The sequence below is a fragment of the Streptomyces sp. NPDC007872 genome, from assembly GCF_042868165.1.
Lineage (GTDB): Bacteria > Actinomycetota > Actinomycetes > Streptomycetales > Streptomycetaceae > Streptomyces.
This window is the reverse complement of the sequence record NZ_JBIAEA010000012.1, coordinates 1-56202: the sequence shown is the minus strand read 5'-3', so window position 1 is coordinate 56202 and position 56202 is coordinate 1. Positions and strand designations below refer to the sequence as shown.

The following is a 56202-nucleotide window of genomic DNA, read 5'->3' as shown; positions in this document are numbered from 1 at the left end:
GTGAGGCTGCGGAGAGGGAGGCGCGTCGCCCGGTGTGTGCCCGGTGCGGGGCGAAGTTCACGGACGAGCACTGGGAGTTCCTGCTTGGGCGGGGGAGGTCCTGGGGCGACCGTACCGACGAGTTGTGTGGGCCGTGCCGGGACGAGTACTTCGCACGGCTGGAGGCGGAGCGTGTCGCGCGCCGTGAGGTGGAGGAAGCCGCGGTGCAGGAGGTGGCCGAAGTGGAGGTGAAGAAAGGCCGCGGCCTGTTCGGGCGGCGCCGGTAGGCGCGGGCGGGCCCAGCGGAGCCGGCCCGGTCTGCGCCGGATCTGCCCCGGGCGGGTACGACGACGAGACGCTCACCAACTCGGTGCTCTACGTTCCCGCCCGCTCAGTCCCGCGACCGCGTCTCCGCACGGGAGACCGGCGTGGCCGGGCGGAAAGGAGACGTCACCATGACTGTCATCGAGCCCGGCCTGCCCGTACGCGACGGCTTCGCTGAAGGACCGCTCGCGGATGCCGTGCTGTCCCGTGCGGGCCGGGCCGCCAAGCCTTTCGACGAACTGTAGGAGCAGGCGCCTACGATGACCGACGCCCGACTGCGCGACGGTGTGCGCCGGGCGCTGCGCCGCCTCACTCAGGGGCAGCCGCCCGCGTGCCAGGTCGACAGCATCCCCGCGCTGATCCGCCGGGGTGCGCGTCGGCTGGCACGTCCCCGACCGTCTGCCCTGCGCCTGACGCCAGCCTCGCGGGGGAGCACCCCCGTGTTCTTCCGCGAGGCGGGAGAGGCCGAACTACCGGCCGCCGTCGGCCTTCCGCTGCCGGCGGTGGCTGGGAGGCTGGTCGGATGAACGAGGTGACGAGCGGCTACTGCGCGGCCGGGTTTACAGCCACGACCTCGACCCGGGCCCGAAGCCGGGCCGGAACCACGCCGGGCTCGTTGGCGGCCCGCCGGACGGTCTGCTGCTGGACATCCACGGCCGGCGGGCCGGGGAGGTCGACGACGGCGTCGCTCTGATCGCCGAACTCGGCCGGTGGCCCGGCGGCCGGACGCTGTACGACCCGTGCCCCGGCAAGCTCACGCGTGCGGGCATCTCGTTCTTGCTCGTTCGCTTCTGACCTGGGAAAGCGCATCGGGTTGTCATTCTTTCGGGTGGTGGACCAATCCGTTTGGCGGATCTTGACGAATGCCCGGGCGTGAACAGTTTCCGCAGCATCCTCTCCCGTACCGCTCTGGGCGCGTCGGCCGGCCTGTTGGCCGGCTTCACGGCTCTGGCGGTGGCCGAGTTGGTCGCCGGGCTGTTCCGGCCCGCTGCCGGACCGGTCACAGTCGTCGGCGGCGCGGTCATCGACCGGACGCCGGCGGCGGTGAAGGACTTCGCGATCCGTACGTTCGGGGAGAACGACAAGGTCGTTCTCCAGCTCGGCATCCTCGTCGTCCTCGCCCTCATCGCCGCCGGTCTGGGTGTCTTCGCTCTTCGGCACAGGCGGGCCGGAGCGTCGGGCATCCTGCTGTTCGGGCTCGTCGGCGCGGCCGCTGCGCTGAGCCGTCCCGATGCCGAGGGCGTGGTCGACGCCCTGCCCTCGCTCGTCGGCGCCGGGGCGGGCGCCGTGCTCCTCTGCTTTCTGGCAGGAAAGGCCACGGCCACGGCGGTCTCCTTCGGCACGGGCGGTGGCGGCTGGGACCGGCGGGGGTTCCTCGTCCTGGCCGGCGCGGGTGCCGTCGGCGCCACGTCGGCCGGCCTGCTCGGCAGGTACCTGACCGGACGTCAGGGTGAGGGTGCCGTCGCCTCCCGGAACGCCCTGGTCCTTCCCGCGCCGAGTTCACCGGCCCCGCCTGTGCCCAGAGGCGCCCAGCTCAAGGTAGCGGGCGTCACCTCCTTCACCACCCCCAACAAGGACTTCTACCGTGTCGACACCGCCCTGGTCGTTCCCAAGGTCGATGCCGGGACGTGGCGTCTGCGGATTCACGGCACGGGCGTCTCCCGCGCCCGGACCTTCACTCTCGAGGACCTCTTGGCCCGGCCGCTGATCGAGCGGGACGTCACCTTGACCTGTGTGTCGAACGAGGTGGGCGGCCCCTACGCCGGCAACGCCCGGTGGCTCGGAGTCCGCCTCGCCGACCTGCTCGCCGAGTGCGGCGTGAAGCCGCCGTCGAAGGGCGGCGCGGCCGACCAGCTCGTCGCCCGCTCCGTGGACGGCATGACACTCGGCTCGCCGGTGGAGGACGTGATGGACGGCCGCGACGCCATGCTCGCGGTCGGCATGAACGGCGAGCCGCTGCCCTTCGACCACGGCTTCCCGGTGCGCATGCTCGTCCCGGGCCTGTACGGATACGTCTCGGCCTGCAAGTGGATCGAGGACATCGAGCTCACCACCTTCGACGCCTACGACCCCTACTGGGTCAAGCGGAAGTGGGCCCGCCGCGCCCCGATCAAGACCCAGTCGCGCATCGACACTCCCAAGCCGTTCGCCCGCCCCGCCGCCGGCACCGTCACCCTCGCCGGCGTCGCATGGGCCCAGCGCCGTGGCATCACCCGTGTCCAGATCCGTGTCGACGACGGCCCCTGGCAGGACGCCGACCTTGCCGTCCAGAACACCGTCGACACCTGGCGCCAGTGGACCTACCGCTGGCAGGCCACTCCCGGCGGACACAACCTCACCGTGCGCGCCACCGACGCGACCGGCCAGGTCCAGACCGAACAGCGCACCAGGACCGTTCCCGACGGAGCGAGCGGCTGGCACAGCGTGTTCGTCACCGTCACCTAGACCACCAGACCATCCGAGTACGCCTTCGCGTACTCGGAAAACCCCTGCTTCCCCCAAGGAAGTTCGACCCTCTTTTAAGGAGCAACGAAATGAACTCCCTGCGCATCCGCCGTGGCGCGATCGCCGTGGCCGCCGCTGCCGTCCTTCCCTTCGCGCTCGCCGCGTGCTCGGACTCCGGCGACGACGACAAGACGACCTCGCCCACCTCGGCCGCCGCCGACCCCACCACGGAGAGCCAGGAGCCCGACAAGGACTCGACGGCCATGGACGAGCCCTTCGGCCCGGCGTGTGCCGGCGTGCCCAAGGACGGCGCGGGCTCCTTCGACGGCATGGCCAAGGACCCCGTCGCCACCGCGGCCTCGAACAACCCCGCCCTGTCCACCCTGGTCACCGCCGTCAAGAAGGCCGGCCTGGTCGACACCCTCAACAACGCCCAGAACATCACCGTCTTCGCGCCCACCAACGACGCCTTCGCCAAGCTCCCCAAGGCCGACCTCGACAAGGTCCTGGCCGACAAGGCCACCCTGACCAAGATCCTCACCTACCACGTCGTCGGCCAGAAGCTCGCCCCCGAGCAGATGGAGAACGGCTCCTTCGAGACCCTGCAGAAGGGCATGGTCACCACCACGGGCTCCGGCGAGGACTACACCGTCAACGACTCCTCGAAGGTCGTCTGCGGCAACGTCAAGACCGCGAACGCCAACGTCTACATCGTCGACACCGTCCTCATGCCCAAGTAGTCCCCGCACCGCTCCCACGCAGCCCTGCCCGGAACGACCGGTGGCCCCGCACCCTCCTCACAAGGGGTGCGGGGCCACCGGTACGAGCCGGCCCCGAAGACTCCGGGACAACCGCGGGACGCGGCGCCGTGGGAACGCGGCAGCCCGATCACCCCGCTCCCACGACGGCCTCGCGATCCTCGCCGGTCGAACGCCCGGCCCCCGTCGCCGACCGGTGCCGGCACCCGCCCCGGCCCCGGCACACGCGCCAAGGCTCCACGTCGCAAGACACCGGTGCCCCGGCCCACACGCTTCTGCTCCTGAGCCTTCGTACCGCCGCCCGGGCGCCCCGGAAGGAGGCGCTCTCCTGCACAACGGTCTGCCCCGGTCCATCGTCCTGCGGCGAGGAGAGCGAGGAAGGGGCCGCCCAGATCCCGGCCGGACACATGACAGCACCCGGGACCTGGGCGGTGCCGCAGGAGCATGCTCCGTCAGGGAAGAGCAGCCTGTGCGGCCGGCCGCCCCTCGTATCCCCCGCTCTGGGGTACGGAAGCGGCGAAGGCGTCACCAGTGACCGGTTGGCCACGGTGACAGGTCGCCGACGGTTTCCCCGGTTCCCGGGCCGTCGACACGGTGCATTCGTGGCCGGTCCGGAAACGGATTGCCTCACAGGAGGGCCACACCCGTTCGAAGCAGACACCCGAGCGGGAGAGGTCGCTGGGCAAGGTCAGCGGCCTGAAGGGCGACGGCAGGATCGTCGGGATCGACTTCCGCGTCCAGAACGGCAAGCTGTACGGCGTCGGGGACAAGGGCGGCGTCTACACCGTCGACGACAAGGACCTCAACCCGACCGAGGGCGTCTGGTCGCTGGTCAAGCGCGACATCGGCAACCTCGCCGCGGTCGACCTCGGCCAGATCACCCGAGCCGTGAAGCGCAAGCTCAAGAAGCTGCAGTACCGGCCGGAGGTCATCGACGGCTGCCTCGCCGGCACCGACCTGGCCCTGGACCTGTGAGCGTCTCGACTGTCTCCGGTCGGCTGACGCGGAGTTGATCGAGACGCAAATCTGCTGGTCAGCTACGGTGGCGGCATGACTGGGAGCCTGCCCGATGACGTAGCCGACGTGCTGGACCTCGTCCTGAAGCCGGACGAGCCGGCTCACGTCGCCCTCCGACGGCAGATTTCCCATCTCGAGGTGCAATCCCGCTGCAAGTGCGGGTGCGGCACCACCTATTTCGAACTCGACACCGACGAGGTGGAGCCCGCGGCGACGGGTCCGGGCGCCGTTGTGGCTGTCGACGTGCAGCTCTTCACCGAAGTTGGTGACTGCCCCGGCGAGGTCCTGGTCTTCGCGCAAGGGGGCTACCTCTCGTGGCTGGAGGTCTGCTCTTGGAGCGACGATGTCGAGGTGAATCTCGCCGCGGCGAGGCGCTGGCTACAGCCACCTTCGTGCGCCCGCGCCAGCAGATTCTGCGGTTCTCGGACCGTGATGCCGCGCTGATCCGAACGACATCACGAGTTCAAGTTCAGTAGTGGAACCTCTGCTGAATGGCCGAGGCGTTCGTCGCGCTGGCCGTTTTGTCAACGTGAGGCCCGAGTGTCACCTGAAAGGTGATCTTGCCCATCTCCGCGTCTTTGTGACTTTCTGGAGTCGGAAGAGAACCTTCCGTGCCGGTCGGTCGGCGAGTGGCGAAGGGATGACGATGAGCACTCCTCAGGTTGCGGACGCGGGCGGCGAGGGCTTCGTGCCGTTGATCCGTACGGTGGCAGGCAGTGGGACCGCGGGATTCAAGGAAGAGGACGGGGAGCTTGCCGTATCGGCCCAGTTGAACCGCCCTTACGGGGTCGCGGTGGACAGTGCGGGCGTCCTGTACTTCTCCGACCACCTCAACCACCGGGTCCGCAGGGTCACCGCGGACGGGAAGATCAGCACGGTGGCGGGCAGTAAAGCCGGGGCATACAAAGGTGACAACGGTCCCGCCATCTCGGCTCAGCTGAACTCTCCGCGCGAAATCGCGGTGGACGGCGCCGACAACCTCTACATCGCCGACGACGCCAACCACCGCATCCGCAGGATCACGCCCGACGGGACGATCAGTACGGTCGCCGGCACGGGCTCCCCGGGCTTCAGCGGCGACGGCGGCCCGGCTACCTCCGCACGGTTGCAGCGCCCGATCGGGGTGGCGGTGGACAGCACGGGCAACCTCTACCTCACCGAGTACGGCAGCCACCGGGTCCGCAAGGTCACCACGGACGGGAAGATCAGCACGATCGCGGGCAACGGGACCGCCGGTTCCACCGGGGACGGCGGCCCGGCCACCTCCGCCCGTCTGAACACCCCCTACGGCATGGCGCTGGACGCCGATGACAACCTCTACATCGCCGAGTACAACGGCTACCGGATCCGCAAGATCACACCCGACGGGACGATCAGTACGGTCGTAGGCAAGGGCACCCAAGGCACTGGTGGCGACGGCGGCCCGGCCACCTCGGCACAGTTGCACAACCCGATCGGCGTGGTCGTCGACAGCACCGGCAGCCTCTACATCTCCGAGTACAACACCCACCGCGTCCGCAAGGTCGCCCCCGACGGCACGATCAGCACCCTCGCCGGAACCGGCACCGCGGGACCGGGCGGCGACGACGGTCCGGCCACCACCGCCCAGATGAAGAACCCCTTCGGTCTGGCCGTGGACGGCGTCGACACCCTCTACATCGCCGACCACAACAACCACCGCATCCGGAAGATCACCTCGGAGAAGATGGCCGGACTGCCCGAATCGGGCACGGTCGTCTCCTGGGCCAACACCCGCAGCAGGCTCCGCATCGGTGTACACCGCGAATCCCTCAAGAACGGTGCCCCGGTCCACCAGACCCTCGCCTCCCCACGCGCCCACCAGAAGTGGCGCCTGATCGCCACCGGGCAGGCCGACGGACAGGTCCTCTATCGGATCGAGAACCTGCGCAGCGGGAAAGTCCTGGGAACCGCCGACGCCCAGGAGACGGCGGGCGCGCCCATCGCCCAGCGCGACTACGAAGGCGCCCAGGCCCACCACCAGCACTGGCGACTCACCCCCATGACCGCGGAAACCGACACCTCCACGATCTACGAGGTCACCAACCACCACAGCGGCCTGCTCCTGCACACGGCCACCAATGCTCCTATCGCCCTGACCCAGCAGGACGCGGAGGACGATCCCCGCAGTCGCCAGTGGCAGCTCCTGCCCGCCTGACCCTCCGACGAGCCCAGCCGCCCACCACAGGCCCGGCGGCACTGGCCCCTCGCCTTCGAGAGACGAGCCGCTGCCTCTGCCTTCGGTCTCGTCCCGCCCTTTGATCCAGGCGGCCTTTCGCACCCCCCTGTCCGTCCCGAAGTTCCGAAACGAAAGAGGTACCCCTGATGTCTGTGACCGTGTACGCCGACGCCGACTACCTGGGCAGGAGCGCCGTGCTCGGCGCGGGACGACACACGCTCCATCCGTCCATGGACGACGTCATCTCCTCGATCCGCATCACCGACGGATGGACCGCCACGCTCTACGAGCACGCCGACTTCACCGGCCGGCAGCTCACCCTCGAAGCCGATACTTCGAAGCTCGACGGCGCCCTGAACGACAAGGCCTCCGCGATCGTCATCACCCGCCCGGCCGGAGGGGAGGAGGACTTCGACGAGGAAGACGATGACGACTTCATCGTCTTCCAGGCATAAGCCACATATCCGGTGACGGCCGCCGGCAGCTTGCCGCGGCCGCCCCGGACCGTGCCGTCCCGAGCCCCGGCCTGACTCCGGCAGTGCGGCTCCCGTGCGCTCCTGCCCTACGGGTCCGTTCCTCACCGGCTTGGTGCAGGCGGCCGGTCAGTTCCAGGTGAGGTGTTCGTAGTGCAGGAGGCGGGCGCGGGCGGCCTTCTCCGTCGCGCCGAGGGCTTCGGCGATCGCGTCCATCGCCTCGTCGTGCTCACGGGCCAGGGCCCGGGCGGCCTCGGGGCCGGTCTCGGCGACGATCGCCTCCAGCTCACCGCAGGCCCTGAACATCGCCGCGTACTCGCGCGCGGCATCGTCCTGAAGCCACAGCCGGTCCAGCCGCTCACGCACCTGCCCCAGCAGCGCCACCAGGTCCTCGGGCAGGACCACCGCGCGTCCGGCGACGTCGTCAAGGTGCGTCTTCCACTCCGTGTACGGGCCTGAGGCGTCGTAGGCGTCGGGGTCGTCGTCCTCGCAGACCTTCTCCCAGTCGATCGGGTACCTTGATGTCCCGCGCCAGCCGCACGCACACCGGCTGCGCATCGACGTCGCGGTGGGCCGGCGGAATTCGCCGTCGTAGTGCCACCAGGACGTCGATTCGTGGAAGGTGGCGCCGCTGCCCAGGTCGAAGAAGACCGGGCCCGGCTCGCTGCCGTCGGCCAGCAGCATCCCCACCGTCCCCTCGTGCGACTCGAATCCCTCCCGCCGCCACCCCTCCCGCACCCCGTACACCACAACACCCCTCTTCGCCTCGACACCGACGCCCCGGGCGCTGCGCCCCGGGCTCTTCGGAACCACGATGCGGAACGGCCCTCGCGCTCCGCAGCCAGTTTCGACATACTCCATAGGCAGGTGTAGTGCGTACCGGGGGCACGCGCCCCTGCGGCCGGGGGCCGGGACGAGCGGGACGAGGCCGCCGCGGCGCGCGTACCGTGGAGGGTGACGACCCGCCAGGAGGATTGCGAGGCGGCGCAGATCGTGGTCGGTCGGGGTGGGGTGTCTTCGGTCCTGCGTGTACTGGTTCGTCAGGGCTTGCGGTCCGGCACCGGTTCGGGCAGCGCCATGTACCAGTCCTGGACGATCAGCCAGAACTCGATCAGCGCCACAGCGACGAGTACGGCACGGCCTGTGTATCCGGCGAAGGGCGCCCCGGTCATCCATCGCCGGGGCAGCAGCCACGCCGACAAGGCGATCACCACTCCCGCGAGCACGGTCAAGGGAAGCTCCGCGTACAGCACACTCCAGTCCGGACCCGCCTCGAACCCGGCGCGTGCGCGCAGTTCGGCGTCCGCGGCCCATCCCAGCAGCCCCACGAACCCACCGGCCAGGGCGATGCCCGTACCGCTCAGTGCTTCAACGCGTTCTCTCATGATCATTGAAGACGTTGGTCACGCCATGTAAGTTCCCTGAAAATCGCATGTCTGTGCAAATGGTCATGAGTGATCGTCCAGGCCGCCGACGCGGAGGGGATCCGGGCCGCGCTCCCGGGCCCGGCGTCGGCATGGCGGGCGGCGGAGCGGCTGACGCAGGCGCTGGGGGAGCCGTTGCCGTTCGGTCGGCCGCCTGTGACCGCTACGGCGGTCGGCCACCTCGTCCGCGCAGGCCTGCTCGTCCACCTCGGCGGCGAGGTCGCCACCCCGGACGTGCATCCCGAGCAGGTCGCCGCCCTGGCGCGGCGCCGGGACCTGCCCGCGCTCCCAGGCCGCCATGTGCCCCTCCGCCCGGACCAGGCGGCCGTCCGCCTCGACGTGCGCCGCACCGACTTCGACCACGTCGTCCGCCTGGGCTGGATCACCCCTGTGGGCAGGGTGACGGTCGACTTCAAGCGCGCCCGGGGCGGGGTGACGGACGTCCCGCTGTACTCCGGGCAGGACATCGCCCTTCTGCCGGTCTCCCGTCCGTCGGTGGACTGGCGGGCCCTGCGCACCCTCGCCCTGGGCCGCCGCTCCCCGCTCGCCCTCCTCGACCCGGCGGAAGGGGACACGGTGCTCCTGGCGGAGGCCGCGCGAACGGCCGGGGTCGGCCGGGCGGCGGTGGCGAACTGGCGCCGCCGTCACGGCGACTTCCCCGCCCCCGCTGCCGGGACCGACGTCCACCCGCGCTTCGACCGGTCCGCGGTGGTCGCCTGGCTCCTGGCCCACGACAAGCTCACCGTGCCTGCGGGCGTGCCGTCGGTCACCCTGACCGTGCGGTCCGGCGAGGAGAAGGAGCGCCGGTTCCGGCTCGATGACCCGGTCCTGGAGCTGTCCGACGACGCGACCGCCGAAGACCGGCTGTCCGGCTGGATGAGCGACGCCGAGGCTGAGAGGTCGTTTTCGCCCGATGGTTCATCCCGTGATGGGATGTTCTGTTGTGTTCTTCGGGTCGCGCCAGGAGATGGTGTTCTCGTTGGTGAGGCGGCGGGCCATGAGGCTGGTCATGGCCAGGTGGATCATGGTTTCGGAGCGGGTGGGCAGGGTTTCGTGGTCGCGGGACAGGCGCCGGTTGAGCATGAGCCATCCGTAGGTCCGCTCGACTGCCCACCGTTTCGGTATCGGGGTGAAGCCCCTGGTCCCGGGCTTGCGGGCGGTGATCTCCATGTCGATGCCGAGGCTGGTGGCGTGTTCGATGAGGTGTTGTCGGTAGCCGCCGTCGACCCACACCTTGCGGATGCGGGGGTGGTCGGCGGCGACCTGGTCGAGCAGTGCGGCGCCGGCGGTGGAGTCCTGCACGCTCGCCGCGGTGACCAGCACGGCGAGAAGCAGGCCGAGCGTGTCGGTGATGATGCTCCGCTTGCGGCCGACGATCTTCTTGCCGGCGTCGATGCCCTGACTCGAGGCCGGGACGCTGGTGGAGGTCTTGACGCTCTGCGCGTCGATCACACACGCCGAAGGCTCGCTGTTACGGCCCTCCTTCTCCCGCAGCAGTTGCCGCAGTAAGCCATTGAGCTGCGCGAACACGCCCTCGTCGGCCCACTTGGCGAAGTAGCCGTAGACGGTGTTCCAGGGCGGGAAGTCGTGCGGAAGGTAGCGCCACTGCACGCCGGTGCGGTCGACATACAAGATCGCGTCCATGATGTCGCGCAGATCATGCTCGGGCGGCCGGCCGAAGTGCAGAGCTCTGCTTCGGCGCTCGAGACGCCAGGCGGTCAGGACCGGCTCGATCAACTCCCAGCGGGCATCGGACAGATCACTCGGATACGGACGTCGCTTCGTCATACTTCCGGCCTACCGCTACGAACCGAATGCGCCCAGGCGCACAGCAACGGCAGCGGAAGCACGCGGCCTGAAGACCAGGTATTTTGAGATGAGACAGGCACAAGTTGTCCCCTGGCCCGCCTGTCACCCCACCTGGCCAGCAAGAACCAGCCCACATCTCCAGCAGCGGAAGCACCACAACCCGACAGTCAGAAAGCTGCCGGATATAGGGGCAGTACGGGTGAAAACGACCTCTAAGGCAAGCAACTTCAGGCGTCACGCGATCGTGCGGCAGACCCGTCGAGATCGATGGCGGTTTCGCTGTCGAGGAGCCGGGCGTCCAAGGAATCCCGCCATGTCTCCGTGGACAGGAGCGTCTCGCATCGGGCCTCGACGCAGTACCGGAAGAGATATCGCAGGTAAATCGACGGGCTCTGGGGCCCTCCCACACGTTGATGATGACCTCGTAGTCGCGCATGTAGGTGGTATATCCGTGGTGCACGACAACGGCTTCGATGTGTTCGTTCAGCATCCGCTGAAGTTCTGCGGTGGCCATGCCACTCGTCTACCTCACTCGGCAAGCCCTTCGGCAGCGAGATTCAGAGCGTTGGCAATCGTCGACTCGGAGATCGCCCGGACAAGTCCTGGACGGCTCCGGCGAGGAGGACCTCGTTACGCGTGTTGCACCCGTCGGCCGCGTCGAGACCGGTGTTCCAGTGCTCGAAGGAGTCGCGTGCATGGCCGGTGCGGTCCTCCTCGGTGACGGGAAGCCGGCCGACGGCGTCCTCCAGCGGCAGCACATCGGGGACGGGCGCCATCGTCGTGGTCCCGGCCGCGGTGGGGGAAGGGAGAGTGAGCGAGGTCATGGCTAGGCAGAACGCGGCGGCGCCGCGCAGCATGTTCGTGATCACGACCGCGGGCATAGCGGACCCGGGCCCGCGGACACACCGGGTCTGGGGTGCTCGTCGACCGCGCGAGGTGCGGGGATTCGCCGGAGAAACGCTCCGCCTCCGCGCGTTTGGGTTCACCCGGGAGAGCGGGACCGCATGAGACCGTCCCTCACCGACCGGTCCGGCCGGTGCACCGGTCGAGGCGCAGGAGGCGGATGCGCACGGACCGCGTAATGCGCAGGCCGGTCCCGGTCCTTCGGACCGTGCCGCCGGAGCACGGCAAGGACTCCGTCCTGCCGTGGTCGTCGGCCCCGGTCCGTCGAGCGGGCAAGCCGGCCTGCACCGGCAGGCGTTCCCGCGCGAGTTCGAGAACCTCCGATGCCGTGCCGTGCGCGATCGGGTCGGATCACGAAGAACAGGCTCAGGCCGCGAACAGCTTGTCCTGCTCGGCGCGCAGCACGTCGACGAGTCGATCCGGCGGCAGGATCACGTCCCCGTAGCCGAGCACGGTGTCCTTGGCGACGGCGTGGCGGAGCACGCACCCCTCGGAGATGCCCATCGGTAGCAGGTCGTCGGCGCGCGTCACCGCGTGCGACTCGGCCACCCCGAAGGTGTCGTAGCCGCCTATCCCGTCCAGCACCGTGCCGGTGGGCAGGTCACGCTTGGCGGTGGCCACCACGTCGACCCGGGGGCCGGCGGGCGGGGTCAGCGCGGCGTCGCCGAAGTCGACGGCGCGCACCACGGTGTGCGGCACCTCGAAGTGGCACAGGTGGTAGGGCGTGTAGAAGCTGTACAGCGGGCCGCGCCCGAGCTTGTACAGTTCCAGGTACGTGTGCTGCGCCGGGTCGTCGTGGGTCCCCAGCACGTACACGCCGGGCGCGGGCTTGGCACCCACCACGTAGTCCACGATGCCGCCGAGCTCCCGCAGTTCGTCCACGTCGTACATCTCGGCCAGCCGATCCACGTGTCCGGTGTGGTCGCGCCCGTACATGCCGCGCTTGGGTACGGTGAAGCCGAAGGCGTTGGCCACGATCGCCTGTTCGAAGGAGACCTTCGTCCCGTCGGTGAAGCTGGTGATCATGTGGACGTTCTGCCCCCACCGGTCGGCGAACGGCTGCTGGGTCGTGGGGGTGCGGTACTCGTCCTGGAACCCCTTGACGTTGCCGGCCACCAGGGGAGTGACACCCAGACTGCGCACGAAGCGCAGCAGATTGGCCTGCACCGCAGGCTGGTCGCCGTCTGCCCCGGTGAGCACCACCCCGGCCGCGCGGGCGCGGTGCGCCAGCAGCGGTCCGACCGTGCAGTCGAGTTCGGCGTTCATCGTCACCACCGGAAGACCGCGCTCGATGGCGGCGACGGTGATCCTGGCACCGAACTCCACCGCACCGGTGACGTCCACCAGGCAGTCGATGCCCTCCGCCTCGATCAGGGCGAACGCGTCCTCCGTGACGACCGGCCGTCCGGCGGCCACGGCCGCCGAGACCGCGTCCCGGCTCCCAGCCAGGACGGGCCTCAGACCCGCCTCCCGGTACGCGCGTTCCGCATTGTCCGGGTTCCGGTTGGAGATGGCGGCCACCCGCATGCCGGGCACCGAGGTGGTGATGTGCCGCACCAGTCCCCGCCCCATGTAACCGGCGCCCACCATGCCGACCCGGATCGGCCGGCGCTCTTCCGCGCGACGGCGCAGCGCGGCGTCGACGATGATCATCGACGGCCCACCGGGGCTCCGGCCGACCGGGACCGGCGCGGAGCCGGCGCCGTCGGGAGCCCGAACGGACGGCGGGAACGGGCGGACGGTTCGCGGTCGTCCTCCAGTCGTTTCCGGCCCGGGAGTGCCGCACTCCTCGGCGAGGTGGCGTGAACCAGCATGGCGATCTCCGATGCCTGTCGGTGCGTCATGGATTTGCGAGGCTAGGTCGCCGGCACGAGGCCGGGCAACAGCCGCCCCGCCGACCGCTTACGCACAGCGCGCCGGAAGACCTTCCGGGGCGTGCGACGGGCTTTCCCCCGTGGTGGCCTCTTCCGTGCGGGCGGCAGCAGAGGGGTTCCTCGCGGCGGAGAGCCCGCCGCCGGTGTGCCGCGGCTCCCGGGTTTCGACTGCGGACGATCGGCAGTCGAACAGGGAAACCGGTCTTTACGGAGGAGGAATTGACGACCAGGCCGGAACGCTCGATATGTTCGCGCAATGCGCCCGCTTCCCGTCGCAGACCCGGGTCACCCCGATATCCGCTCGGCCTTCAGGTACCTGCTCTGGCTCGCGGGCCGGATGGCCCGCCCCCTGAGTGCCGCGGCGTTCCTCGGCCTCCTGTGGCTCGGTTCGCAGGCGCTCGTGCCGGTCGTCATCCGCGAGGCCGTCGACGAGGGACTGGTCCCCGGCGACATGGGCACCGTCCTGGTCTGGTCCGCCGTGCTCCTCGGCCTCGGCCTGGTGCAGGCGGTGTCCGGCATGTTCCGCCGCCGACTGAGCATGCACAACGCGCTGTCCGCCGGTTTCCGAACGGTCCAGTTGGTGACCGCCCACGCGGACCGGCTCGGCGCCGGCCTCGAACGGCGCGTCGACGACGGGGAACTGGTCAGCGTCGGCACCTCGGACATGACCACCATCGGCAACGCCTTCGACGTCGTCGGCCGGGCCTTCGGCGCCGTCGTCTCGACGATCCTGGTGGCCGCGATACTCCTCGACCAGTCGCCCTGGCTCGGCCTCCTCCTGATCGTCCTCCTGCCCGCGATCATCCTCACCATGGGCTACACCCTGCGCCCCCTGCACCGCAGGCAGAGCGCCTACCGCGACCTCCAGGGCGAGCTGACCTCCCGGCTCACCGACGTGGTGACCGGACTGCGGGTCCTGCGCGGTGTCGGCGGCGAGACCTCCTTCGCCCGTTCCTACCGCGAGCGCTCGCAGCGCGTGCGCGCCGCCGGCTCCGAGGTGGCCGGGGCGGAGGCCCTGATCCGCGCCGCCCAGGTACTGCTGCCCGGTCTGCTGGTCGGCGTCGTCACCTGGATCGGCGCCCGCGCCGCCCTGAGCGGCACGGTCACGCCCGGCGAACTCGTCGCCTTCTACGCGTACGCCGCCTTCCTCGTCGAACCGCTCGCCATCTTCACCGACACCGCCGACCGTTTCGCCCGGGCCCATGTCGCCGCCCGCCGCGTGATCGCCGTACTGGCCCTGCCCACCACCTCCCCGGACGCCAGAGGGGGGAACATGCCGGTGCCCGTCGGCGCGCACGACCTGGTCGACGAGCACACCGGACTGGTCGTTCCCGCCGGCTCCTTCCTGGTGGTGGTGGCACCGCCGGCCGAGGGCGTGCGCCTGGCCGACCGCCTGGGCGGTTACACCGGCGGGTCCGTCCGCTACGCCGGACTGCCGCTGCGGGAAATGCGCACCGAGCAGGTCCGCCGGCACATCCTCGTGGTCGACAACCGCCCCCGGCTCTTCCGCGGCAACCTGCGCGACAACCTCGACCCGCACCGCGCCGCCGGGGACGACGACGTGCTCGCCGCGCTGCGGGTGGCGGCCGCCGAGGACGTCGTCGAGTCGCTGCCCGAAGGACTGGACGCCGTCGTAACCGCCGACGGAAGCCGGTTCTCGGGAGGCCAGCGCCAACGGCTCGTCCTCGCCCGCGCGGTGCTGGCCGACCCCGACGTCCTCGTCGTGGTCGACCCCACGTCAGCCGTCGACGCCCACACCGAGAACCGGGTGGGCCACCGGCTGCGCGCCGCCAGGGCGGGCCGCACCACCGTCCTGGTCAGCTCCAGCCCCCTGCTCCTCGAACGGGCCGAACGGGTGGCCTTCGTCCACGACGGTTCGGTCGTCGCCACCGGAAGCCACCGCGATCTGCTGGCCGCCGACCCCCGGTACCGCCTGGCCATACAGCGCGAGACCGGCGAAGACCCCGCCGGGGATGCGTCCCCCACCGCCCCCTTCGCCCGCAGGAGTGCGGAATGAACAGGGTCGCACTGCCGGTTGCCGACACGGTGGAAGTGCGCGCGCACGCCCGCGTCCTGGCGCGCGGCCATCGCCGCGACCTCACCTGGCTGCTGTCCCTGCACGGACTGGCCGCGGCGTGCGGGCTGGTCGCGCCCTGGCTGATCGGCCGGCTCATCGACGAGGTGGCCGAAGGAACCACGAGCGGCGCCGTCGACCTGCTCGCCCTCGGCCTGCTGGCCTCCCTGGTCGGCCAGGCCGTGCTCACCTACGCCGCGGTCCAGCGGTCCTGCCGGTTCGGCGAGAAGATCACCGCGGAGGTGCGGGAGGACTTCGTCGACCGGGTGGTGACGCTGCCGCTGTCCACCGTGGAGGACGCCGAGCCCGGCGATCTGATCACCCGTGCCTCACGCGACACCGACGCCCTCACCAACACCGTCCGCTACGCCGCGCCCGAGACCCTGATCGCCACGCTCACCTGCCTGTTCACCTTTGGCGCCCTGCTGCTCGTCGGCCCGCTCACCGCGCTGCCCAGCCTGCTCGTCGTCCCCCTGCTGTGCGCCGGCACCCGCTGGTACCTGCGCCGCTCCGGTGTGGTGTACCGCCGGCGTGCCGCCGGTTACGTGGCACTCGGCGACACCCTTGCCGAGACCGTGCCCGGCGCCCGCACCGCGGAGGCGTTCGGCCTCCGGGACCGGCGCCGCCGGGCGCTCGACCACGACCTGGGGGAGGCGTACCGCGCCGAGCACCGCACGATGTGGTTGCGCAGCTCCTGGTACCTGACGGTGGAGCTCAGCTACGCGGTCCCCCTGGTGGCCACGCTCGCCGTCGGCGGAGTGCTCTACACCGGCGGACTTGCCTCGCTGGGCCAGGTGGTCGCCGCCACCCTCTACGTACGACAGTTGATCTTTCCCCTGGACGACGTCCTGAGCTGGATGGACGAGCTCCAGATCGGTTCGGCCTCGTTGGCCCGGGTACTCGGCGTCAGCAAGCTGCCGGCGGACCGCGAGCCGACCGGCGCCTCGCCCTGCGGCCGGGACCTCAGCGTCCGGGACGTCAGCTTCTCCTACGTGCCCGGACGCACCGTCCTGCACGGTGTCGACCTGGACCTGGCGCCGGGCGAACGGCTCGCCGTCGTCGGTCCCTCCGGCTCCGGAAAGTCCACCCTCGGCAAACTGTTCGCGGGCATCTACCATCCCGGTTCCGGCACCGTCCGGGTCGGGGGCGTCCCCCTGGTCGAGCTGAGCACCGCGGAGCTGCGCCGCCGCATCGCCCTGGTCACCCAGGAGCACCACATCTTCCGCGGCACTCTGCGCGAGAACCTCACCCTTGCCCGGCCGGGTGCCGACGACGCCGAGGCGCGCCGCGCCCTGGAGGTGGTCGGAGCCGGCGACTGGTCGGCGGCGCTCCCGAGCGGCCTGGACACCCCGGTCGGCTCCACCGGGCACCCGCTCACCGCCGCACAGGCCCAACAGGTCGCCCTGGCCCGGCTGGTGCTCGCCGACCCGCACACCCTGGTGCTCGACGAGGCCACCGCGCTGCTCGACCCGGCCACGGCACGGCACGCCGAGAGGGCCCTGGCCGCCGTGCTGGGCGACCGGACCGTCATCGCCATCGCGCACCGACTGCACACCGCCGAGGATGCCGACCGGATCGCCGTCGTCGAGGAGGGCCGCGTCACCGAACTGGGCAGCCACCACGCTCTGCTGGCCGCCGACGGCGCCTATGCCGCCCTGTGGCGCGCCTGGCACGGCGAATGAAATCGATCCGCCCGCACGGCTATTGAAATCATTGCGGCACACACGGCTGCGGTCCTAGCCTGAGCGATATGAATCCAAGGAAGCCGCACGTCGATTGGGACAGCCTTTTCGGCGACGATTACGATTACTTCGACCTTCCCGACCTCACTCCGGAGCTGAGCGGGATCGAGGCGTCGAGCATGGTCGAACTCGGTGGATTGCAGCCGGGATCGCGTCTTCTGGACGCGCCGTGCGGACACGGCCGGCACGCCAACGTACTGGCCTCGCGGGGCTACCGGGTGGTCGGTATCGACCGCGACGAACGATTTCTCGAGATGGCCCGTGACGAGAGCGAGAAAATGGGGGTCGAGGTCGATTACCGGCACGTCGACCTACGCGAGATGTCCTTCGAGGAAGAATTCGACGCCGCCGTTTCCTGGTACAGTTCCTTCGGTTACTTCGACGACGAGACGGACCGGGACATCCTCCGGCGCTACCGTCGCGCACTCCGGCCCGGCGGCCGTTTCCTGCTCGACATGCATTCCCCGTACCGACACATCCCGAGTGTGCTGGCCAACCACGACATGCACGTCGATGTCCTGCGCCGCGGACAGGACCTCGCGGTCGACATCCAGGAACTGGACGCCGAGGCGAGCCGCTACTACGCGGAGAAGATCACCATCCGGGGCGGGAAGGTGGAGCGGGCCCGCTACAGCGTCCGCATGTTCACGGCCCCCGAGATCCTGGAGTGGTTCCGCACCGCCGGCTTCTCCCACGCACGCGTCATGAACGAGACGGGCGGCCCCTTCACCGTCAGCAGCCGCCGCCTGGTGGTGCTCGGCACCGCCTGAGCCCGCCCCGTCCCACCCTCCTGCCTCGTCCCGGCCCGGCGCGCGGACCACCCGCTCCGGCGGGCGCCGTGCGCGCCGAGCCGCTTCCCGAGACGACCCACCGTGACCGCCATTCGCAAAAGAAGGTTCCCGTGGACACCGACACCGACACCGACACCGTCCGTCCCGCCGTGCCGATCGGCCCGCTGCGCACCTCCGGTCCCGACATCGACGTCGACGCCCTGCGCGCCCACTACGCCTCGTACCGATGCGCCCAGATACCGCAGGTCGCCGACGTCACCGCGCTCAAGGCGGCGGCCCTCTCGGCGTACCGGCATCTGGGCGACGAACCCCTGGTCGACGCTCAGGAGCACAGCTCCGACGGCGGTTCGCTCGGCTACGGCTTCCGGTTCCAGCGCCTCGACGCCAAATCCGACTCGCCGAGCCACTCCGCACGCGTCACGGCCGTCTTCCGTGATCACGGCCTGCTCGACTGGGCCGAGCACGCGGCACGGCAGATGCTGCCCGTCGTCGACACCATCACCGGCCGTTCGCTGCGCTACGAGCGGGTGTTCCTCCTGGCCTACCGCGAGGGCGACTACATCGGCCCGCACGGTGCCGAGCAGGACACCGACCTCGACCGGTTCAACCTCCAGTTCCCCCTCTGTTACGACACCGTCGGCGCCATGCGCATCCTGCGCGGGGGCTACTTGGAGCCGATGTACGACCGAGAGGGCGACGCCCGGCTGCTCGGCCCCCGTATGTGGCACGAGGTGCCGCCGCTGCTCCGGATGCCCGAGGGACGGGACCCGCTGCGTCTGGTCGTCTCGCTGCGGCTGATGGCCCGTTGATGACCGGCGTCACGACCGCCGCCGAGCGCGCGGCGCGCGCCGCGGAGGTCGCCGCCGTGGCCGAGGAGGTCTTCCGGAGCCACGGGGCGGTCTTCCGGTCCGCCCGCCGCACGTCCGGCCGGACCAACGCCACCTGGCTCGGCGGTGGGCTCGCCGTACGGGTCGCGGGATCCAGCGCGGCCCGGGACCTGGTGCGCGAGACGCGGTTGGCCGCCCTGCTGCCCCCCGAGGTGGGCTATCCGGCGGTCCTCGCGTCCGGCACGACCCGCGGCTTCGAGTGGGTGGTCACCCGGGAGATCGAAGCCGTCTGCCTGGACGATGCCTGGGCCGGCCTGGACGGGCAGCGGCGCGCGGCCGCGACACGGCGGTTGTGGGAGCGGGCCCGGGCGGCTCACCAGGTCGACCCGGCGGCCGCCGCGCCCCTGGCCCGCTCCCACAACCCGTTCTACGCGCGGTCCCCGGACGAGGCCGACGCCGCCCTGGGGCGGCTGCACGCCGCGGGAGTGCTCACGGCCGGGGAGCGGAGGCGGTTGTCCGCCGCCCTGGAGCGGCACTGGGCGGCCCTGCCCGGGGCCGCCCCTGTGCTCAACCACGGTGACCTCTCCCCGGTGAACGCCCTGTGGGACGGTACCGACGTGGTGTCCCTGCTGGACTTCGAGTTCGCGGTCCTCGCTCCTGTGCACCTGGACCTCAACGAACTGGTCAAGACGGCCTTCGCACCCCCGGCGCCGGGCACCGGGACCACTGAGGGGGAACGCGCCGACCGCGGGCTGCTCCAGGAGACGGTGGCCGAACTGGCCGCCCCGTTCCTGCGCACCGACGCCGACGCCGCCCTGCTGATCGGCCACTCGATCCAACTGGAGACCTGGGGCCTGGAGCGCGAGCTGGCCAAGCCCCGCCGCAGGGACCACCGGGACTGGGAGCCGTACCGGATGCTCGTCGCCTGCGCGCACGGCGACGGCGGCTACTACGAGCCCCTGCTGGGGCGTTGAGTCCGGGGGCCCGGGGGCCCCGAGGAGAGGCGGGACGATGATACGGACGCTGTTCGTGGACGCAGGCGGCGTGCTGTACAACAACATCAACGAGGAGACGGACTTCCTCGACCGGGTCGCCGACCGCTACGGCGTGGACCGAGGGGAACTCGCTCGGCGCGTGGAGGAGTCCGCGCCCCGGTACGAGAGCGGCGCGAGCCATGTGCACCGGGTGATCGCACGGCTCGTCGCCGGAGGGAACGGCTCCCGGGCCGGAACGCCTGCGGAGGGACGCTGGATGGACCGCGCGTACCTCGACAGCGTCCGCCCCCACCGGGACAGCTTCCGCGTCCTGCGGGAACTGCGGGAGCGGCGGCCGGAAGTGCGGCTGGTCCTCACCAACAACGAGGCCGAGCACTGGGACCGGCTGAAGGACGAGGCGTACGGGCACTTCGCGCTGTTCGACACGCTGTGCTCGTCCTGGCGCACGGGTCGGGTGAAACCGGCGCCCTCCTTCTTCACCGAGGCCTTGCGTACCTGCCGTGCGGCGGCTGCCGAGACCCTGCTCGTCGACGACCGCGCCACGGTGCTGCGGGTGGGGAACGGACTGGGCATGCGGACCCTGCACGTGTCCGTCCCGGAGGTCTTCGCGAATCGGCTCGGAGCGGCGGTGGGTGGTGACGTGCTGCCGTCCGAGCCGTGAGGGCCTCCCTCGGGAGGCCCCGGTGGGGCCGGCTTCAGCGGGAGATGTCCCGGATGTTGTCCAGTACCTTCCGGAACGCCCGTGCGATGTCGTCGATGGCGTCGAGCGGGGCGAGGAGCACCTCGTGGCCGAAGCTCACCACGCTGTCGTGCAGGCGTTTGGCGACCGGAAGGTCGAACCGCGCCGGATTCACCTGCTCCAGGTAGTGCGCGTCGGTGGCGAACCGCCGGCGCGAGGCCGGCCGGTGCAGCGGGTTGTCGTTCAAGGGCCGGTGCGTCTGCATTACGGCGAAGCCCAGCTCGGCGGTGAGCGCGCCGGCTATCCGGTCCACCGGCGCCACGGCCAGCACTTCGTCGGGCAGGCGCACCATGAAGCGGTAGTAGGCGCGGCCGGTGGTCCCGGGGGAGGTCTCCTGGACCGTCAGACCCATCTCGTTCAGGCGGTTCTCGAGGTGCTCCGCGGCCCGTATCCGGTGGGTGTTCTGCCCGTCCAGCAGGGCCAGTTGGTCCAGCAGCACCGCCGCGTGGAACTCCGACAGGCAGGCGTTGCTGCCCATCAGCCGGCCGGTCTCCTCCAGCTCCATCTCGCCCACCTCGACCGGTTCGGGCCGCAGCACCCGCCCGTCCGCGCGCAGGTGCTCCGCCCGGTTCGCGACGTCCGCGTCGTCGGTCACCAGTGCGCCGCCCTCGCCGCAGGTCAGCAGCTTGCTGCCCTGCATGCTGAACACCCCCGCGGTACCGAAAGCGCCCACGGGCCAGTCACCGTAGCGGGCGCCGTGCGCGTGCGCGCAGTCCTCGATCAGCGGCAGGCCGTGCCGCTGGGCGATGTCGATGAGCGAGTCCAGATCGGCCACGGCCGAGTAGGCGTGCACCACGGTGATGGCCCGGGTCCGCTCGGTGATCGCCGCCTCCACGGCCGCCGGGTCCAGGCAGTACGTCTGCGGGTCGACGTCCACCAGCACGGGAACGGCGTTGACGCCCAGCACGGCCGACGCCGACGCCACCCACGTGAGGCCGGGCACGATCACCTCGTCGCCGGCGCCGACTCCGCACGCCTCCAGGGCGATGGCCAGCGCGGCGGTTCCGGTGGCCACCGGCACGCACAACGCCGAACGGCAGTAGTTCGCGAAGGCCTCCGCGAATTGCCGTTCGTAGGACTGCCGACCCTGATAGGCGCAACTGATGGTCCAGCGCCCGCTCGTCAATACGTCTTCGAGACTTTTCAGCGCCCGCTCGCCGGGCTGTGGCCAACGCGGCCACTCCCGGTCCGTGAGACGCGGTCCACCGGCGATAGCCAATGCATTTGCCATGCTTGCCCTCGCTTTCGAGAATTTGACGGATGGGGAGAGAAATTTACGCACCTCCGTCCGCCGTACGCCACAGTGAGGAGAGTGCCTCCGAACGGTCCCGCGCCCCCGTCCTGTTCGACTGAGGAAAGCGAGCACTCGAACGTATCGGTACGCTGCGGCTGGCCGGACGGCTGAATACCCGGTCAGGTCTCCGCGACCAAAGGCGGGAAAAGCATCAGGTGGAGGAGTCAGAGATGTCCGGTAATCCCCGGAAGCGGCACGACGGCACCGGCACCCACCGGACGGGCGGGGCGTCCTCCTCCGGCCCCGTTCCCCGGCACGCCCGGACCGTGATCGTCGGCGGCGGACTCGCGGGCATCGAACTCGCCACCGCGCTGGCCGACCACGGTGCCGAGGACGTCCTGTTGTTGGAGGCGGGGCCTGGCGAGGACTTGGCCCACATTCACGTGACGCACTCCCAGACGCACGCCACCGAGCTGGTGTTCGCTCCGGAGCGCGACCCCCACTTCCACCGGTCGTGGCGGTCCGAGGCGCCCCCGCACTACACCGGCATCTCCGGGCTCCGCCGCAGGCTGGGCGGCCGCTCCCTGTACTGGCACGGCGTGGTGTTGCCTCTGGAGGACTGGGCCCTGCACCCGTCGGACTGGCCCGCCGAGGTCGTCACCGCCCTGACCGTCGGCATCGCCGGCGAGCCCTCCTGGTACGACCGGGTCACCGCGGACCTGACCGCGTGGAGCGGCGGCCGGCTGTGGGACGCCGCGCAACCCGGCTGCGCCGTGTTCGGCGGCCAGGAGTTCCTCCCGCTGCCCCGCGCCTGCCGGCGCCTGCCCGGCACCGACCGCTGGGAGGCGTACACCGCGCTCGACGCCTGGCGCGGACCCGACGGCCGGCCGGCCCCGCCCCCCGGTGTCTCGGTCCGCTGCGACACGGAGGTGCTCGCGGTGGACGTGCGCGCCGGACGGGCCCGGGGCGTCCTGGTGCGTGCCGCCGACGGGACCACGGCCACGGTCGCCGCGGACACCGTGGTGCTGTGCGCGGCCACCGTGGAGAGCACCCGGCTCGCCGCGCACGCCCTCGCCACCGCGGGCGCCCTGCGCACCCCGCGGCTCGGCGGCCTGGCCGACCACCTCGTGCAGGGCTTCACGGTCCGGCTGCCGGCCGGCCCGCTGCCCGTGCCCGGCTCGTACCACGTGCCGAGTGACCCGGCGCTCCGCTCCTACCTGCGGATGGACGTGCACCCCGACGGACCCGGTCGGGCGCTCCTGGACGTACGGATCACCGGGGAGCAGTTGCCCAACCAGGAGAGCGTCGTGGAGTGCCGGCCCTCCGGGGGCGCCTCGTGGCGGGCGCACGTCCGGACCGCGCTGTTGCCCGAGGACCGCAAGGTGATCGGCGCGCAGCGCGACCTGCTGCGCGACTTCTGGGCGACGGCCGCCCGTGAACTGGGCGTGCCCGCGGCCCCGCTGGTGTTCACCGACTTCGGCGACACCGACCGCGACAACACCCGGGTGCTGCCCGACCGGACCCGGAGCCAGCCAGAGGGCCGGCCCGAGACGTGGACGAGCCTGCTCGGCACCGAGGACCACGAGGGCGGCAGCCTGCCGCTCGGCCGACTGCTCGACGCCGACCACGCCTTCCCGGCGCTGCCCGGCCTCCACGCCGCCGGCCCGGCCGTCTTCCCCCGGCTGGGCGCGGCCAACCCGTCCCTGACCACCATCGCGCTCTCCCGTCGGCTCGCCGGACTGCTCACCGGTGTCTGACGCCCCCTCCGCGCCCGCCCGACGGCCCGCCCCGCACCGCCGTCCGCGCGACACTCCCCGAGACCACCGACCCCACCCAGGAGGTACCACCGTGCCGGGCCCCGGATACCGTTTCTTCGGCGACGAAGAACGCGCCAACGTCATGGCCGTGCTCGACCGCTGGTACGCCGACCGGGAGGCGTTCGACGACCCCGGCGAGAGGGAGTGGGTCCGCCGCTTCGAACAGGCAGCGGCCGAACGGTTCGGCGCCGCCCACTGCCTCGGCGTCAACAGCGGCACCTCCGCGCTGGTCGCCGCCCTCGTGGGACTCGGCGTCGGACCCGGCGACGAGGTCGTCGTGCCCGGCTACATGTTCGTCGCCTCGATCGCCGCCGTGCTGCACTGCGGTGCCGACGTGGTGCTCGCCGAGGTCGACGAGTCGCTCACCCTCGATCCGGTCGACGTGCGCGCCAGGATCACCCCCCGCACCCGGGCGATCATGCCCGTGCACATGCTGGGCGCGCCCTCGGACATGGCCGCGCTGCGAGCCCTCGCCGACGAGCACGGACTGCACCTCCTGGAGGACTGCGCGCAGAGCGCGGGCGGTACCTACCGCGGCCGTCCGCTCGGCACCCTGGGGGACGTCGGCACCTTCTCCCTCAACCACTACAAGGTGATCACCTCGCTGCAGGGCGGATTCCTGCTCACCGACGACCCCGCGGTCTTCCAGCGGGCCTACTCCTTCCACGACCAGGGCTGGTTCCCCTACCGCCGGGACCACGGGGAGGGCGACCTGCTGCTCGGCATGAACCTGGGACTCGGCGAACTGCACGCCGCCGTGGCGCTCGCCCAGCTCGACAAGCTGGACCTGATCCTCGACCGTGTGCGGGACGTGAAGCGCCGGCTGACCGAGGCGATCGGCGAACTGCCCGGAGTGCGACCGAGGACCTCCCACGACCCGGCGGGGGAGTGCGGCACGACCGCCGTGTACGTCTTCGACGATGCCGCGCACGCGCGGGACGTGGCCGACCGGCTGCGCACCCGGACGCTCCTGGACTCGCCGACGCACTACTACGGCGGGCTGCCCGCGCTCACCGCGTTCGGCCGCGGCGACCGTTCCGTCGTGCCGTCCCGCGCCCCCGGAGGACGCCCGGCCGCACACCCCTTCGAAGCCGGTGCGCTCCCCCGCACCGACAGCGTCCTCGGCCGCTCCGTCGCCCTCGCCACCGGCGTCTCCGACGGCTACCTCGGCCCCGGGTTCGGCGTCCACCCCGGATCCTCGCAGGCGGAGATCGACCGCGCAGCGGAGGCGTTCCGCCGCGCGGTCAAGGGCGAGGCCCCGGCCTGACCCCGGCCGGTCCGGCGGCCCCGCGAGGGTCAGGCCGTTCCGCCGGGCCCGGCGGCGTCCCGCACCAGCCCGGTCAGCTCGTCCGCAACGCCCGGCGCCGCGTACACCAGCCAGCGCCCGTCCAGCCGGCCGCCGCCGCACAGGTCGTCCACGCGGCCGCCGGCCTCCGCCACCAGGAGGGCGGCCGGCGCCCGGTCCCAGACGTGCCCGCCCTCGTCGACCAGCCCCTCGGCCCGGCCCTCCAGCAGATCGGCGACCAGACACACCGAGGAGTCGATCCACCTCATCCGGTCGCGCACCGGCTCGACGGGGGAGCCCGGCATGAGGAAGCCGCCCACCCGGGCCGCCGAGAGCGGTCCGGTCGTCTCCGGCACGCGCAGCGGACGCGACGCCGACAAGGGCCCGCCGCGGGCGGACGCGAACGCGCCGCGGCCGCGCTCCGCCCACCACCGGACGCCCTCGGTCGGACGGCTCAGCACGGCGACCCGGAGCTCCCCCTCCACCTCCAGGGCCACATGGGTGCCCCAGTCCCGCCGCCCGGCCAGGAAGGGGATCGTGCCGTCGATGGGGTCCAGTATCCAGCGGCGCCGCGACCCCGTTCCGAGCGTGCCGCTCTCCTCGCTCAGCACCGCGTCGCCCGGCCGTTGCTCCGCCAGCACCGCCAGCATGGCCTTCTCCACCGCGAGATCGGCCTCGCTCACCGGGCTGCCGTCCTCCTTGCGCCGTGCGACCGGCCGTTGCCCGAAGAATTCCAGTGCCAATGCGTCCGCCAGATCGGCGAGCCGGTGCGCCAGCCTTACGTCGCTGTCATTCACCATCGGTCCACCATAGCCACGGGACCCGCTCACGAGGACTTCCTGTCCTTCCGCAATTCATTGGACAACCGGTTGAACGTCCGGCGAGAAAAGCCGCACGGCGGCTCGCGGTGTTAGCCTCTGGCATGCTCTTGGAGAACACGCTCGTGGAACGCCGGAGCCTTCTCCGGCTTGTCGAGGAAAACTTCCGCAACTTCCTTCCCGATGACCGGGAATTGCCCGAGATCGAGTTCTTCCCCCTCGGTGAGGACAGTTGGTCGTACCGCTGCGGACCCCTCTGGATCAGTGTCCGCCGCGATCTGGACGGCCATTTCCCCGCAGCGTACGAGGTGCCGCTCTTGCTGCGCGAGAGCGGAAAGGACTATGTCCTCGCCCCGCTCCCCGGGCGGGACGGTCGGATCGTCCACCGGGTCGCAGGCCTTCCCGTCGTGGTGTTTCCCTACGTCGAGCGCGCCGTCGCCGCCCCCGCGCCCCCCACCGCCGGTCAACTCGGCTTGTTGGCAGCCAGGTTGCGGGAGGTGCATGCCTTCGACCCGCCCGCCTCCCGGGCCGTCGGCATACCCGTCGAGGACTTCCGCCTCCCTTTCGGGAACGACCTCGACAAGGCGCTCCAGACGGCTCTGGGCGGCGGAGCGGGCGAGTGCGGGCCCTACGGCGACCGGCTGGCCGACCTGGTGGCGCGACGGCGGGACCACCTCGCCGCGCTGTGCGAGGAGGCCGCCCGCGTGGCCGACCGGTGCACCGACCTGTGGCGCGGCGAACGCCCCGCCCTGACCCACGGCGACCCCAGCACGACGAACGTCCTGTTCGGGCGGGGCGTGGACATCATCGACTGGGGCGGGGCGATGTGGGCCCCGCCGGAGCGCGACTGGGCCGCCCTGACCAGGGTGTTCGGCACCGCCCCCGAGGGACGCGCGGTCTTCCTGCGGTTCTACGAACTGCGCTGGGTGCTCGCCGAGATCGCCGAGTACGCCGGCCGCTTCACCGGCCCCCACACCGGTGACGCCGACGACGACGCCATGTGGGGCCGGCTGACGCGCTACCTCCCGCCCGCCTGACCCGCGGGCCGCGGCCCACCCGCCTCCCCACACCATCGTGACCGACTCGTACCGAAGGACCGCCGTGAGCCTGGTCAGCGTTCACAACGAATGGGATCCGCTGGAAGAGGTCGTCGTAGGCACCGTCCGCGGTGCCCGGGCACCGGTCCCCGTCGGGTACGCCGGACGCAGCGAAGGAGCCGCAGGCGCGTGCCACGGCCGGCGACGGGACGCCGCCCCGGTGCGCTGGCCGGACCGGGTCCTCAAGGAGACGGAAGAGGAACTGGAAGAGCTGTGCGAGGAGTTGCGCGGCCTCGGCGTGACGGTCCGCCGTCCCCGGACCTGTGACCGCGCGGCATGCGCGGACGTGCTCGGCCGGACGGACGACGGCCGCCGCCCCCGGGCCGGGCTGCTCACCGTCGGTGACACCGTCATCGAGACCCCGACGGCCCTGCGCGCGCGGTTCTCGGAACCCTTCGCCTACCGGGAGCTGCTGACCGAGTACCTCGTCAGCGGCAGCAGATGGATCTCCGCGCCCGAGCCCCGCCTCACCGGCGCGATGTACGACCTCGGCGCCCCGCCCGGCGAGCGGCTGCGCGAACGGGAGCCGGTGTTCGACCCGGCCAACGTGCTGCGGCTCGGCACCGACCTGCTGTACCTGGTGTCCGACAGCGGCAACGAACTCGGGGCCCGCTGGCTCCAGTCGGCCGTGGGCGGGACCTACACCGTGCACCCCTGCCGCGGGCTGCACGCCCCCACCCCCCTCGACCTCACCCTGCTCCCGCTCCGCCCGGGCCTCCTCCTCACCAACCCGTCCCGGGTGACCGGCGGCAACCTGCCGGCCGTGCTGCGCTCCTGGCGGCGGATCGAGTGCCCCGAACCTGCCGGACCCGGCGGCGCGGGGGACGCGCCGCACCGCTCGACGTGGACCGGCACGGGTCTGCTGGTGGTCAGGCCGGGCCTGGTCGTCGTGGACGGCCGGCAGCGGGAGCTGATGCGCGTGCTGGAGCGGCACGGCGTCGATGTGCTGCCGCTGCGGCTGACCCACTCCCGGCTCCTCGCCGGCGGGTTCCACGGGCTCGTCCTCGACGTCCGCAGGACCGGCGCGTTGGAGACCTACCGCTTCTGACCCGTCGGCCCTCCCGTCCCACGTCCCCACCGAAACCCTGCAAGGAGGCGCGGATGCGTCCGCTGAGTGTGCAAGGTGCCTGGCTGTCGGAGACCCGTGCGTTCACCGACGACCGGGGCGAGTTCCAGGAGCTCTACAGCGGCCGGGCGCTGGGCGACGCGCTCGGTTACGACCCCGGCGTCGCACAGGCCAACCGCTCCGTCTCGCGACGGGGCGTGCTGCGGGGGGTGCACTTCGCGCAGATGCCGCCCAGCCAGGCGAAGTACGTCACCTGTCTCGGGGGCGCCGTCCTGGACGTGGTGGTGGACATCCGCGTCGGCTCGCCCACCTACCGCTGCTGGGAGGCGGTCAGGCTCGACGACCCGCACCGCAGCCTGTACGTCGAGGCCGGACTCGGCCACGCGTTCCTGGCGCTCACCGATGCCGCCGTCGTCGTCTACCTCACCTCGCGCGGCTACGCCCCCGGACGGGAGCACGGGGTGCACCCGCTCGATCCCGCTCTCGGCATCGCCTGGCCCGAGGACGTCGAGCCGGTGCTTTCGGAGAAGGACCGCACGGCCCCGGGGCTCGACGAGATGGAGCGGCGGGGTCTGCTCCCGTCCTACGACGACTGCGTCGCCTTCCACCGCTCCCTGCGCGGACCCGCCGCGGACTGACCGCACGCGCGACGGCTCACCGGCGATCCCGTGCCGGTGGGCCGTCGCGCGTCGTGGGGGACCCGGGAGCCGGCGGCTCAGGACCGGGGCAGCGCCGAGCGTCCCACCGCCCCGCGCAGCGAGGGGAACGCCTCCGTCAGCGCGGCGTCCCAGCCCCGCAGCGGCTCCATCCCCGCCGCCCGCCAGCGGGAGTGGTCCAGCACGCTGTACCCCGGCCGGCCGGCCGGCCGGGCCAGCGCACGGCTGGTGGTGGGCCGCACCCGGTCGGGGTCGGCGCCGAGCAGCCGGAACGTCTCGCGGGCCAATGCGTACCAGGTGGTGCGGCCCGAGTTGGTCGCGTGGTACACCCCGGCGGGCGCCGTGCCCGCCAGCGCCGCCGTGCCGAGCGCCGCCAGCCGACCGGCCACGTCCGCGGTCCAGGTCGGCTGGCCGTGCTGGTCGTTCACGACCGGCACGGTGTCCTGCTCGGCTTCCAGCCGCATCATCGTCGTCACGAAGTTGGGTCCGCCCGCCCCGTACAGCCAGGCCGTGCGGACCACGTAACCGGCCTCCGGCAGGAGGTCCAGCACCGCCTGCTCCCCGGCCCGCTTCGTGACCCCGTACACGGTGGCGGGACCGGTGGGGTCGTCCTCCCGGTACGGCCGCTTCGCCGTACCGGCAAACACGTAGTCGGTGGAGAGCTGGAGCAACACGGCCCCCAGGGCCCGGCAGGCCCGGGCGATGTGGAGAGGCCCGGCACCGTTCACAGCCATCGCGCGGGACGGCTCCGCCTCCGCCGCGTCGACCGCGGTCCACGCCGCGCAGTTGACCACCACCGCCGGGCGGTGGTGGTCGAGCGCGGCCCGCACGGCTCCCTCGTCGGTGATGTCCAGGACGTGGCGGTCGAGTGCGGTGACCGGGGTTCCCCGGCGCTGCAACAGGGAGGTGAGATCGCGCCCCAGCATGCCGGACGCACCGGTGACGAGCCACCGCGGGCGGGGGTACGGGGGCATGGTGTCGGTCTCCGAGGGGTGCGTGCCGGGCATCGGGAAGGGCGGAGCGGTCCGTCCGGGGCGGTCCGGCCGGGAGCGGCCGGACACCTAGGACGGCGAGCGGGCCGGGAGAAGCGGTTCCCACCAGGAACGGTGGTTCCGGTACCAGGCGACCGTGGCGGCCAGTCCGGCGGCCAGGGGGATGGCAGGCCGGAAGCCCAGCTCCTTTTGTACCCGAGTGGAGTCGACGGAGTAACGCCGGTCGTGCCCCTTGCGGTCCTCGACGTGCTCCACCCGGCTCCAGTCGGCCCCGCAGGCCTCCAGCAACAACCCCACCAGCTCCCGGTTGCTCAGGGTGGTGCCGCCGCCGATGTTGTAGACGCGGCCGGCCCGGCCCCGGGTGCGCACCGCCTCGATCCCCCGCACGTGGTCGTCGACGTGCAGCCATTCGCGCACGTGCAGCCCGTCCCCGTAAAGGGGTACCCGGCGCCCGTCCATCAGCAGGGTGACGAACCGGGGGACGAGCTTCTCGGGGAACTGGTGGGGACCGTAGTTGTTGGAGCAGCGGGTCACCCGCACGTCCAGACCGTGGCTGACGTGGTGGGCCAGGGCCAGCAGGTCGGCGGAGGCCTTGGAGGCGGAGTAGGGGCTGTTGGGGCGCAGCGGCTCGTCCTCGGTCCACGAGCCGTGCTCGACGGAGCCGTAGACCTCGTCCGTGGACACCTGGACGAAGGGCGCCGCCCCGTGCCGGTGCGCCGCGTCCAGCAGGACCTGGGTGCCGTGCACGTTGGTCCGCACGAAGGCGGAGGCGTCCAGCAGTGAACGGTCGACGTGGGACTCGGCCGCGAAGTGCACGACCTGGTGCTGCCCCGCCATCACCCGGTCGACCAGATGTGCGTCGCAGATGTCGCCGTGCACGAACCGGTAGCGGGGATGGTCGCGCACGGCGGCCAGGTTGGCCGGGTTGCCCGCGTAGGTCAGTGCGTCCAGCACGGTCACCACCACGTCGGGAGGCCCGTCGGGCCCGAGCAGGGTGCGGACGTAGTGGGAGCCGATGAAACCGGCCCCTCCGGTGACGAGCAGATGTGTGGTCATGGCAACGGACTCCGCTTTCCGGGTCGGACGGTCGGCACGAGGGGGTGGCGCGTCACGAGGAGATCTGGGCCTTGCTGTGGTCGCCCAGCACGAGCCGGTGGGCGTGCGGCACCGGCGGTGCGGACGTCACCTGCACGTGCCGGCCGATGAGGGACGCCTCGATGCGCCGCACGCCGGAGATCGAGGCGCCGCGCAGCACGATGGAGAACTCCACCTCGCTGTCCTCGAGCACGCAGTCCTCGGCGATGGAGGTGAACGGTCCCACGTAGGACCCGCTCACGATCGTGCCCGCGCCGATCACCGCGGGGCCGACCACCCGGGAGTTGCGCACCTCGGCGCCCCCCTCGACCTGGACGCGGCCGATGAGGTCGCTGTGTTCGTCCACCAGCCCGTCGCAGCGTGCCTCGGCCTCCTCCAGGACGAGCCGGTTCACCTCCAGCATGTCGGCCACGTTGCCCGTGTCCTTCCAGTAGCCCGTGATCTGGGTGGAGCGCACGTCCCGACCGGCCTCGATCAGCCACTGCACCGCGTCGGTGATCTCCAGCTCCCCGCGCCAGGAAGGCTTGATGGCCCGCACGGCCTCGTGGATGGCGGGGGAGAAGAGGTACACCCCGACCAGCGCGAGGTCGCTCTTGGGACGGACCGGCTTCTCCTCCAGCCCGCGCACCCGCCCCGAGGCGTCCAGCTCGGCGACCCCGAAGGAGCAGGGGTCGGACACGTGGGTGAGCAGCAGGTGCGCGTCCGGCCGGACTGCCCGGAAGTCCCGGACCGGGCCCTCGATGCCCTCCACCACGAAGTTGTCGCCGAGGTACATGACGAAGTCGTCCGCGCCCAGGTAGTCACGGGCGACCAGTACGGCGTGCGCGAGTCCCAGCGGTTCCGGCTGCGGGATGTACGTCACGTCGAGACCGAATTTCGAGCCGTCCCCCACGGCGTCGGTTATTTCACCGAACGTGTCGCCGACGACGATGCCGACATCGGTGATCCCTGCCGCCGCGATGGCCTCCAGTCCGTAGAAAAGGACCGGCTTGTTGGCGACGGGCACCAATTGTTTCGCGGAGGTGTGCGTGATGGGCCTGAGGCGAGTGCCGGATCCGCCGGCCAGTACGAGCGCTTTCATGTCGTTCTCCCTGCGTGGTCATGGAGGCACGGGTTTCGGGATCTGTCGAGGGAAAGGGGCCTTCACTGGGCTGCGGCAAGAAACGTCTGGTGATCTGGCGCGTTTTCTGCCGTCCCGTCGTCCCGTGGCGTCAGAACTGTGTTCCTCGGATGCGTGATCGGCCGCCCGGAGTGTCTGAAAACCGAGGCGAGAAGCGTGCAGATCTGTTGGTACGGACCGGTCCGGCGTCGCCCGCACCCCCGGTCCACCCTGTGGGGAAGGGGCGCGCAGCCCGGCTGCCCACCCGTATAGGGGGTCGAGTATCGGCCGCTTTGCCAAACTTTACTCAGGCGGTCATGGATGCTAAGCATATGCCGGGTAAAAGATCGAAGGAGTCATCCCACGTCATCGTGAATGCCTTGGCGACTGAAGGATGGGTAATGGAGCCCGGTTTAGGGAAAAATCCCGTTGAAACCTGCGAACAGCCTGGTGGGTACGCGAGTGTGTCAGACGAGTACAGCATGCGATTATCCGACGTAGTCATGGTGCCCATCGGTTCCCTGCAGGTTTCCGACTCGCCACGGAGTGCCGGTGAGGACGCCGAACACATTCGTACCCTCGCAGAATCCGGAGTGGAACTTCCGCCCATCGTGGTGATGTTCTCGACGAAACGCGTCATCGACGGCATGCACCGGCTCAGAGCGGCCGAACTGCGCGGCGCCGCCGAAATCGCGGTCCGGTACTTCGAAGGGGAGGAGAAGGAAGCGTTCGTCCTCGCCGTCACCTCCAACATCGCCCACGGGCTGCCGCTCTCCCTCGACGACCGCAAGGCCGCCGCGACCCGCATCCTGCGCACCCACCCCCTGTGGTCCGACCGGGCCATCGGGCGGGCGACCGGCCTCTCCGCCAAGACCGTGGGGACCCTGCGGTCCTGTTCGACCGAGGGGGTTCCTCAGTCGAACGTCCGGATAGGCCGCGACGGACGGTCCCGGCCGCTGGACCCCACCGAAGGGCGACGGCTGGCGGGTCGGCTGATCCAGGAGAACCCGTCGGCGCCGCTGCGCCAGATCGCGGCCGAGGCCGGAGTGTCCCTGGGCACCGCCTCCGACGTCCGCAAGCGTCTCCGGCGCGGCGAGAGCCCGCTGCCCGGACGCGACCGCCGACGGGAGGACACGGCGGACGCCGAGCCGTCACCGGCACGCACCGACCGGACCGAGGAGAGCCGACCGTCACGGGCCCTGCTGCTGCGCCACCTCAGCCGTGATCCCTCCATACGGTTGACGGAGGACGGCCGGGTGCTGCTGCGCTGGCTCAACGTCGTGGCCGTGCGCAGCCAGGACTGGGCCCGGCTGCTCGGCAACGTGCCGCCGCACCGCGTCAAGGTCATCGCCGAACTCGCCCGTGGCTGCGCCGACACGTGGCGGCAGGTGGCCGAACATCTGGAGAAGACCGAGGTCGACCTGACGAACGACCGCGTCACGGACGGCGAAATGTCCAACCCGGTGCACCGGGCCGGACTACGGTCGGGTGCCTGAGCACCTACCACCCGACCCCTCCCCGCACGGCCGCCCCGGGCCGGCGGAACCCGCTCGGGTTCCGCCGGCCCGGGGCGGGAATTCCACTCCCGAAGGAAAGCCCCGCATGAAATCGCCGGAAGACATCGACGTCCCCCACGCCCTGATCACGTCGTACACGAAGAACGGCGGTGAGGCGGAACGGGCCTGGATCACCGCCCTGCCCGCGCTGGTCGCGGAACTCCTCGACCGGTGGCGACTGGAACGGGACGGCACCCCCGGCTCCGGCGAGGCCTCGCTGGTGGTGCCGGTGCGGCGCGAAGACGGCGGCAGGGCCGCGCTGAAGCTCCAGATGCCCCGCGAGGAGACGACCGCCGCGCTGATCGGACTGCGGGCCTGGAAGGGCGACGGCATCGTGCGGCTGCTCGACCACGACCCGGAGAGCAGCGCCATGCTGCTGGAGCGCCTGGACGCCTCGCGCACCCTCGCGTCCGTCGAAGACGACGACACGGCCATGGGCACCCTGGCCGGCCTGATGGCCCGGCTGCACGCCGCCCCGGCGCCCGAAGGCCTGCGCCGCCTCGACGACATCGCGCGCGACATGCTGGCGGCCGTGCCGGAGGCCGTCGTCTCGCTGTCGAACCCGGACGACCAGAGGCGGCTGCACGCCTGGGCCTCGGCCGTCGCCGAGTTGGTGGACGAGCCCGGTGACCGGCTCCTGCACTGGGACCTGCACTACGAGAACGTGCTGGCCGCCGAGCGCGAACCATGGCTCGCCATCGACCCCGAACCCCTGGTGGGCGACCCGGGCTTCGACCTGTGGCCGGCCCTGGACACCGGTTGGGAGAAGATCGAGGCCACCGGGGACGCCCCTCGGGTGGTGCGGCGGCGCTTCGACCTGCTGACCGAGGCCCTGGAACTGGACCGCGAGCGCGCGGCCGGCTGGACCCTCGGGCGGCTGCTGCAGAACACGCTGTGGGACGTGGAGGACGGGCGGACCACCATCGACCCCTCCCAGACCGCCGTGGCCGAGGCACTCCCGCGCGGCTGAACCCCTCCGCCTCCCACACACACCACTGCGAGCGCGGTGCCCCCCCGCACGGGCGGACGCCGCGCTCGCGGTGCCCCTTCTCCGCGCCCGGTCCGCCGACCGGGCGCCCTTCGTCGTACGAGGATTCCGCGGGCGCCGCCCCGCGAGCGCGCTCCGCCGTACGGAAGCCGCCGACAGCAGCGCCCCGGGCGACGCATTCGCCGATCGAGACCTCGGTGTTAGCCTTCAGTCGATCCGGTGATCGGGAACGGTCCGGATTCGGAACGACGGAGCCACATCCCGTGCGGCGCCCCCGATCAGGGCGTTCCCGGACAGGGACAGGACACGCGCGGACCCGCTCATCACCTCCGTGCACAGCGGTGCTCCACCGGCCGCCCCTCGCGTTTCACCGGGACACGACCCGCCCTCAGGGCCCTCCGGCCCGCCGGGTGCCTGCTGCACAGCTGTACGCCACGCGTCCCGCCCGCCGGCTCCGTGCCCCGCGCACCCGGCCGGCCCGCGATCCCGCCGACGTCACGCCCACTCACCCCAAGGAGCGCCATGAGCCTCGTCGACGTGCACAACGAATGGGACCCCCTGGAGGAGATCATCATCGGTACGGCGGTGGGCGCACGGGTCCCCCGGGCCGACCGCAGCGTCTTCGCCGTGGAGTACGCGGGGGACTACGACAGCCAGGACCGGATCCCCTCCGGCGCCTACCCGGACCGGGTGCTGAAGGAGACGGAGCAGGAACTCCACGTCCTGGCCGAGGAACTGACCAAGCTCGGCGTCACGGTCCGCCGCCCCGCGGCACGCGACAACGCGGCCCTGATCAGGACCCCCGACTGGGAGACGGACGGCTTCCACGACTACTGCCCGCGCGACGGCCTGCTGACCGTCGGCGACACCGTCATCGAGACGCCGATGGCGCTGCGCGCCCGCTTCCTGGAGTCGCTCGCCTACAAGGACATCCTGCTGGACTACTTCGCCAGCGGTTCCCGGTGGCTGTCGGCCCCCAAGCCCCGGCTGACCGACGCGTCCTACGATCCACAGGCACCAGCCGGTGAGCGCCTGACCGACGTGGAGCCGGTGTTCGACGCCGCCAACGTGCTGCGCTTCGGCACCGACCTGCTCTACCTGGTGTCCGACAGCGGCAACGAACTCGGCGCCAAGTGGCTCCAGTCGGCGGTCGGCGACACCTACACGGTGCACCCCTGCCGGGGGCTGTACGCGTCCACCCACGTGGACTCCACCATCGTGCCGCTGCGGCCCGGCCTCGTGCTGATCAACCCCTCGCGGGTGAACGACGGGAACATGCCGGACTTCCTGCGGTCGTGGGAGACCATCACCTGCCCGGAGCTGGTGGACATCGGCTTCACCGGCGACAAGCCGCACTGCTCGGTGTGGATCGGCATGAACCTGCTGGTGGTGCGACCCGACCTGGCCGTGGTGGACCGCCGGCAGACCGGGCTGATCGAGCTGCTGGAGAAGCACGGGATGGACGTGCTGCCGCTCCAGCTCACCCACTCGCGCACCCTCGGCGGCGGCTTCCACTGCGCCACGCTCGACGTCCGCCGCACGGGCTCACTGGAGACCTACCGGTTCTGATGTCCCGCCACGTCCGCTACCGCCAAGGGAGGTTGACCACGTGATCGGTTACGGCGTCTGCGTAGGCCCGGGCAATCTGTTCGAGCGCATCTGTCTGCCGGGTATCGAGCGGGTCCGTACACCGGGCAGCCCGGTGTTCACCATGCGCAACCAGCGTTCACTGTTCTCGGCGTACAACGCCATGTTCGACCAGGCGGCCGCCAACTCCGACATCACCGGGCTGGTGATGCTCCACGACGACGTCGAGCTGCGGAAGAACCCGGCCGAGGTGGCACAGCCGGTCTTCGAGGACGACTCCGTCGGGATGCTCGGCTCGGTCGGCGGCTCCGACACCGTCTCGCTGGCCTGGTGGAACGAGAAGGAGACCCGGCGCGGCCGGGTCACCGACTACGACAAGGTCCACGACTACGGGTCGGACCGCTACGAGGTCCACGCCGTGGACGACGTCATCCTGTGCGTCAACCGCTGGACCATCGAGAACATCCGCTTCCCCGAGGGGCACTACCGCGGCTTCGAGGGGCTCGGCGTCATCCTTGCCACCCTGGTCCGCGCCGCCGGCAAGCGCGTGATCGTCCAGGACCTCCAGGACGTCATGCACCACAACGACGGCCGCGGTTTCAACGGTCTGAAGGACTGGCGCCACAACGAACTGCGCTGGCAGCGCGAGTTCTTCGACCTCGGTCCGCTCGAACGGGTGGGCAACCACCTGGAGCGGCTCACCATTCCCACCATCCCCCTGCGGCTCGCCGCCCGCCGGCTGGCGGTGCGCGCGGCCGGCCGGGCCCACGAGGTCAGCGACGGGGAGACGGGCGACCCGGTGATCGACGAACTGGTCGGCGGCTGGTACCGGCGGTGCAAGCGCCTGCGCGGCCGCATGCAGGTGTGAGGAGAACAGATGGCCAAGTACACACGGCTCCGCTATGACGTGACCCGGATCCCCCTCGCCGACCTCGTGCGCGAGGTGCTGAAGGTGGACGACTTGGAGGGCCTGGCGGCCAGTGAGTGGCTCGCCACCCGGGAGACCGACCAGAGCACGCCGTACCACAGGCAGTTCTACGACGACTTCGACATCGTCTCGCCCGTGTACCGCACGCTGGCACGGCACCTGCTCGGCGACACGGTCGACGACGTCTACCTCCAGCGGGTGCCCACTTTCCGCGTGCACCTGCGCAACTCCGTCGCCGTGGGCTCCTGGCACCGCGACCGCGACTTCGGGCACGACCCGGCGGAGGTCAACTACTGGGTGCCGGTCACCCGGGCCTTCGGCAACAACACGCTGTGGATCGACAACGAGCCGGTGCACGCCGAGTACGGCGAGGTCATCGTCTTCGACGGCGCCAACTCCTGGCACGGGAACGTCGTCAACGACACCGAGATCAGCCGGGTCAGCATCGACTTCCGCACGCTGCCCCGGTCCGCGTACCAGCCCAACGGCAAGAAGTCCGTGTCCTTCGGACTGCCCTTCCTGCTCGGCCAGTACTGGGACGTCGTCTGAACCCCGGCCGGCTCCCGCGCCACGACGAAATGGCCCCGACATGGTGATGACCTCCGATCCGACCGGGAACCCCCCGGGCGACACACGCCCGGGGGAGTCCCTGACACACCTCGACCACCGCTTCCGGGAGTTCCTGGCCGGACTCCCGGACGACCGCCCCCCGTGGTTCTGCTTCTTCTCCTCCGGCCTGCTGCACGTCGTCCACCACTTCCTGCGCTTCGTCCCCGAGCGGCTGAACTGCGTCTTCGTGTGCTCCGCGCTCAGCGCCGAGGAGATCGCGCTGCGCGACCGCATGAGCGGTGGCCTGCCCGTCTTCGACATGGACGACCGGGTCGGCAGCCACGAGATCTTCGAGCTCCTGCTGCGCAACACGGACCGGCCGTTCGGCATCGTCGACGTCGACTGCTTCGTCACCGACACCGACTGGTTCGACCGCTGCACGGATGGACTGGAACCGGGCGTGGCGGTCAGCGGCCCCCTCAGCTACGGCCCCATCCCCCTGGCCGCGCCGCCCTTCCTGGCCCTGGACCCCCGGGTCCGTCCCGACATCGAGCGCGCCATCGGCGGCCCCGTCACACCCGCCGCCTACGCGTATGTCCCCCCGGGGCCGGAGAAGGAGATCGACGGCGCGACGGTGCGGCTCATCGAGCCGCACCACGAGCGGGCCCTGGCCCGGGTGATGGCCCTGGAGGGTCCCCGGCTGCCCTTCCCGCAGGGCGGGGTGGTGGACGTCCTCGACGACGGCCGGGAGGTGCGCAGCCACGAGCGCCATCACCACCTCCACAACGGCAACGAGGTGATCCGCGTCGTCTTCGACGGTTTGATGTTCTACCAACTGATGGCCTTGGCCACGGGCCTGCGAATCGCCCACTTCCACCAGTTCCCGGGCACCAAGGTCTTCGCCCCCCAGTTGGTCCACGCCGGCGGCATCTCCTACTGGCACCGGCTGCGGCCCAGCGAGATCGCCGCGGGCATCCACGAGCTGCCCTGGTCGGCGCACGTCGACGCTCTGCTGTTGGAGGACTTCAACAAACGGCCGGACGCTCCCTCGGGCTACCGGACCCGCAGCACCCGGCTCGCCGCCGGTCTGCGCCAGTCCAAGGCCGACCTGGCGGGGCTGCGCGAGGAGCTGCGCACCAAGCTCGCCTCCTCCGGCGTGGACGTGACCGACCCCCGCTGGGCCGCCGTACTCGACTGACGCAGGACCACCTACCGGCACCGGCACCCCCCCCCGGGGGGCGCCGACGGGCTACTACGGAGACTTTCGATGAGAGTGGGAATCGTCGGGGCCGGCCGCATGGGCCGGCTGCACGCCCGTACGCTCCTGGAGCTTCCCGAACCACCGGCACTGGTGGTCCACGACGTCGACCCCGACGGCGCCCACCGGCTGGCCCGCGCCCTGGCGGAGGAGACCGGGGCCCGCGTGACGGTGCGGCGGACACTCGCCGAGGTCGTCGCCGGCGTGGACGCGCTGGTCGTGGCCACCCCGGCGACACAGCGGCGCGACCCGCTGCTGGCCGCAGCACGGGCGGGGGTGCCGGTGTTCTGCGAGAAGCCGCTCACCGCCGACGTGGCCGAGGCCCGCGAGCTGGCCGGCGCTCTCGCCCGCGCTCGACTGCACGTCGGCTTCCAGCGGCGCTGCGACCCCGCCTACCGGGCACTGCGCGAGCGGATCGTCTCGGGCCGGCTCGGCCGCGTCCTGCTGGTGCGGTGCACCGCCTTCGACCACCACCCGCCGGCCGGCGCGTACGAACGGACGGCCGGCGACATCTTCACCGACTGCCTCATCCACGACATCGACGCCGTGCACTGGCTGACCGGACAGCCCACCGTGGCCGTGCAGGCCGACGGGGCACGGCTGCTGGGCGGCGCCGGGTACGACGTGGCCACGGCCGCCCTGACCCTCGCCGACGGCGCCCGCGCGGTGCTCACCGCGTCCCGGCTCGACCCGCACGGGTACGACCACCGGGTCGAGGTGCTGGGCACCGAGGGCTCGTACGCGGTCGGGTTCGACGCGCGGACCCCGCTGCGCCTGCTCGGCCAGGACGGCACGGGCTGCCCGCCCGCACCCGGCGGACACCCGCCGTACCAGGACTTCACCGACCGCTTCGCGACCGCCTACCGGCAGGAGATCCACGACTTCACCGACATGGTGACGCGAGGTGCCCCCAGCCCCTGCACCGCCGAGGAGGCACTGCGCGCGCAGGAAGTGGCCGCGGCCGCCGGCCGTGCCGCCGCGACCGGCACCCGTGTCGTCCTGGACCCGGCACCGGCTACCGGCGCGGCCACGCCCGTGGGGGGCCGGGCCGGATGAGCCGCACGTCCACCCACCGGGGGCGACGCGGCGCCGCCCTGGCCGCGGCCCTGCTGGTCCTCGTCACCCTGCCCGCCGCCTCCACCGCCGACGGGCCCGGCGCAGCGCACCGGGACCGCGCACCGGCGGACAACGCCCCAGGCCGCACAGCGGCGGAGACCGTCCCGGGCCGCGCACCGGCGGACAATGTCATCCTGCTCATCGGCGACGGTATGGGCGACGCGGAGATCACCGCGGCACGCGACTACTCCGTCGGCGCGGCCGGCCAACTGGCCCTGGACACACTGGCCACCACAGGGCGGCGCACCACCTTCTCCGTGGACGAGCGGGGCCGGCCGGTCTACGTCACCGATTCCGCCGCCGGCGCCACCGCCTGGGCGACGGGCCGGCGGACCGTCAACGGACGGGTCTCCAAGACCCCCGGCACCAACCGGCCGCTGCCCACGCTGCTGGAGAAGGCCCGCCGCCACGGCTACGCGACGGGCAGCGTCACCACCGCCTCGGTCGCCGACGCGACCCCCGCCGCCCTGACGGCCCACGTCACGGACCGGTCCTGCAAGGGCCCCGCCGACATGGCCGAGTGCCCGGCGGACACCCGGGCGGCCGGCGGCGCCGGCTCCGTCGTGGAGCAGACGGTCGCCGCCCGCCCCGACGTCCTCCTCGGCGGCGGTGCCGACCACTTCGCGCAGACCGTCGCGGACGGCCCGTACCGTGGCCGTACGGTGCTGGAACAGGCCCGCGCGGCCGGCTACCAGGTGGTGCGCGACCGGGCGGAACTGACGGCGGCCCGCACCGACCGGCCCGTGCTCGGGCTGTTCGCGCCCGACTACCTGCCCGTGGAATGGAGCGGGACACCGGCCGCGCCCGGTGGCACCGCGCCCCAGCGGTGCGCCGTCCACAACCCCGCCCGGCCCGCCGGCACACCCACTTTGGCCGAGTCCACCCGCGCAGCGCTCGGCCAGTTGACGGCCCGCCGCGACCGGGCCACCGGCAAAGGCTTCTTCCTCCAGGTCGAAGGTGCCTCGATCGACGACCGGGCGCACGAGGCCGACCCCTGCGGGCAGATCGGCGAGACCGTGGCGTTCGACAGGGCGGTCGCGGTCGCCCTCGCGTACGCCGGACACCACCCCCGCACCCTCGTGATCGTCACCGCCGACCACGGCCACGCGACCCAGATCCTGCCCGAGGACGCCCGGCCGGCCGGGCTGTCCAGCACCCTCGTCACCGACGAGGGCGGCCGGATGCTCCTCGGGTACGCCACCGCCGGATCCGGCGGGACGCAGGAGCACACCGGGGTCACCGTGCCGGTCGCCGCCCGCGGTCCGCTCGCGCACCGGGTGCTCGGCCTCCGCGAGAACACCGAGCTGTTCGGCACCGTGTGCGCGGCGCTCGGACTGCGATGAACCACGGCCGTGCCCGACGGCCCCCTGGACCATTCCCGACCGTTCCCCTTCCGAACCGAAAGGTCACACCTTGAGCTCCTTCCAGGAATTACCGCGGTGGCCCCAGTTGACGGACGACGACATCGAGGCGGCGGTGGCGGCCCTGCGCTCCAACCGCCTGGTGGGGCAGGGCAACAGCACCGTCCAGGAATTCGAGGCGGCCCTGGCCGCCGGCCAGCGCGTGGAGCACGCGGTCGCGGTGTCCACCGGCACGGCGGCCGTACACCTCGCGCTGCACGTCCTGGACGTCGGGCCCGGCGACGAGGTCATCGTGCCCGCCCACACCTTCATCGGCTCGGCGAGCCCCGTCGTGTACCTCGGCGCCCGCCCGGTCTTCGCCGACGTCACACCGGACACCCACTGCCTGGACCCGGACTCGGTGAAGTCGCTGATCACCGACCGGACCAAAGCCATCGTGGTCGTCCACATCAACGGCATCGCCGCCGACATGGCCGCCCTGACCGCCGTCGCCGCCGAGGCGGGCGTCCCGGTCGTCGAGGACGCGGCGCAGGCGCTGGGCACCGAGATCGGTGGCCGTCCCATCGGCGGCTTCGGCGACCTCGCCTGCGTCAGCCTCTTCGAGCAGAAGGTGATCACGTCGGGCGGCGAGGGCGGCGCCGTGCTCACCGACAACCCGGACCACGCGGAGCGGCTGCGCCGCCTGCGCAGCCACGGCGAGGGCCCCATCGAGGGCCGCCCCGGCATGATCTGGGCACACGAGGTGGGCTACAACTACCGCCTCACCTCGGTCCAGGCAGCCATCGGCCTGGCCCAGCACAAGCGGCTCGGCGAGATGGTCGAGGCCCGCCGTCGCAACGCCGCCCGCCTTTCGGAGCGGCTGGCCGGTGTCGAGGGCCTGGAACTGCCGGTGGAGCCGGAGGGCACCACCCACGCGTTCTGGAAGTACGCGGTGCGCGTGGCGCCGGGCGGCGGCCGCCGCCCGGCCGGGGAGATCGCGGCCGACCTCCGCTCGCGAGGCGTCCCGGTGCTGCTGCGCTACCCGTTCCCGCTGCACAAGCAGCCCGCGTTCGCCGGACACGAGGGGGCCTCCCTGCCCGTCGCCGAGCGGCTGTCCCGGGAACTGCTGGCACTGCCGTCCCACCCGGGGCTCACCGAGGGGCACCTGGACCACGTCGCCGACGAGGTCCGCCGGGCCGTCGCCGTCACGGCGTGACCCACACCCCGTCTGCCGCACCGGCCGCGTGCGTCACGGCGTGACCCGCGTCCCGTCCGCCGGCGGTCCCACGGGCGCCGCACCGGCCGCGTACCCGCGCGGTGCGGCGCCCGTCGCCTCCCGACGACTCCGACACACCAGGAGAGCCACATGACCACCACCCCCCGGCCCGCCTCCGCGCCGCCCCCCGGCCCCGAGGGCCCGCCCCTGCTCCTCGGCACCTCCGCCTTCGGCCAGAACGAACGCGGCTTCCCCGTCTACGACGCCTACTGGGAGGGCGGCGGCCGCGCCTTCGACACCGCCTGGCTCTACGGCCATGCCTACGGCCCCGGCTGCTGCGAACGCACCTTCGGCGCCTGGGCACGGTCGCGCGGCGTCGAGAAGGACGTCTGGGTGCTGGCCAAGGGCGCGCACACCCCGGAGTGCGTGCCCGACCGCGTCGAACCCCAACTAACCGAGAGCTTCGAGCGCATGGGCCGCAACGACGCCGCGCTCTACATGCTCCACCGCGACAACACCGACGTCCCCGTAGGGGAGTTCGTCAGCGTCCTCGCCGACCTCGTGGACCGCGGCCTCATCGGCGCGTACGGCATGTCCAACTGGACCCTCGAACGGGTCGTCGAGGCCGTCGCCTACGCCCGCGTGCACGGCCTGCCGCTGCCCGCCGGCATCAGCAACCAGTACAGCCTGATCGACATGGTCCATCCCATCTACCCGGGCACCGTGACCTCCAACGACCCCGCCTGGCGGGACTGGCTCGCCGAAGGGGCCGTCCGGCTGTACCCCTGGGCCAGCCAGGGCCGCGGCGCGCACGCGCTCGCCGACCCCGGCGAGCTGCGCACCGGTGCACTCGCCGAAAGCTGGTACAGCGAGACCAACGCCGCCCGGGTCCACCGCGCCCGCCTGCTCGCCCGGCGCACGGGGATCTCCGCCACCGGCATCGCCCTCGCCTGGACCCTCTCCCAGCCCTTTCCGGTCGTCGCCCTCATCGGGCCCCGGTTGCCCGAGGAGGTCCGCGACTCCCTGGCCGCCGCGGCCCACCGGCTCACCGACGACGAGCGCGACTGGCTGGAGACCGGCGAGGGCGACCTCCCGGACCGCTGACCCATGGCGACCACCCCCACACGAACCCGCCCCCGTACACGGCCGCCCGCACCGGTCCCGCGAACCCCGCCGGCATGGGCACCGGTCCTCGGCATCGCGGCCGGCACCGTGGCGGTGCTCCTCCTGCTCGCCGACCGCCACGGCTACGACGGCGACGAGCTGTATTTCATCGCGGCCGGCCGCCACCTCGACTGGGGGTACGCCGACCAGCCGCCCGGTGTGCCGCTGCTGGCGCTGCTGGCCGACACCCTCGCCCCCGGCTCGTTGCGCGTGCTGCGGCTCCCGGCGATCGTCGCCACCGGGGCGGGGGCCATCCTGGCCGCGCTGCTGGCCCGGGAGCTGGGTGGGGACCGGCGGGCGCAGTGGCTGACCGCGGCCGCCCACGCCCTGGCCCTCGGCGCGCTCGGGCGGTTGCTGTCCACGGCCGCCCTCGACATTCCGCTGTGGACACTGCTGACGTGGCTGGTGGTGCGCTGGGTGCGACTGCGCCGGGAGGGCGTGACGCGCGACCGGCTGCTGCTTGCCGCGGGGGCCGTCGTCGTGGTGGCGATGCAGATCAAGTTCCAGATCGTGGTGTTCTGTCTGGCCCTGTCGGTGGCGGCGCTGCTGTGCGGGCCGCGCGGGTTCCTCGCCCGGCCGCCGCTCTGGGCGGGCGCGGGGCTTGCGGCCCTGTCGGTCGTGCCGGCGCTGGTGTGGCAGCACCGGCACGGCTGGCCGCAGTTACGGATGGGTGAGGTGATCGCCGCGGAGGTCGCCCAGCGGGACGGGCAGGCGGTCAACCTGGCGCTGATGGTCCTGGGCCTGGGGCCGGTCCTGGGGATGGTGCTCGGCCTGTACGGGCTCTGGCGGCTGCTCATGGACCGGGAGCCGGCCGGCTTCCGCTTCCTCGCCGTGGCCGCGCTGCTGGTGACCGGGTTCGTCGTGCTGACCGGCGGCCGCGCCTACTACATCCACGGCGTGTTCCCGGTGCTGTGGGCGGCGGGCGCCATCGGCTTCCAGCGGCGGCGGGCGGCACGGGAAGCGGCGGCCGGCCGGCGCGCGGGCTGGGCGGTGTACCCCGTGATCGCCGCATCGGCCGTGTGGCCGCTGCTGGACCTCCCGCTCCAGCCGCCGGAGTCGTACATCGACAAGGCGCCGCACCGCTTCGACAAGCGCTCCGAGATCGGCTGGCCACAGCTCGCCGACCAGGTCGGCGCCCTGTACCACCGCCTGCCCACCGGGACCCGGGCCCGCGTGGTGCTGATGTCCGACGACTACTGGGTCGCCTCCGCCCTCGCCCACTTCGGCCCTGCCCGGGGCCTGCCACCGGTCCACAGCGGCTCCCGCGGCTACTGGTTCTTCGGCGCACCCCCCGCCGACCGCACCGTCGTCCTCCACGTCGGCCACCCCGATCCGGCACTCCGCGCCCATTTCGGCGTGGCCCGTCAGGTCGCCACCGTCGACAACGGGCTGGGCATCGCCACCGAGTACCAGGGCCGCCCGGTTTATTTCCTCAGCCGCCCGAAGGAGCCCTGGACCCGCATCTGGCCCGAGCTCCAGTACCTGGACTCGCACCGCCCGCACATCACCGCCGGTCACGCCTCGTATCCGCACGGGCCTGGAGCCGTCGTATGCCCGCGACAGGGGGCGTCCCGGGCGACCTGCTCCGGCTGTCGCGCGAGTACTACGGCGTCCAGGTGACCGATGCGTGCTCACCGCGGAGTGCCGCTGCGCGCGCCCTGATGGCAGACGCCATGTCCAGCGCGCGGGCACCGCCGGGGTCACGGGCAGTCGCTGGAAGTCCATGACCCGTTCTCCACCGTGCCGCAGCGGCGACACCGACCTGGGCCGGGCGATGCCAGAGGTCGTCGCCACACAGGTGGAAGGTGCCGCAGCGGTTCTGCGGCGGTAGTCAGTGATTCACTAAGCGCCTTCGACACCGGCCCGACACCCTCGACGGCTTCATGGCCGGCACCGGCCTGACCCTCGACGCACCAACCCCACCTTGACGAGCCGAAGTCAGTACTTGCCAGGCAGATGACCGGCGACACCCGTCAGTTCCTGCGAGACCCGCCACACCCGTCGGGCCTCGTCGGGGTCGGTGAGATGGCTGAAGAGCTTCTGCTCAGCGGGCGGGCCGCTGATGTTGCCGGGACCGCTCAGCCCGTAGAGGGCACCACCGCGAGCGTCTGGCGACGTCACCGCGTACAGCGTGGGGAACTTCGCGCTCTCCACGGTGCCGGCCAGGATGCCCCGGGCGGACAGGAAGCGGATCATCCGCACCCCCATGGTGTCCTTGGCGCGACCGATCTCCGGCCGGGCGGCGAGCAGGCTCGTCGGGGCGACGCCCGGGTGTGAGAGGTTGCTGGTGATGCCCCAGCCCTCGGCCGTGCTCCGCCGGTCGAGCTCCAGACCGAAGAGTCCGAAGGCGATCTTCGACTGGTTGTAGGCCTTCATGCCGTCATACGAGCGCTCCCAGTTCAGGTCGTCTCAGTTGATCGAGTTGCGGTTGGCGGAGATGCTGATCTGCGAGGTCACCCGGGCCTGCCCGGCCCGCAGGAGAGGCAGCAGCCGGAGGACCAGGGCGACGTGCCCGAGGTGGTTGGTGCCGAACTGCAGCTCGAAGCCGTCGGCGGTCGTCTGCCGGTCGGGCGGGGTCATGACGCCCGCGTTGTTGACCAGGAAGTGGATCGGCCGGCCCTCGTCGATGAGGGAGTCGCCGAGTGCGGCGACGGAGTCGAGCGAGGACAGGTCGAGCATGCGCAGCGACACCTGCGCACCGGGTGCCTGCCGCCTGATCCCGGTTCTGGCACAGATCTTGGGGAGCCATTGCGGAGCGTGACCTCGCTGTTCGATTGCGAGTGACTGGCTCGTGCGCGACGGCGTACGCCTTGGCGCCTGACGGCCGGAAGTGACGCTCCCTCAGGTGCATTCCGTTCGCTGCTCTGGCCGGCTGTGAACAGTGATGGTGCTGGTTATGCAGACCGATGCACCGTTCTGGGACTCGCTGGTGTTCGACGGGATCGACGAGGTGGAGGTCGAGACGGTTATGGCCGCGTTCGGTACGGTCGAGGTCGTAGCAAGAGGTCGCACGGCCGGGGCGGCGTGTCTGGACTGTGGCTGCTTCGCGGACCGGTTCCACGACCGTTACCAGCGCAGGCTGAAGGACCTTCCGCTCGCTGAGCAGGGCTTTGTGATCCGGCTGATGGTCCGGCGATTCATATGCGGGTCGGCGGACTGTCCGCGCCGGACGTTCGCCGAGCCGTTCTCCCGGCTGGCCGCGCCGTACGCGCGGTTCACCACGCGGCTGAACCGCGCCCTGGAGCGGGTGGGGCTCGCCTTGGCGGGACGAGCGGGTGCTCGACTGGCGGCCCAGCTCGGCTTCGGTGCGGGACGGATGACCTTGTTACACAGGGTCATGGCGCTGCCCGATCCGCGATTCAGTACTCCACGCGTGCTGGGCGTGGACGACTTCGCGATCCGTCGCGGCCAGACCTACTCCACCGTCTTGACCAGCGTCGAAGATCATCGCGTGGTCGACGTGCTCCCGACCCGTGAAGCCGGGCCGCTGGCAGCTTGGCTGGACCGTCATCCCGGTGTGGAGATCATCTGCCGGGACCGGGCAGGTGCCTACGCCGAGGGCGCCCGGCGCGGTGCACCCGACGCTTTGCAGGTCGCCGACCGGTTCCATCTGTGGCAGGGCCTCGGCCGCGCCGTGGAGACCTGCGTCGCCGCCCACCGCGACTGCCTGCGCAACCCGACGCCCAGCGGCACGCTGCCGGAGGCCACCCGACCGACTTCAGGACGATCGCAAGACGACGCGGAGCCCGCCGGCCGACGAGCCGAGCGCAAGAAGGCCGCACACGCCTTGGTCCACGAGATGCTCGCCCAGGGCCACTCACGCCGGGCGATCGCCCGGCACCTGGGCTGGGGCCTCAACACCGTGCTCCGGTACGCGAACGCCGCACGCTGGCAAGACACCATCCGCGAGACCCAGCCCCGGCCCAGCAGACTCGACCCCTACAAGCCCTACCTCGAACGGCGATTCGCCGAGGGGCGCACCAGCGTCACCCAACTCCACGGCGAACTGGTCGCCGAGCAAGCTCCCGTCACCTACGGCATGGTCCGAGCCCACATCGCCACCTTGCGCGGGACTCCGTCCGCCGCACCGCCACGGCCGCCAACGGTACGGCAGGTGACCGGCTGGCTCACCCGCCACCCCACCGCCCTGACCGAGGAAGACCGCGTCGGCCTCAAGGACATCCTGATTCGCTGCCCCGAACTGGACACAACCGCCAGACACGTCCGCGACTTCGGCGAGATGCTCACCGGCCGCCTCGGCGCCACGCTTCCTGCCTGGATCGACGGCGTCGACGCCAGCCAGATGCCCGGGCTGACCGGCTTCGCACTGCACCTACTCCGAGACCTCGACGCCGTGACCGTCGGCCTAACCCTGGACTGGAGCTCGGGCAGCATCGAGGGAGCCGTCAACCGCATCAAGAAGATCAAACGGCAGCTCTACGGCCGAGCCGGATTCGAACTACTCCGCAAGATGATCCTGCTCCAGTGACCCGCTCAGTCGAGGGGCCCCTGCTGCGGGGGCAGCAGTCCGTCGGTACCTACGACGAGCGAGATGGCGGGTTCTGGCAGGCTTACCAAGTGAGCGGGAATGTAGAGGCGTCCGGCGACCGGTTTCGAGATCGACGGGAACGCAAGTACGGATATGACTTCCTCGATGAGGTTCTGGTGCACTGTCCTCGGTGTGACGGGTGCGCCACTGTCACGCCCCACCCCGAGATCCCGGCAAAAAAGAAGGCTGCCAGCTACGGGAGCCTGGATCTCCATCGGCGGCTGCGGTGCATGGGGTGCGGCTTCTTCAAGGATCGAGAGGTCGACTCTGCTGTCGTGGGCAGCCCTGTCGATCCTTGCTTCCAGCAACCGGTGTGGTTGCAGACGAGTTGCTGTGGACACGTCCTGTGGGCCTATAACGTGCGTCATCTCGATCTGCTGGAGGCCTACGTGGGGGCCAAGCTTCGTGAGCGCGGAGAGCCTGTGCCTTGGGCCCCGGCGAGTCTGGTCGAACGGCTTCCCACCTGGTTGAAAGTCGCGAAGAACCGGACCGAGGTTTTGCGGACAATCAAGCGCTTGCGTTCCACACTGCCTGCTGTTGGGTGATCGAACGGGCGGTGGCCACAGCTCAGGCACGGCCGACGGGCGTCCATCCGGCCAGTATGCAGGGGCCAGTCTCACCCGTTCGATGACGAGTCAGCGCACGTGAAGCGGTCTGGACACCCTCCGTGACCACTCCCCAAGATCTGTGCCAGAACCGAGTTCTGAGAGCGCGTGGATCCTTGCTTCGCAACCACTGGTGGGCTTCGCACGACGACAGCGGTCCGAGCCATGGGCGCGGGGTCCGATGGGTACGTTGTCAGAGGTAGCGGTCAGGATGGTGGTCATGACAGACGGAACAACCTGGCTTGCTGCCCCACAGTCCGTCGCCTTCGGCGGCTACCACGTGGTTCTCGCCCGCGGGCTGTCGTCGGAAGAGCTCGCCGACCGTCTTGCGGCGACCCTGCTGTATAAGGCCGATCACGTTGTCGTGGCGGTGGGGGAGCACACCGGGGACTCCCTTCTGGAGCTCATGGATGACACCTACGACGACGCCTTCGACGGCATCGGCCTGCGTCTTGGACGCGCCGATGACTGGACGTACGCAGTCGCGTACGGAGGCTGGCAGGGCGAGTTCGGTCCACCGGCACAGGTCTCGCGTAACGGTGCGCACGTTTGCCTCCTGGAGTATGAGGAGGAGAACGGCAAGCCGGTCCCGCCGCAGTTCGAGTACTTCCACGACGGCCGCCTGCTGAGCGCCTGCAACCTGCACCTGGACGCTTCCTGGGGCTATCAGGGGGTCGATGGAGAACCCGGGACGGCCGCCCGCCTGCAGCAGATGCTGACCGTTGCCGGCCTCCCGGACCCGGAGCGGGACGAAAGGGAGGTGCACCGCACCGCGCTGGGTATCGTCGAGAAGTTCTTCGGGCTCTCTTTGCCGAAGGACCGGATCGTGAGCGGCACGCTGCCGGCGGTCCTGTTGGAACCGGCGTAGCCCAGACCCAGGTGACACGAAGCGACCAAGGGGTGTTCTCACTTCTCGGTTCTCGCGAACAAAGCCAGACACACCCTCTTGGGCCTCCTTGAAGCCCTCGTAGGGCTCGGCGGCCGACGGGCTGTACATGACCGTGGATTCCCGGTCCCGGCCGTCCTGCACCCAGACGGTCCTCACGTTCTCCTGCCGCTCCTCGTTGCTCCACCGCATCATCCGGCGCGCTGCCGGACCGCTCACCAGGTGGCATCCCGCTGGCGGGGTTTGCTGCACGCACCTGACCCGTCCCGCCTCTGTGGAGCGATCGGCCTGGGGCAGGAGACAGGCGAGCCTCAGGCGGTGTGCCGGATGGTTCCGCTGTCCCGGGTCCACTCGGAGAGGACGCGGCGGACACCGGCGCTCTCCTCGACGAGCGTGATGCGGGCGGTGGGGTGCGCGGAGTGGGTATAGACCCACTCCTCGAACTTGCCGTCCGCCGTCTCCTGCCTCTCCCACAGGCTGGTGACGGTGGGCCCGTCCGGTGGCTGGAACTGGAGCGTCACGTGGAAGGTCATGCCCCGAGCCTACGCAGTACTTGACCTGCACTGTCAGTGCCGGATGCGAGGCTGGTCGCACACTGGACGCAGGAGGAAACAGGCCATGGCGAAGCAGGCAAGCAAGAGCTTCAAGATCCGTTGGCGGCTGGGCGGCAGGGCCGGGGTGTCGGCGGTCTCGTACAGCGCATCGGCCCTGGAGCGCTACACGCAGCTCAAGCGCGAGGCCCTGGGCGAGGGCGCCGAAGTGGAGTCCTACGAGGTCAGGCTCGGGGAGCAGTAGCGCGGTTTCACAGACCGGCCCCCGTCCGAGGGCGGGGGCCAGGTCACAACTCCTCGGGCCGTAGGTCCCGCTCCCACCGCCAGACGCCGTCCGCGTCGGGCCGGTAGAGTGACCGCCCCCCGGGGTAGCGGCCGTGGTTGCTGATGATCGCGATCCACGGGTCGCCGCCCTGGCCGTGCTCCTCGCCGCCAGCGGGTGCGTGGCCGTCCCCCGCCTCGCCGCCCCGGCCGACCGTGCCCGCCGCCGACTGACCGCCCGGCCCGCCCCCGGCCGACCCGACTCCGGCCACGCTCCGCGGGGCGCTCGACGCGACCGACCCCCGCCTGCCATCCCGCCGGGCCCCGCTCCAGAGAGGGCCGTCCCCGCGCCCGCGACCGCCGCCCCGGGCGCGCGCCCGACCACCCGGCCCGCCGCCGGGCCCACCCGCCGGACAGCGCCGGCGACCAGGCGCCCGGCGAAGAAGCCTGCCGCGAAGAAGCGCACCACCAGGACCGGTCCCCGCACGGCCGCCAAGACCGCCAAGCACCTGAAGAAGAAGCCCGCCGTACCGCGCCGTCAGCCGACGACCGGGCAGGCGCGCGAGATGCGCGAGCTCTGCCACCGGGACGGGAGCGGACGTGACCAGGGGGATGCGGTGGCCACTCATGAGGGCGTCATTTCCCTGGTAGCCGGTTGTCTTGACGCCGCCCTGACAACACTGATGTCGGTGTCTTCGAGGGACCGGTGGGATGTCGTGAACCGGTTGATCAGGGCTCGACGGCACGTTGGGTATACAGGGCCAGGGCCCGGTCGATGAGGTGGACACCGGCCTGTGTGGTGTAGCGCAGCATGCTGAAGTTGCCGGTGACCCGGGGCAAGGCGGTTTCGTCGTCCTGAGAGACGATCTCGTGCCGCAGCAGACCGAAGGTGCCGTTGATGTCGCCATGGGCAAGCGAGCTGCACGCGCTCCAGAGAGTCAGGATCAGCTCACCGCCCAACGTGGTGTGCGCACCGCCCTCCTCGACGATCTTGGTGTACTGCGGGGCGGCGAGGAACGTCTTCAGTGTGTCGGCCGACGCGCCTGCGGCGAGTGCCAGCCGGCGCACCTCGGCCAGCCGGGTCTCCTCATCGCGGGCCGGCTCGGCGTTGAACCGGCTGTGTAGCTTGGTGGAGTCCTTCACCTCTTTGATCTGCAGAGCCAGGCGCCGCTGAACACGGGCCGGGCGCTCGTCAGGCCCCAGCAGCCATACGGCGCGTGCAGCGTTCTCAATCACGCCGCGCACGAGCGACGCTTGGGCGTGGGTGTGCAGGACCGCAGAGGCATGGGCAGGACCCTCTCCACGCACCAGCGAAGCCCGTAGCGCCATCAGATGATCCACAGCCACAGTCGCCGCAATCCACGCGGCATGAGACACACGATATGGATGGGTCTGAGCGTCGTCGACAGCCAGCTCACTCCCGAACTGAACCTCCCAGAGAGCTGGCGTTCTCTCGCCCGTGGTGAGCCCGGAAAACGCTTTTACTCGCTCCAACAACACAAGAAGCGCACGCAGATGGCGTTCTTCCTCTTCGTCCATGAAGGGAGCGTAGAAGGCCCAGCACTATACAAACGAGCGAGTTTGCCAGCCCGGCGTCAAGCACGATGCGCACCGCGAAGATACCGAACCTGACGCCCGGCACCTTCCGCCCGCTCATACCCACTCGACTCCCAGCTTCCGTAGCGCGTCGCGCTGTTCCTGGTTGAGCTTGTCCCGCCTCGCCTTGGTATTCGAGACCCACACGCCAAGCTTCACGATCACCGGTTCCGTCTCGCCGTCGATGGTGATCTCCTCGGCGTGACCCCGCGGTACGGGCCGGTGGGCACCTTCCCGTTCGACCCACTGTGTGAGGGCTGTCAGGCCTCGCTGGAGGGCCTGCTGTGCCTTGCTCGGGCCCTTCGCCGCACATGCGGCTGCGGGGGCGGGGGCCGGGGCTTGGTCGGGCTGTACGCCCAGTTTCGACAGCCGTTCCTGCTGCTCGGTCGACAGCTGGGCCCAGGTGCCCGCGTTTTTCTGCCGCTTCAGCCACCGGCCGATGTCGTCGCCCTCGAACAGCACCCCGGGTTCGATGGCCGGCAGGCTGCCGTCGGTGTCGACCAGGTCCGCCAGGACGCGGTAGTGGCGTTGCCAGTCCAGCGGCCACAGACAGTCCCAGTCCGGGTCGATCGCGGTCAGCTGCTTTGCGCGTACGGCGGCCCGCTCCGGGTCCTTGCCCAGGCCGCCCTTGCGGCGCAGGTTGGCCATGTGCTGGCCGACCGGCACCATTGCCTCGCGCTCGCCCCATACAGCGTCCTGCCGGGGCGCGAGGTGTCCGGTGGCCCGCCGGTACGAACGGAGCGCGGCGAGCTTGGCCTCCCAGGCCTCCTCGCCCGGCTCCCACACCATCCCGGCCTCCGGCGCGTCCAGCAGCGTCTTGCGCCGGTCCTCCAGCTCCCCGGCCCGCTGCGCCTTCCGCTGCTGATGCACCCATCGTCCGAGGGGAAAATCTTTTGTCGCACCCACGGGGGTCTCAACGTCGTAGGGCACGGCGTAGAGCCCGGTGATCTCGTTCTCCGCCCGCCAGCGCAGCAGGGCTTGGTAGCCCTCGAGCCAGACCGGTGACTCCGGCCGGTAGACCCGGGTGCGCAGGAACGCCGCGATGGTGGCGGCGTCGCGCGGGCTGGAGAAGTGGAGCAGGGCGGCTTCGGCGGCGGCCTGGGTGTCGTCGTCCTCCTGGTCCTCGCTGTCGCCCTCGCCGCCGGCCCCGACGATCCGCCCGTCCTCGTCCCGCCGCAGATGCACCTTGCGCTTCCCGCTGGTGAGCGCTCGGGAGGCGAGCTGCTCGACCAGGCGCTCATCATGCGAGCGCAGGCCCTGGAGTACGGCGACGAGCGGTTTGTAGCTGGCGGAGGCGACCATGTCGGTGGGGTCCTCGCCCGGCTCCAGGAACACCGGCACGATGATCCTGGCGACCTTGGTGGAGCCGTCCTTGTTGAGCCTCAGGGCCCGGCCGATGTTCTGGACGATCTCGACCTGCGAGCCGCGGGTGTCGGCGAAGCAAATGGCCTCGACTCCTCGCTCGCCGGTGATGTCCACGCCCTCCCCGAGCACGCGCACGCTGGCCAGGAACGCCCGGTGTACCCGCCGCCCGGCCGCGTCGATGCCGTTCGCGAACTGCTGCAGGACCTCACGCCGCTCGCTCACGAGGTGATCCCCGCACAGCCACGCCGACCACACCCGGTCCGGCGGGACGTGGCGGCCGGCCTCCAGCTCGTAGAACTCGGCCTTGATCGACGACGCAGGTAGCTTCTCCGCGGCCGCCAGGTCGGCGTCGGTGGCGTCGTTCACGTACAGCGCGGCCGCCGTCTCCGGCAGCTTGTCTGCGAACGCGCGGGCCTCTTCCACCTTCTGGTGGAAGGTCATAACCGTACGCAGGTTGTATGCCGCCGCGTGCTCCAGGAGCGCGGTCTGCAGCAGCGCCAGGCGCCGGCCGCGCCGGGCTTCCTCCGACTCCCCGAGAACGGGGGAGGGGTCGCGGATCTCCAGCACGTCGATCTCGAACCCGGCGAGGATTTCGCGCTCGATCGCCTCGCTCAGACCGAGCTCTGCGATCCACGTGCCGTAGGTCCCCTCCGGGTCATCGGCCATAGTCGCGAGCTCCACCTCCTGGCCGCCGGTGCCTTTCTGGGGCCGGGAAGCGGCGAGGATTCGCGGGGTGGCGGTGAGGTAGAGCCGGAAGTCGGCGGGGATCCGGGCGTTGTCGTGGATCGCCGCCCACGGCCGCCCGAGATCACCTGTGGTTCCGTGGGCCTCGTCCACGATCGCGAGGTCGAAGCCTTCCATGCGCTGCCCGTAGAGCCGCCCCCCGCCTGCTAGCGCGGCTTCCAGCGGCCCGCGAACCTTCCGCCGGCCCTCCGGAGCGTCGACGTCCTCGCGATCCACCAGCGAGGCATACGTGGCGAACACGACCACGGGCTCGTGCCCGGCCCACAGGGCTAGCTGGATCGGGTTGGTGGTGGTCCGCACCCCCAGCGAGTTCAGGACCGCGTCGTTCTCCAGCGAGCACACCGCGACCATCGGGGCCTGGTGGCCCACCGCCCGCCACGCCTGGGCGGTCTGTACGAGCAGGTCCAGGGTCGGCACCGTCACCAGGATCCGGCCGTCCGTGAACGACTCCAGCGCGCACGCGGCGGCCGTGATCGTCTTGCCCGAGCCGGTCGCCGACACGATTGTGCCCCGCACACCCTGCGCAGGCACAGGCCGTCGTGCGGGAAATCCCACCCACCTACGAAACGCCGACCGCTGATCCACTTGGTGTTCCCTGAGCGAAATCACGCTCCCTGCTTCCCGTTCTACGATCGGCGTCATGATCTATCCTGTCGCGGGGCCTCCCACGCGAAGGCACCTCGCTGCCGCACTCGCCATCACCGCGCTCATCAGCGCCCTCTGGTACGGCCTGCAGCCGGTCTACCCCGACTGCGTGTACTTCGGGAACCACTCGATCGAGCAAGCCGTCGAATACGGCCAGTGCGACCCACCGAAAACGAGATTCAACACCTGGACCCATTAAGCAGCCTTCAGGTTATCCCTTAATTCCGCCACCTCTACATACTGCATCAACCCAGCAGACATCCCACCTCCCCCACCGCCGGATAGGGTCCGGGCATGACTGCTGACTGGTACGTCCTCATCGAGGAGGACACCCGCACCACCCAGCGCGCCGACGGCACCGAACTGAAACTGCACCGCTGGGCACTCACCGGCACCTACCGCATCGGCCCCGACCGCATACAAGCGACCGCGGCGGCCGAGGACGCGGCTCTCAACTACCTGCCAGGCATCCTGGCCCGGCACGCACGCCCGAGAGACCAGCCCGCTCGCCATGCCCTGCTCACTCAGGACGGAGCATGGATCGTGCTGGTGAAGCAACGTCACCGCGAATGCCACATACGCGTGACCACAGCCCAGCTCGTGCACTCGAGTGAAGAGAGGGAAGCACCTCCGAAGAGTCTGAAGGAGAAGTTCCGTAGTGCCATCGAGGGCCCACCGCCCGCGGTGAAGCCCTGGGCCTGGACACCTGAAGACCAGGCCGATCAAGCCTGACCGCCAGCACCCCGTCAGTCGGCCCGCGTCAGCAGGCCGAACCAACAGCCGCAGACACCATCAGAAGAGTCCGCCAAGGGCAGGGGAGCGCAGCGACCTCGCCACCCGTGGGCTGGAGCGCAGCGAAAGCCCCAACCTCCAGCCGCGCCGCTCTCGCATGCGCAGCTCAACGAAGCGGCACACCACCCTCCCGCCGTCTGAAGTCCCTTTGCCTCGTGCTCGTTTCCGTTTCTCACTCCGGGGCATCCGGCGGTCATGGACACCTCAGCGCACGCCGAAGAAGCGGTCGAGACCCAGGGCGATGAGCACCATGTCGTCCTCAGTGCCGACACCAACGGTGACGGCAAGCCCGACGTGTGGATGACCGATACCACAGGCGACGGCAAAGCCGACCTGTACCAGTTCGACACCACCGGCGACGGACAGATCGACGTCACCATCGTCGAACGCGCCGAACAGCCCGGCATCGACCGCCTGGTCGTCGAAGGCGACGCCGGCCACCCCCAGCAGGCCTGAACCCACCCTCATCTCCCACACCGCTCCCGCGCGTGCCAGGCCACCGCGGGACACGTGAGCAGCATTCTCGGGAAAGGAACCCACCTCATGCTCGGTATAGCCGCCGCCGTCCTGTTCTTCATCGCCTTCCTGATCAACGCAGCCGACATCGCCACCAACGACGTCTTCTCCTCCACGAACATCATGCTCCTCGGCCTCACCGCCCTGGCCCTGCACCTGGCCGGCATCGGAGCCGCCCGCACCACCCACACCAACAGCAGACGCCTCCCCTGGTCCCGCTCCTGACCTCCTATAGCTAGCCAGGCCCGCGAAGCGGGCCCCAGAGGGTGAGGGAGCACAGCGGACACACCCTCTGCTCCGAGAGCGCAGCGAACGGAGCATCACTTCCGGTGCGCAGCACCGGAAGTGACCAAGCCGCACAGCGGCCCAGCCCCTCGCGCAGCGAGGGGCCACAACCACCCCGCGCAGCGGGGGGGGTTCGCTTTCCCATCGCGCAGCGATGGGGTACCCGCTCCGCGGG

The 56202-nt window shown here is 71.1% G+C and carries 52 protein-coding genes and 2 pseudogenes (1 of these 54 only partly in view); 37 read left to right on the top strand and 17 right to left on the bottom strand.

The features are described 5' to 3' along the window. The 8 genes and pseudogenes from ACFYNX_RS31290 to ACFYNX_RS31255 form a co-directional block, all read left to right on the top strand. Positions 1-266, top strand: partial view of a replication-relaxation family protein gene (locus tag ACFYNX_RS31290; RefSeq protein WP_388666360.1) — the 3' portion only. It extends 1123 nt beyond the left edge of the window; the window shows 266 of its 1389 coding nt (coding positions 1124-1389); its start codon lies beyond the left edge, outside the window; it ends in the stop codon at positions 264-266. A 544-nt stretch (positions 267-810) separates the two neighbouring features. Further along, on the top strand, positions 811-1098 hold the full coding sequence (locus tag ACFYNX_RS31285; protein WP_388666631.1) for a hypothetical protein: 288 nt from the start codon (positions 811-813) through the stop codon (positions 1096-1098). Positions 1099-1149: 51 nt separating this feature from the next. Then, positions 1150-2748, top strand: a complete 1599-nt coding sequence (locus tag ACFYNX_RS31280) for a molybdopterin-dependent oxidoreductase (protein ID WP_388666358.1) — start codon at positions 1150-1152, stop codon at positions 2746-2748. 89 nt (positions 2749-2837) lie between these two features. Beyond that, positions 2838-3488 (top strand): fasciclin domain-containing protein, encoded by a 651-nt coding sequence (locus ACFYNX_RS31275; protein ID WP_388666355.1) that lies wholly within the window; start codon positions 2838-2840, stop codon positions 3486-3488. Positions 3489-4166: 678 nt separating this feature from the next. After that, a pseudogene (locus tag ACFYNX_RS31270) lies at positions 4167-4298 on the top strand (DUF4394 domain-containing protein); the annotation flags it as partial. Between the two features lie 258 nt (positions 4299-4556). Then, entirely contained in the window at positions 4557-4967 is a 411-nt protein-coding gene (locus ACFYNX_RS31265) for a hypothetical protein (RefSeq protein ID WP_388666352.1), read from the top strand. A gap of 202 nt (positions 4968-5169) precedes the next feature. Beyond that, complete coding sequence (locus ACFYNX_RS31260; RefSeq protein ID WP_388666349.1) at positions 5170-6699, top strand: RICIN domain-containing protein; 1530 nt, start codon at positions 5170-5172, stop codon at positions 6697-6699. Between the two features lie 167 nt (positions 6700-6866). After that, positions 6867-7175: a hypothetical protein gene (locus ACFYNX_RS31255; protein WP_388666346.1), complete on the top strand. Its 309-nt coding sequence runs from the start codon at positions 6867-6869 to the stop codon at positions 7173-7175. 147 nt (positions 7176-7322) lie between these two features. Here ACFYNX_RS31255 and ACFYNX_RS31250 read toward each other — a convergent pair whose 3' ends face one another. From ACFYNX_RS31250 to ACFYNX_RS31225, 6 genes are all read right to left on the bottom strand, one after another. Beyond that, on the bottom strand, positions 7323-7943 hold the full coding sequence (locus ACFYNX_RS31250; RefSeq protein ID WP_388666343.1) for a hypothetical protein: 621 nt from the start codon (positions 7941-7943) through the stop codon (positions 7323-7325). A 290-nt stretch (positions 7944-8233) separates the two neighbouring features. Continuing rightward, positions 8234-8578: a hypothetical protein gene (locus tag ACFYNX_RS31245; protein ID WP_388666340.1), complete on the bottom strand. Its 345-nt coding sequence runs from the start codon at positions 8576-8578 to the stop codon at positions 8234-8236. 63 nt (positions 8579-8641) lie between these two features. Then, positions 8642-8980, bottom strand: a complete 339-nt coding sequence (locus ACFYNX_RS31240; RefSeq protein ID WP_388666337.1) for a hypothetical protein — start codon at positions 8978-8980, stop codon at positions 8642-8644. A gap of 555 nt (positions 8981-9535) precedes the next feature. Then, positions 9536-10405 carry an IS5 family transposase gene (locus tag ACFYNX_RS31235; RefSeq protein ID WP_388666334.1) on the bottom strand — a complete coding sequence of 290 codons (870 nt, stop codon included), beginning with the start codon at positions 10403-10405 and terminating at the stop codon, positions 9536-9538. A 578-nt stretch (positions 10406-10983) separates the two neighbouring features. After that, entirely contained in the window at positions 10984-11295 is a 312-nt protein-coding gene (locus ACFYNX_RS31230) for a hypothetical protein (RefSeq protein ID WP_125655807.1), read from the bottom strand. 400 nt (positions 11296-11695) lie between these two features. Then, on the bottom strand, positions 11696-12982 hold the full coding sequence (locus tag ACFYNX_RS31225) for an NAD(P)-dependent oxidoreductase (protein WP_365541971.1): 1287 nt from the start codon (positions 12980-12982) through the stop codon (positions 11696-11698). 477 nt (positions 12983-13459) lie between these two features. Between ACFYNX_RS31225 and ACFYNX_RS31220 the strand changes: the two genes are divergently transcribed. From ACFYNX_RS31220 to ACFYNX_RS31195, 6 genes are all read left to right on the top strand, one after another. Beyond that, the gene (locus tag ACFYNX_RS31220; protein ID WP_388666329.1) at positions 13460-15220 is read left to right on the top strand and encodes an ABC transporter ATP-binding protein; all 1761 of its coding nucleotides are present in this window, start codon (positions 13460-13462) and stop codon (positions 15218-15220) included. Then, positions 15217-16959 carry an ABC transporter ATP-binding protein gene (locus tag ACFYNX_RS31215; RefSeq protein WP_388666326.1) on the top strand — a complete coding sequence of 581 codons (1743 nt, stop codon included), beginning with the start codon at positions 15217-15219 and terminating at the stop codon, positions 16957-16959. The genes ACFYNX_RS31220 and ACFYNX_RS31215 overlap by 4 nt, the downstream gene beginning before the upstream one ends. A gap of 68 nt (positions 16960-17027) precedes the next feature. Then, on the top strand, positions 17028-17789 hold the full coding sequence (locus tag ACFYNX_RS31210; protein ID WP_388666323.1) for an SAM-dependent methyltransferase: 762 nt from the start codon (positions 17028-17030) through the stop codon (positions 17787-17789). A gap of 131 nt (positions 17790-17920) precedes the next feature. Beyond that, a complete protein-coding gene (locus ACFYNX_RS31205; protein ID WP_388666320.1) occupies positions 17921-18619 on the top strand; it encodes a StsF protein in 699 nt (232 codons plus the stop codon). Further along, a complete protein-coding gene (locus ACFYNX_RS31200) occupies positions 18619-19611 on the top strand; it encodes a phosphotransferase family protein (RefSeq protein ID WP_388666317.1) in 993 nt (330 codons plus the stop codon). Before ACFYNX_RS31205 ends, ACFYNX_RS31200 begins: the two co-directional genes overlap by 1 nt. A gap of 37 nt (positions 19612-19648) precedes the next feature. After that, entirely contained in the window at positions 19649-20293 is a 645-nt protein-coding gene (locus tag ACFYNX_RS31195; RefSeq protein WP_388666315.1) for an HAD family hydrolase, read from the top strand. A gap of 34 nt (positions 20294-20327) precedes the next feature. Here the strand turns inward: ACFYNX_RS31195 and ACFYNX_RS31190 are convergent, their stop codons facing one another. Beyond that, positions 20328-21602 carry a DegT/DnrJ/EryC1/StrS family aminotransferase gene (locus ACFYNX_RS31190; RefSeq protein WP_388666312.1) on the bottom strand — a complete coding sequence of 425 codons (1275 nt, stop codon included), beginning with the start codon at positions 21600-21602 and terminating at the stop codon, positions 20328-20330. Positions 21603-21835: 233 nt separating this feature from the next. Between ACFYNX_RS31190 and ACFYNX_RS31185 the strand changes: the two genes are divergently transcribed. Then, entirely contained in the window at positions 21836-23362 is a 1527-nt protein-coding gene (locus ACFYNX_RS31185; protein WP_388666308.1) for a GMC family oxidoreductase, read from the top strand. A 91-nt stretch (positions 23363-23453) separates the two neighbouring features. Beyond that, complete coding sequence (locus ACFYNX_RS31180; protein WP_125664812.1) at positions 23454-24689, top strand: DegT/DnrJ/EryC1/StrS family aminotransferase; 1236 nt, start codon at positions 23454-23456, stop codon at positions 24687-24689. 29 nt (positions 24690-24718) lie between these two features. Here ACFYNX_RS31180 and ACFYNX_RS31175 read toward each other — a convergent pair whose 3' ends face one another. Further along, positions 24719-25507, bottom strand: coding sequence for an inositol monophosphatase family protein (locus tag ACFYNX_RS31175; protein WP_388666305.1), 789 nt, complete (start codon positions 25505-25507; stop codon positions 24719-24721). A 212-nt stretch (positions 25508-25719) separates the two neighbouring features. On the opposite strand from ACFYNX_RS31175, the gene ACFYNX_RS31170 reads away from it, so the two are divergent. The 3 genes from ACFYNX_RS31170 to ACFYNX_RS31160 all read left to right on the top strand — a co-directional run bounded on the left by ACFYNX_RS31170 (position 25720) and on the right by ACFYNX_RS31160 (position 28326). Continuing rightward, complete coding sequence (locus tag ACFYNX_RS31170) at positions 25720-26562, top strand: phosphotransferase (RefSeq protein ID WP_388666302.1); 843 nt, start codon at positions 25720-25722, stop codon at positions 26560-26562. Between the two features lie 64 nt (positions 26563-26626). Further along, positions 26627-27670, top strand: coding sequence for an inosamine-phosphate amidinotransferase 1 (locus ACFYNX_RS31165; protein WP_388666298.1), 1044 nt, complete (start codon positions 26627-26629; stop codon positions 27668-27670). A 53-nt stretch (positions 27671-27723) separates the two neighbouring features. Further along, positions 27724-28326 (top strand): dTDP-4-dehydrorhamnose 3,5-epimerase, encoded by a 603-nt coding sequence (locus ACFYNX_RS31160; protein WP_365541950.1) that lies wholly within the window; start codon positions 27724-27726, stop codon positions 28324-28326. A 77-nt stretch (positions 28327-28403) separates the two neighbouring features. Here the strand turns inward: ACFYNX_RS31160 and rfbD are convergent, their stop codons facing one another. The 3 genes from rfbD to ACFYNX_RS31145 form a co-directional block, all read right to left on the bottom strand. Then, positions 28404-29318, bottom strand: coding sequence for a dTDP-4-dehydrorhamnose reductase (rfbD, locus tag ACFYNX_RS31155; protein ID WP_125664822.1), 915 nt, complete (start codon positions 29316-29318; stop codon positions 28404-28406). Positions 29319-29405: 87 nt separating this feature from the next. Further along, complete coding sequence (gene rfbB / locus ACFYNX_RS31150; protein WP_388666294.1) at positions 29406-30392, bottom strand: dTDP-glucose 4,6-dehydratase; 987 nt, start codon at positions 30390-30392, stop codon at positions 29406-29408. 52 nt (positions 30393-30444) lie between these two features. Then, a complete protein-coding gene (locus ACFYNX_RS31145) occupies positions 30445-31512 on the bottom strand; it encodes a glucose-1-phosphate thymidylyltransferase (RefSeq protein ID WP_125664826.1) in 1068 nt (355 codons plus the stop codon). Between the two features lie 419 nt (positions 31513-31931). Between ACFYNX_RS31145 and ACFYNX_RS31140 the strand changes: the two genes are divergently transcribed. The 11 genes from ACFYNX_RS31140 to ACFYNX_RS31090 all read left to right on the top strand — a co-directional run bounded on the left by ACFYNX_RS31140 (position 31932) and on the right by ACFYNX_RS31090 (position 44852). Continuing rightward, the gene (locus tag ACFYNX_RS31140; protein ID WP_365542286.1) at positions 31932-33026 is read left to right on the top strand and encodes a ParB N-terminal domain-containing protein; all 1095 of its coding nucleotides are present in this window, start codon (positions 31932-31934) and stop codon (positions 33024-33026) included. Positions 33027-33132: 106 nt separating this feature from the next. Further along, complete coding sequence (locus ACFYNX_RS31135; RefSeq protein ID WP_388666291.1) at positions 33133-34056, top strand: aminoglycoside phosphotransferase family protein; 924 nt, start codon at positions 33133-33135, stop codon at positions 34054-34056. A gap of 540 nt (positions 34057-34596) precedes the next feature. After that, the gene (locus ACFYNX_RS31130; RefSeq protein ID WP_125664830.1) at positions 34597-35643 is read left to right on the top strand and encodes an inosamine-phosphate amidinotransferase 1; all 1047 of its coding nucleotides are present in this window, start codon (positions 34597-34599) and stop codon (positions 35641-35643) included. Positions 35644-35683: 40 nt separating this feature from the next. After that, entirely contained in the window at positions 35684-36529 is an 846-nt protein-coding gene (locus ACFYNX_RS31125; protein ID WP_125664832.1) for a glycosyltransferase, read from the top strand. A 9-nt stretch (positions 36530-36538) separates the two neighbouring features. After that, entirely contained in the window at positions 36539-37138 is a 600-nt protein-coding gene (locus ACFYNX_RS31120; protein ID WP_125664834.1) for a streptomycin biosynthesis protein StrG, read from the top strand. Between the two features lie 40 nt (positions 37139-37178). Then, positions 37179-38336, top strand: a complete 1158-nt coding sequence (locus ACFYNX_RS31115; RefSeq protein ID WP_365541940.1) for a dTDP-dihydrostreptose--streptidine-6-phosphate dihydrostreptosyltransferase — start codon at positions 37179-37181, stop codon at positions 38334-38336. Between the two features lie 69 nt (positions 38337-38405). Continuing rightward, on the top strand, positions 38406-39452 hold the full coding sequence (locus tag ACFYNX_RS31110; RefSeq protein ID WP_365541938.1) for a Gfo/Idh/MocA family oxidoreductase: 1047 nt from the start codon (positions 38406-38408) through the stop codon (positions 39450-39452). Next, complete coding sequence (locus ACFYNX_RS31105; protein ID WP_125664840.1) at positions 39449-40855, top strand: alkaline phosphatase; 1407 nt, start codon at positions 39449-39451, stop codon at positions 40853-40855. Before ACFYNX_RS31110 ends, ACFYNX_RS31105 begins: the two co-directional genes overlap by 4 nt. Positions 40856-40925: 70 nt before the next feature. Next, on the top strand, positions 40926-42068 hold the full coding sequence (locus ACFYNX_RS31100) for a DegT/DnrJ/EryC1/StrS aminotransferase family protein (RefSeq protein WP_125664842.1): 1143 nt from the start codon (positions 40926-40928) through the stop codon (positions 42066-42068). Positions 42069-42218: 150 nt separating this feature from the next. Continuing rightward, positions 42219-43172 (top strand): aldo/keto reductase, encoded by a 954-nt coding sequence (locus tag ACFYNX_RS31095; protein WP_388666285.1) that lies wholly within the window; start codon positions 42219-42221, stop codon positions 43170-43172. A 3-nt stretch (positions 43173-43175) separates the two neighbouring features. Then, positions 43176-44852 (top strand): glycosyltransferase family 39 protein, encoded by a 1677-nt coding sequence (locus ACFYNX_RS31090; RefSeq protein WP_388666282.1) that lies wholly within the window; start codon positions 43176-43178, stop codon positions 44850-44852. A 318-nt stretch (positions 44853-45170) separates the two neighbouring features. Here the strand turns inward: ACFYNX_RS31090 and ACFYNX_RS31085 are convergent. Further along, positions 45171-45950: pseudogene (locus ACFYNX_RS31085) on the bottom strand (SDR family oxidoreductase); the annotation flags it as partial. Between the two features lie 178 nt (positions 45951-46128). Between ACFYNX_RS31085 and ACFYNX_RS31080 the strand changes: the two are divergent. After that, positions 46129-47721: an ISL3 family transposase gene (locus ACFYNX_RS31080; RefSeq protein ID WP_388666279.1), complete on the top strand. Its 1593-nt coding sequence runs from the start codon at positions 46129-46131 to the stop codon at positions 47719-47721. A gap of 5 nt (positions 47722-47726) precedes the next feature. On the opposite strand, the gene ACFYNX_RS31075 is transcribed toward ACFYNX_RS31080, so the two are convergent. Then, positions 47727-48122 (bottom strand): hypothetical protein, encoded by a 396-nt coding sequence (locus ACFYNX_RS31075; RefSeq protein WP_388666276.1) that lies wholly within the window; start codon positions 48120-48122, stop codon positions 47727-47729. A gap of 484 nt (positions 48123-48606) precedes the next feature. Here ACFYNX_RS31075 and ACFYNX_RS31070 point away from each other — a divergent pair, with 484 nt between their 5' ends. After that, a complete protein-coding gene (locus tag ACFYNX_RS31070; RefSeq protein WP_388666273.1) occupies positions 48607-49254 on the top strand; it encodes a DUF6461 domain-containing protein in 648 nt (215 codons plus the stop codon). Between the two features lie 329 nt (positions 49255-49583). Here the strand turns inward: ACFYNX_RS31070 and ACFYNX_RS31065 are convergent, their stop codons facing one another. Continuing rightward, positions 49584-49805 (bottom strand): hypothetical protein, encoded by a 222-nt coding sequence (locus tag ACFYNX_RS31065; RefSeq protein ID WP_388666271.1) that lies wholly within the window; start codon positions 49803-49805, stop codon positions 49584-49586. Between the two features lie 85 nt (positions 49806-49890). On the opposite strand from ACFYNX_RS31065, the gene ACFYNX_RS31060 reads away from it, so the two are divergent. Continuing rightward, positions 49891-50067, top strand: a complete 177-nt coding sequence (locus ACFYNX_RS31060; RefSeq protein WP_388666268.1) for a hypothetical protein — start codon at positions 49891-49893, stop codon at positions 50065-50067. A 43-nt stretch (positions 50068-50110) separates the two neighbouring features. Here ACFYNX_RS31060 and ACFYNX_RS31055 read toward each other — a convergent pair whose 3' ends face one another. From ACFYNX_RS31055 to ACFYNX_RS31045, 3 genes are all read right to left on the bottom strand, one after another. Continuing rightward, entirely contained in the window at positions 50111-50356 is a 246-nt protein-coding gene (locus tag ACFYNX_RS31055; protein ID WP_388666265.1) for a hypothetical protein, read from the bottom strand. Between the two features lie 457 nt (positions 50357-50813). Continuing rightward, complete coding sequence (locus ACFYNX_RS31050) at positions 50814-51623, bottom strand: hypothetical protein (RefSeq protein WP_388666263.1); 810 nt, start codon at positions 51621-51623, stop codon at positions 50814-50816. Between the two features lie 114 nt (positions 51624-51737). Continuing rightward, positions 51738-54431, bottom strand: coding sequence for a Helicase associated domain protein (locus tag ACFYNX_RS31045; protein WP_388666260.1), 2694 nt, complete (start codon positions 54429-54431; stop codon positions 51738-51740). Between ACFYNX_RS31045 and ACFYNX_RS31040 the strand changes: the two genes are divergently transcribed. The 4 genes from ACFYNX_RS31040 (at position 54430) to ACFYNX_RS31025 (ending at position 55967) form a co-directional block, all read left to right on the top strand. Then, complete coding sequence (locus ACFYNX_RS31040; RefSeq protein WP_388666257.1) at positions 54430-54633, top strand: hypothetical protein; 204 nt, start codon at positions 54430-54432, stop codon at positions 54631-54633. The genes ACFYNX_RS31045 and ACFYNX_RS31040 overlap by 2 nt on opposite strands. 95 nt (positions 54634-54728) lie before the next feature. Then, positions 54729-55166: a hypothetical protein gene (locus tag ACFYNX_RS31035; protein ID WP_388666254.1), complete on the top strand. Its 438-nt coding sequence runs from the start codon at positions 54729-54731 to the stop codon at positions 55164-55166. Between the two features lie 255 nt (positions 55167-55421). Continuing rightward, a complete protein-coding gene (locus ACFYNX_RS31030; RefSeq protein WP_388666251.1) occupies positions 55422-55682 on the top strand; it encodes a hypothetical protein in 261 nt (86 codons plus the stop codon). An 87-nt stretch (positions 55683-55769) separates the two neighbouring features. Then, on the top strand, positions 55770-55967 hold the full coding sequence (locus ACFYNX_RS31025; RefSeq protein WP_365549988.1) for a hypothetical protein: 198 nt from the start codon (positions 55770-55772) through the stop codon (positions 55965-55967). Positions 55968-56202 lie beyond the last annotated feature (235 nt).

What these genes read in the sequence shown, in the direction of transcription:
- ACFYNX_RS31200 (WP_388666317.1), top strand. Translation starts at nt 18,619, where the DNA reads ATGACCGGCGTCACGACCGCCGCCGAGCGCGCGGCGCGCGCCGCGGAG.
- ACFYNX_RS31090 (WP_388666282.1), top strand. Translation starts at nt 43,176, where the DNA reads ATGGCGACCACCCCCACACGAACCCGCCCCCGTACACGGCCGCCCGCA.
- ACFYNX_RS31210 (WP_388666323.1), top strand. Translation starts at nt 17,028, where the DNA reads ATGAATCCAAGGAAGCCGCACGTCGATTGGGACAGCCTTTTCGGCGAC.
- ACFYNX_RS31070 (WP_388666273.1), top strand. Translation starts at nt 48,607, where the DNA reads ATGACAGACGGAACAACCTGGCTTGCTGCCCCACAGTCCGTCGCCTTC.
- ACFYNX_RS31175 (WP_388666305.1), bottom strand. Translation starts at nt 25,507, where the DNA reads ATGGTGAATGACAGCGACGTAAGGCTGGCGCACCGGCTCGCCGATCTG.
- ACFYNX_RS31135 (WP_388666291.1), top strand. Translation starts at nt 33,133, where the DNA reads ATGAAATCGCCGGAAGACATCGACGTCCCCCACGCCCTGATCACGTCG.
- ACFYNX_RS31220 (WP_388666329.1), top strand. Translation starts at nt 13,460, where the DNA reads ATGCGCCCGCTTCCCGTCGCAGACCCGGGTCACCCCGATATCCGCTCG.
- ACFYNX_RS31040 (WP_388666257.1), top strand. Translation starts at nt 54,430, where the DNA reads ATGATCTATCCTGTCGCGGGGCCTCCCACGCGAAGGCACCTCGCTGCC.
- ACFYNX_RS31235 (WP_388666334.1), bottom strand. Translation starts at nt 10,405, where the DNA reads ATGACGAAGCGACGTCCGTATCCGAGTGATCTGTCCGATGCCCGCTGG.
- ACFYNX_RS31120 (WP_125664834.1), top strand. Translation starts at nt 36,539, where the DNA reads ATGGCCAAGTACACACGGCTCCGCTATGACGTGACCCGGATCCCCCTC.
- ACFYNX_RS31245 (WP_388666340.1), bottom strand. Translation starts at nt 8,578, where the DNA reads ATGAGAGAACGCGTTGAAGCACTGAGCGGTACGGGCATCGCCCTGGCC.
- ACFYNX_RS31255 (WP_388666346.1), top strand. Translation starts at nt 6,867, where the DNA reads ATGTCTGTGACCGTGTACGCCGACGCCGACTACCTGGGCAGGAGCGCC.
- ACFYNX_RS31140 (WP_365542286.1), top strand. Translation starts at nt 31,932, where the DNA reads ATGGAGCCCGGTTTAGGGAAAAATCCCGTTGAAACCTGCGAACAGCCT.
- ACFYNX_RS31145 (WP_125664826.1), bottom strand. Translation starts at nt 31,512, where the DNA reads ATGAAAGCGCTCGTACTGGCCGGCGGATCCGGCACTCGCCTCAGGCCC.
- ACFYNX_RS31060 (WP_388666268.1), top strand. Translation starts at nt 49,891, where the DNA reads ATGGCGAAGCAGGCAAGCAAGAGCTTCAAGATCCGTTGGCGGCTGGGC.
- ACFYNX_RS31185 (WP_388666308.1), top strand. Translation starts at nt 21,836, where the DNA reads ATGTCCGGTAATCCCCGGAAGCGGCACGACGGCACCGGCACCCACCGG.
- ACFYNX_RS31195 (WP_388666315.1), top strand. Translation starts at nt 19,649, where the DNA reads ATGATACGGACGCTGTTCGTGGACGCAGGCGGCGTGCTGTACAACAAC.
- ACFYNX_RS31080 (WP_388666279.1), top strand. Translation starts at nt 46,129, where the DNA reads ATGCAGACCGATGCACCGTTCTGGGACTCGCTGGTGTTCGACGGGATC.
- ACFYNX_RS31105 (WP_125664840.1), top strand. Translation starts at nt 39,449, where the DNA reads ATGAGCCGCACGTCCACCCACCGGGGGCGACGCGGCGCCGCCCTGGCC.
- rfbB (WP_388666294.1), bottom strand. Translation starts at nt 30,392, where the DNA reads ATGACCACACATCTGCTCGTCACCGGAGGGGCCGGTTTCATCGGCTCC.
- ACFYNX_RS31215 (WP_388666326.1), top strand. Translation starts at nt 15,217, where the DNA reads ATGAACAGGGTCGCACTGCCGGTTGCCGACACGGTGGAAGTGCGCGCG.
- ACFYNX_RS31095 (WP_388666285.1), top strand. Translation starts at nt 42,219, where the DNA reads ATGACCACCACCCCCCGGCCCGCCTCCGCGCCGCCCCCCGGCCCCGAG.
- ACFYNX_RS31260 (WP_388666349.1), top strand. Translation starts at nt 5,170, where the DNA reads ATGAGCACTCCTCAGGTTGCGGACGCGGGCGGCGAGGGCTTCGTGCCG.
- ACFYNX_RS31190 (WP_388666312.1), bottom strand. Translation starts at nt 21,602, where the DNA reads ATGGCAAATGCATTGGCTATCGCCGGTGGACCGCGTCTCACGGACCGG.
- ACFYNX_RS31265 (WP_388666352.1), top strand. Translation starts at nt 4,557, where the DNA reads ATGACTGGGAGCCTGCCCGATGACGTAGCCGACGTGCTGGACCTCGTC.
- ACFYNX_RS31030 (WP_388666251.1), top strand. Translation starts at nt 55,422, where the DNA reads ATGGACACCTCAGCGCACGCCGAAGAAGCGGTCGAGACCCAGGGCGAT.
- ACFYNX_RS31130 (WP_125664830.1), top strand. Translation starts at nt 34,597, where the DNA reads ATGAGCCTCGTCGACGTGCACAACGAATGGGACCCCCTGGAGGAGATC.
- ACFYNX_RS31110 (WP_365541938.1), top strand. Translation starts at nt 38,406, where the DNA reads ATGAGAGTGGGAATCGTCGGGGCCGGCCGCATGGGCCGGCTGCACGCC.
- ACFYNX_RS31275 (WP_388666355.1), top strand. Translation starts at nt 2,838, where the DNA reads ATGAACTCCCTGCGCATCCGCCGTGGCGCGATCGCCGTGGCCGCCGCT.
- ACFYNX_RS31160 (WP_365541950.1), top strand. Translation starts at nt 27,724, where the DNA reads ATGCGTCCGCTGAGTGTGCAAGGTGCCTGGCTGTCGGAGACCCGTGCG.
- ACFYNX_RS31025 (WP_365549988.1), top strand. Translation starts at nt 55,770, where the DNA reads ATGCTCGGTATAGCCGCCGCCGTCCTGTTCTTCATCGCCTTCCTGATC.
- ACFYNX_RS31115 (WP_365541940.1), top strand. Translation starts at nt 37,179, where the DNA reads ATGGTGATGACCTCCGATCCGACCGGGAACCCCCCGGGCGACACACGC.
- ACFYNX_RS31050 (WP_388666263.1), bottom strand. Translation starts at nt 51,623, where the DNA reads ATGGACGAAGAGGAAGAACGCCATCTGCGTGCGCTTCTTGTGTTGTTG.
- ACFYNX_RS31035 (WP_388666254.1), top strand. Translation starts at nt 54,729, where the DNA reads ATGACTGCTGACTGGTACGTCCTCATCGAGGAGGACACCCGCACCACC.
- ACFYNX_RS31045 (WP_388666260.1), bottom strand. Translation starts at nt 54,431, where the DNA reads ATGACGCCGATCGTAGAACGGGAAGCAGGGAGCGTGATTTCGCTCAGG.
- rfbD (WP_125664822.1), bottom strand. Translation starts at nt 29,318, where the DNA reads ATGCCCCCGTACCCCCGCCCGCGGTGGCTCGTCACCGGTGCGTCCGGC.
- ACFYNX_RS31225 (WP_365541971.1), bottom strand. Translation starts at nt 12,982, where the DNA reads ATGATCATCGTCGACGCCGCGCTGCGCCGTCGCGCGGAAGAGCGCCGG.
- ACFYNX_RS31065 (WP_388666271.1), bottom strand. Translation starts at nt 49,805, where the DNA reads ATGACCTTCCACGTGACGCTCCAGTTCCAGCCACCGGACGGGCCCACC.